Here is a 57671-nt window from a genome sequence, read left to right as displayed (position 1 = left end):
GATGCAGCTTGAAGTCGGGGAAGCCTTTGGTATCGAGCCGGCGGCAGAAGCGATTGACGGTGGGCTCGCTCACATCTGCCAGCTTGGCCAGGGTGGCAATGCTGGAATGGATGGCAGTTTGCGGGGAGGCGAGGATCACTTCCGCCACTTTCCTTTCAGACTTGCTGAAACTTTCGATATTTTTTGTAATTTTTTCTAGAGTATTCATCTGGATTACCGGGCTCGATGGTACGGGCCAGGACTGACCCTGGACGGCGTAAAGACTGGAACCACTATACAGGACAATCGGTTGAGTAGAGAGTCTCACGCGACCAAAGTATGACGGAGCGCGGAAAAAACCGTTGCAAGTTGAAAGTCGGAGCAAAAAAGTTGTTGCTCAGCAACAAACGAAATGAAAGGTTCACCAGGTTACGGATACAAAAAGCCCCGTTGCCGGGGCTCTTCATGAGGTGAATCGCGATCAGGCCAGTTCGCCCCAGAGATCGTACTCGTCGGAATGGGTGATGGTGACCTGTACCATCTGGCCGGGGATGAGATCGGTTTCGCCGTTCAGATAGACCACCCCGTCGATTTCCGGCGCATCGGCGCTGGAACGACCGATGGCACCTTCTTCGTCGACTTCGTCGATCAGCACCTGTACCACCTTGCCGACTTTCTGCGCCAGCTTGCGGGTGGACACTTCCTGCTGCAGCGCCATGAAGCGCTCGAACCGTTCCTGCTTGACGTCTTCCGGCACCGGATCCGCCAGTTCGTTGGCGCGAGCACCCTCTACCGGGCTGTAGGTGAAGCAACCGACCCGATCCAGCTCGGCCTGTTCGATGAAGTCGAGCAGCAGCTGGAAATCTTCTTCGGTTTCACCGGGAAAGCCGACGATAAAGGTGGAGCGAATGGTGATTTCCGGGCAGATTTCACGCCAGCTGCGGATGCGCTCCAGGGTGCGATCCACCGCGCCGGGGCGCTTCATCAGCTTGAGGATGCGTGGGCTGGCGTGCTGCAGCGGAATATCCAGATAAGGCAATATTTTGCCGTCGCGCATCAGCGGGATCAAATCATCCACGTGCGGGTAGGGGTACACATAGTGCAGCCGTACCCAGACGCCCATCTTGCCCAGCTCTTCGCACAGCGCCTGAATATGGGTCTTGACCGGCATGCCGTCGGCGAAACCGGTCTTGTGCTTCACATCCACCCCGTAGGCGGAGGTGTCCTGAGAGATCACCAGCAGCTCCTTCACGCCGGCGTTGGCCAGGCGGCGGGCTTCGGACAGCACATCGCCGATGGGGCGGCTGTCCAGATCGCCGCGCATCGAGGGGATGATGCAGAAGGTGCACTTGTGGTTACAGCCTTCGGAAATTTTCAGGTAGGCGAAATGCTTGGGCGTGAGCTTGACGCCCTGCTCGGGTACCAGGTTGACGAAGGGATTGTATTCCGGCCGCGGCACATAGCGATGCACGTGCTCCAGCACCTGCTCGTAGGAGTGAGGACCGGTGATTTCCAGCACCTTGGGGTGTACTTCACGGATTTGATCTTCCTTGGCGCCCAGACAGCCGGTGACGATCACCTTGCCGTTTTCACTCAGGGCCTCGCCCACCGCTTCCAGGGATTCCTGCACGGCGCTGTCGATAAAACCACAAGTATTGACGATCACCAGATCGGCATCATCGTAGGAAGGCACCACATCATAACCTTCAATACGCAGCTGGGTCAGAATTCGCTCGGAGTCGACCAGATTTTTAGGGCAACCGAGGCTGACAAACCCGATGCGGGGTACATTGCTGTCTATCATTGCTTGTTTTTTGACCAAATCAACAGGGGAGGGCGGCAATTGTAGCGCAAACAGGCAGGTCAGAACAGTAAACCATCAAGGGTCTCACTGAGGGCCTAATTACCTTCTTCATTGACGGAAATAAACGGGGCACTTGTTGTCAGGCACGCCTTCGCCTACCGTGCCACCGTGACGTTCTCCGCCTCAAAAAACGTCATTCAGCTTGCGGCCATGCAAACAGCCCTTGTCGACATGGATATACAGGTAAGCGCGGATCACTCGCTGGGATAATTTATACAAACTCCCGAGGAGCTAACCTTTTTGGAATCCCGTCCCTCCGATTCCAGCATGTAATGTCGCAATGAGCGGGCAGGTGATATCGCCCTGCTGTGCGTGGCATTGGTCGACCATTTCAGCCAGCACTTTCTCTATTTTCTCCAGCCTGTCGATCTTCTCACGCACGTCCCTCAACTTGTGCTCGGCGAGAGCACCGGCTTCCTGACAGTGGGTGCCATCTTCCAGCCGGAGCAGGTCGCCGATCTCGTCGAGGCTAAAGCCCAACTGCTGCGCCGTTTTCACAAACATCAACCTGTCGATATCGGCGTAACCATAGCGTCGAATACCGCCGGGAGGACGTTTGGGCTCCTGCAATAGTCCTCGTCGCTGGTAATAGCGGATCGTCTCGACATGCACATTAGCCGCCTTGGCCAGGCCCCCGATGGTCAGTGAGTTCGATTTATCCGACATATGCCTTGACTCCGTAGCTGACTACGGAAGTAACCTTATCTTAACGAACAAGGTGATGAAAGGGATAAGTGCCATGTCGAATTCTAAATCGGGCTACGGCCCTCTGGCTGTTGGGGGGATAGCGGCGCTGTTAGCCACGGGCAATGCCGGATATCCCTTCACCGTGAAGTCCTTGGAAACGGATAGGGAGTGACCATGAAGAACCCTAAGACCCTGCTGCGTGTGAGTGTGATTGGCACCGCCCTGGTGGTGTTGTGCTGCTTCACGCCGATCCTGGTGATTCTGCTGGGTGCCGTGGGCCTGGCAGCCCTGACGGGCTATCTCGACTACGTCCTGCTTCCAGCCCTGGCCGTATTCATCGGCCTGACCCTTTATGCGCTATGGCGCAAGAGGCAATACGATGCCTGCTGTGACAACACGGCTACAGATTCAAGGAATTCCCCTCATGAGTGACGACAACAACCCGCATATCGCAGTGATCGGAAGCGGCGGGGCGGCGATGGCGGCCGCCCTGAAGGCGGCCGAGCGCGGTGCCCGCATTACTCTGATAGAGCGCAGCACCATTGGTGGTACTTGCGTGAATATCGGCTGCGTGCCCTCGAAGATACTGATCCGTGCCGCGTATGTCGCACACCTGCGCAAGGAGAGTCCCTTCGACGACGGGTTGAGTGCCGAGGCTCCGGTGGTGGATCGGTCGAAGCTGCTCCAGCAACAGCAGGCGCGTGTCGATGAATTGCGCGACGCCAAGTACGAAAGCATATTGCGTGACCACCCGGCTATCACGGTCCTGAACGGTGAGGCCCGATTTGTTGACGCCGAGAGCCTGACCGTCAAGCTGAATGGAGGCGGCGAGCAGACCGTCCGTTTCGATCGTGCCTTTATCGGCACCGGCGCTCGCCCCGCCGAGCCGTCGTTGCCTGGGTTAGCCGAGACGCCCTACCTGAGCTCTACCAGTGCGCTGACACTGGACAGCATTCCCGAACGGCTGATCGTGATCGGTGCCGGGTTTGTCGCTTTGGAATTGGCCCAGGCGTTTGCCCGATTGGGTAGCCAGGTCACGGTGCTGGCTCGCAGCCGTTTACTCTCCCGGGAAGACCCAGCGGTGGGTGACGCCGTGGAAGCAGCGTTTCAGCGTGAGGGTATTAATGTGCTCAAGCAGATCCAGGTGAACCGTGTGGGCTACGCTAACAGTGAGTTTGTGCTAGACACCAGCACCGGGACATTGCTGGCGGATCAACTGCTTGTGGCCACCGGACGAACACCCAATACCGAAGCGTTGAACCTGGAAGGCATCGGCGTGGAAACCGCACGTGGCGCTATTTTGGTAGATGATCACATGCAAACTACCGTACCGGGCATATATGCCGCCGGTGACTGTACCGATCAGCCGCAGTTCGTCTATGTCGCGGCTGCGGGGGGCAGCCGGGCAGCCATCAACATGATGGGGGGAGAAGCGTCCCTTGATCTCGGCATCGTACCGGGCGTGATGTTTACCGAGCCCCAGGTCGCCACCGTTGGCTTGACCGAAGCCGAGGCCATCAAACGGGGCTTCAGCGTCGATACCCGAGTGCTTGGCTTGGAGAACGTGCCGCGTGCGCTGGTCAATTTCGAAACCGGGGGCTTCATCAGGATGGTGGCAGAGCGCGATACAGGTCGGTTACTGGGAGTCCAGGTGGTTGCGGGGGAAGCGGGTGAGCTCATCCAGACCGCCGTGATGGCACTCCGCGCCCGCATGACAGTGCAGGCCATCGGCGATGAATTTTTCCCCTACCTGACCATGGTCGAAGGACTCAAGCTTTGTGCGCAGACCTTCACCAGGGATGTGAAACAGTTGTCCTGCTGTGCAGGGTGATATCTTTCCTTGCCTTTCAATCAACCTGGCGGAGAAAGCGGCAATTGCAGCGCAAACAGGCAGGCCAGTAAACCATCAAAGCCCTGTGAGGGGCCTATCCACCATGGTTGATTCGGATCCAAGCTCGTCCCATATCAAAAATGGCTGAGCGACGGGTAAGCACTCCCTGGCCTTGTGTCGGTACCAGACATCAGCAGGGCCTGCGCCTTGTCAGTGCTTTTCTGGTACCCCGATGTTTCCTGGCTGTCGCGCAGCAGTTTTACCTGCTGCCAGCCTTATTCCCATGTAAAGCGGATTTGTTCTTTACCCACAGCAGGTACATCTACCCTGACCACCGCTTTGGCATTTGGCTCAGGGTTGATCCCTGCTCCTTCAAGGGCATTGTCTCCGGCAGGTGCAAGCGGGATTTGTGATTTCTTGCCACCGCTGAGCAAGATCAGCTCGCCACTGGCGGCGGAGGCATCGATGGGGGTGCCATGGTCGCTTAAATAAACCCTGGTCACATTGGGTTGGGCGACCAGCTCTATTGTGATGGCCTTGCCTTCGGTGATCAGGCCTCCGTGGGGCGGGGTGAGATCCCCATGGGCATGTACCCAGCAGGGTAACAGCAGGTTGATGGCCAGCAAAACATGTTTTTTCATCGGTAATCTTCCTTCGTTAACCTATCAGAACGCATCATCGGATTTATCTTCAAGCAGCATGTTCAGGGGCGCCTGTCCGTACAGCCAGAACATCAGCGGTGTTAACAGGGTATCCAGCAGGGTGGAGCTCACCAGCCCACCGAAAATGACCACGGCGACCGGATGCAGTATTTCCTTGCCGGGTGCATCGGCCGCCAGCAGCAGTGGAAACAGCGCAAAGGCGGCCACCAGCGCCGTCATCAGTACCGGTGTCAGCCGCTCCAGCGAGCCACGGACTATCATGTCTTTGCCGAAGGTTTCGCCTTCAAATTTACATAGATTGATGTAGTGGCTGATCTTGAGAATACCGTTTCGGGTGGCTATTCCGGTCAGGGTGATAAAGCCCACCAGAGAGGCGACCGACAGCGAAATATCCGCCAGCCACATGGCGGCTACACTGCCAATCAGGGCCATGGGAATATTGCCCATGATCATCAGCGCCAGCCGAGATGAACGGTAACGGCTGTAGAGCACCATGAAGATCAGTGAAAAAGACACCAAAGACAGCAGGGCAATCAGCCGGGTCGCCTGCTCCTGGGCCTGGAACTGGCCTTCGAGGTTGATGAAGTATCCTTCCGGCAAAGGCGTGGCGGCGATGGTCTGACGGATCTGCGTAACCACCGCCGACAGGTCCGAGCCATCGGTATTGGCGGCAATCACGATGCGACGGCGGCTGTTTTCCCGGCCAATCTGATTAGGGCCGTCATCTTCCTCTATGCTGGCGACCCGGGACAAGGGGATCCTGCCATGGGGGGAGTCAATCAGCATGTTGGCCAGGCCTTGAGGGTTACGCTCATTGTCGGGCAGGCGCACCACCAGGTTGAAGCGCTTGTTGCCGTCGATGATCTGGGTGACCGTATCCCCCTCGGTGAGGGTTTCCAGGCTTGACAGCAGCTGACCGGGAGAAATGCCGTATAACGCGGCCTTCGTATAATCGAGGCGGATTTTGATCTGCGGGATCAGCACTTGCTTCTCAATTTGCAGATCGGTCAGCCCGGGTATCAGCAGCAGTTGTTCACGCAGACTGGCGGCCTGTCCGCGCAGGGTATCGAGATCATCCCCGAAGATCTTGATGGCAATCTGGGCCCGCACCCCGGACAGCAGATGATCCAGCCGGTGTGAAATGGGCTGCCCCAGCAGGGCAACGGCGGGAAGCGGGGCCAGCTGGGCGCGGATATCCGCCATGATTGCTTCTTTCGTACGCTCGCTTGGCTTCAGATCCACATCCAGCTCGCTGGAGTGCACCCCTTCGGCATGCTCATCCAGTTCGGCTCGGCCGGTACGGCGACCGACGCTTTTTACCTCGGGGACAGTCAGAATCGCGGTTTCGGCCAGCCGGCCAATGCGGTTGGATTCTTCCAGCGAGGTGCCCGGGTTAAGCAGCAGACTGATGGTCAGGGTACCTTCATTGAACGCAGGCAGGAAGGCGCGCGGAAAGAAGGGAACGGTGGCGACGGCCAGCAACAGCAGGCCACAGGCACCCAGCAACAGGGGCCGGGCATGGTCAAAACTGGCAAGTAGCAGGCGTTTATCCCACTTCTTCAGCCATGTCACCAGGAAGGAGTCGCCATGAGATATGCGTTTCATCCTGGGCAGCAGGTAAAAACACATGACCGGGGTCACGGTCAAAGCCACCACCATACTGGCGAGAATGGAGGTAATATAGGCAATGCCCAGTGGTACAAACAGCCGCCCTTCTATGCCGGGCAAGGCAAACAGGGGGACAAACACCAGCACCACCACCAGGGTGGCAATCACCACCCCGGAGCGTACTTCGTTACAGGCGGCGGCGATGGTGTTGATGATCCGGCAATGCCGTGGGGTTTGCGTTGCTTGAGGCGGCGGAGCACGTTCTCCACATCCACCAACGCATCATCGACCAGTTCGCCGATGGCAATGGCGAGTCCGCCCAGGGTCATGACATTGATCGACAGCCCCATCAGCTTGAACACCAACGCCGTGACTGCCATCGAGAGCGGAATTGCCGTCAACGAGATCAGCGTGGTACGTACATTGAGCAGGAACAGAAACAGGATCACCGCCACCATGATGGCGCCATCGCGCAGAGCTTCCTGCACGTTGAAGATCGAAGCTTCGATAAAGTCAGCCTGGCGGAAGGATATCTGCGGTGGTGTCATGCCCGGGGGGAGGGAATGACGCAGTTCCGCCAGGGCCAGCTCGATGTCGTCGGTGAGGCTGACCGTATCGGCATTGGGCTGTTTCTGCACACTGACAATCACGGCCGGATGACCGTTAAAGCCGGCATCGCCCCGCTTGGTGGCGGCGGCGAACTTGACCTCGGCAATCTGCTTGAGCTGAATGGGGTTGTCGTTGCGCACCGCCACCGCGATATTCTTGAGATCTTCCAGCCGGGTAGTACGCCCCAGGTTGCGGATCAGGTATTCACGGGCATTCTTTTCCAGAAAGCCCCCGCTGGTATTACTGGAAAACGCCGCCAGCGCCTGGTCCAGCTGCGAGAAGCTGATATCCAGCTGATTCATCAGGGCCGTGTTGGGTTCTACCCGGAATTGCCGGACCTCGCCACCGATGGGAATGACCTGGGCAATACCCGGGATCGAAAGCAGGCGAGGGCGCAGGATAAAATCCACATACTCGCGTACCTGCATCGGACTTGCCCCGTTACCATCGGCAGGAAAGGCGATCAGCATGATCTCACCCATCACGGATGAAATCGGGCCCATGGTGGGGCTTACCCCGGCGGGTAACTGTTCCCGTATCTCATTGAGCCGTTCGGAAACCAGCTGCCGGTTGCGGTAGATGTCCGATCCCCAGTCAAACTCGGCATACACAATGGAGAGGCCCACACCGGACACGGAGCGAACCCGGGTAACGCCGGGCATGCCGTTGAGTCGGGTCTCCAAGGGAAAAGTGACCAGCTGCTCGACTTCTTCCGGTGCCATACCTCCGGCTTCGGTCATGATGGTCACGGTCGGCTTGTTCAGATCCGGGAACACATCCACCGGCATCTGCCAGGCGGTAATTCCGCCGTATATCATCAGTATCAGGGCCACGACCAGCACCATCAGGCGGTTACGTAGACTGGTGTTGACTATCCAACTAAACATACTTTCCCTCAACGGATCTGGTTAAGCAGGGTGGTGCCTTGCACCACCACACGCTGCTGTTCCCGCAGGCCGGTCACGACCACCTGCTCACCATCCAGGGGCTGAACCTGGACCGGTTCGGCCACAAAATACTCGGCGTCAACATGCAGCCAGACCACCGGCTCATTGGCCGCATTCTTGACGATGGCGGAGGCCGGGAGCGGCATGCCGCGCAGGGTCTGATCGGTTTGGGCGACGATGTTCAGCAATTGCCCTAGCACCAGATCACGGGCATTATCCGCCCGGAACAGCAGAGGAACCGCGCCTTCACGCAGGGCTTTGCCACTGCCGATATAGGTAAGGGGCGTGGTGTCGCTGGGGATGTTGGCCGAAATAATCCGGTTGGCGACCCTGGGGTCATAGACCTGGGCCTCGATCAGTAATCGGGCCGGGTCGATGATTTCAAACACGATCTCCTTGCTTTCCACCACCTGTCCGTTCACCACCGAGCTGGAGGCAATCACCCCATCGATGGGCGACAGCAGCAGTTCGGGTTTGACCACCCCCTGTTTCAATGCCTTTATCTGGGCGCTCAGTCCGGCCAATTCCGCTGCGGCGACATCTATTTCCTTGCGGGCTACCACTGTCGTCAATTTTCGCAAGCGCGCCAGTTCTTTCTCGGCCAGTTGACGGCGTGCTTCCCAGTCCGCGATTTGGGCGGCATGGGTCGCCAGATCGAAGGTCGAGACCGCAGGCGTGACCTGGGCCAGTATCTCTCCCCTGGCGACTTTCTGGCCTAACAGCGGCAACCCGGAAGGGCCTGCCATCAGGCGTCCGGCCTGCAAAGGCTGGACCCGGCCACTGGCATTGGGATCCATTACCACATGGCCATTGAGTTCCACGGTACGGGCAACCAGACGCTCCTCCGGTACCAGGGTTCGCAACGCCAACCGGCGCTGGGTTTCCTTTGGCAGAAACACGCGGCCATCAGGCAGACGACGGGGTTTGTCACCGGCGAACATGGCGCCGGGGTTTCCGGCAGGCTCGGCATGACCCGAGGCACCGTGATCTTCGTCACCATGGGCCTGTACCAGCAGGGGAGACAGCAGCACTAAACTTAATATCGGGATCTGTATCTTCATGGTGTGATTAGTTCCGGGCAGACGGGTACAGGCGACGTAACAGCAGGTACAGCAACAGCAGCGTGATGACGATGCCGACAGCCATTACAGCAAGCATGGGCATCGGATGTGCAGCCGCCGTGGTGACCGGTGTGGCGGTGATGTCCAGGGTGGTGGTCAGTAGATCGAGGTCATCGTCGGTGGTAATGGTAAACAGCAGTTCATACTGACCGGGAGCGGTGATAAAAGGCGCCTCAACCCTGTAGGTACCTGCGCTCAGCTCGGTGGCCTCGGCCTGCCAGTTGTCGCTTTCCAGCTCCAGTGTGGCCCCGCCGACCGGGGCATTATCCTGCCATCGATCCAGATAAATAATGAGCTGGGCTCCGTCTGGTACGGCAACCAGCTCAAACAGCTCGCTGTGGGCGGTCGCTCGGGGAGCCGTGATGGCCGTGCCGGCTTGCTCCGGGGGAGAGTGATCGTGTCCTTCATGGGCTTGCAGAGGCGCAGCTACGGATATCAGAGCACAGAGAAACAGAGCCAGGCCAGAGAGGCGGTTTAAACGAATTGCGGATAACAATGAAATATCTCCCTTCATTCATGCTGTCATGACGGCCCTGTGTACCGGGAACGTACTCGAATATGGTGGCCATCGCTGGCGCCGGAAGCATACCCGAGCGTGAGCCTAGATAATAATGACAAATTTGTAATGAAGCGTTGCAGCTCTTCTGCCTAGCTAGACTGAACATAGGAAGGCACGAAGAACAGATCTGGTTTCCATTCGGGTGGATTATGCCGAGAACTCCAGGTCGGATTACCCGGTTAGTTCCCGTGACAGCAGGAAACTGCTAAGGAAAATATCATGAAAAGATTGGTCAAGATGATGATGGTCACCGCCGTGATGGCTGGCCCTGTCCTTGCTGACAGCCATCACCCGCAGGAAAGGGGGCACAAGGGTGATGCCATGATGGGCATGATGAATCATGAACAGATGCAGACCATGCATCAGCAGATGGAAAAGATGCAGGCTCTAATGGCAGAGATCAGACAGGAAAGTGACCCCGAAAAACGCACGGCATTGATGCAGACTCATATGCAGGAGATGCAGGAAGGGATGCAGATGATGAGCGGTCAGGGAGGCATGGGCCCAGGAAGCAAAGGGATGTCACAGATGGTGGGGATGGAAGAGCGCATGGGCATGATGGAGCAGCGTATGAGCATGATGCACATGATGATGGAGCAGATGATGGAGCATGACGTTGAGGAAAAAAATACGAGTAAGTACCACCATCGCTATGGTGAGGACATTAAGTGGGTATTGGTCTGAATTACCTGGGACAACCGAGAGACACAAAGCCGATACGGGGAACAGTCATACTCACTGGGCTTAACTCGCTTTAAAGAGGGTAGAAATAAAAGAGGGCGCATTTACACCCAAACGGGGTGTTTAAAAAAGACTCAATAACAAAAACACCCCGGCGAGCCGGGGTGTTTTCAACTAACCGGAACTTACTTGGCGAAGTTTTCTGCCACGAATTCCCAGTTGACCAGAGCCCAGAAGGCTTTTACATAGTCGGGGCGCACGTTGCGATAGTCGATGTAGTAGGCGTGTTCCCATACATCACAGGTCAGCAGCGGAGTCGCGTTGTCGGTCAGCGGGCAACCGGCGTTGGAGGTGTTGGCGATGGCAACGGAGCCGTCGGCTTTCTTCACCAGCCAGGTCCAGCCGGAGCCGAAGTTGGTCACACAGGATTTGGTGAACTCTTCCTTGAAGGCGTCGAAAGAACCGAAAGCGGCCTTGATGGCATCGGCCAGGGCGCCGGTAGGCTCGCCGCCACCGTTGGGAGCCAGACAGTTCCAGTAGAAGGTGTGGTTCCAGATCTGGGCGGCGTTGTTGAAGATGCCACCGGAAGAAGTCTTGATGATGTCTTCCAGAGATTTGCCTTCGAACTCGGTGCCGGGAACCAGGTTGTTCAGGTTGACCACGTAGGAGTTGTGGTGCTTGCCGTGGTGGAATTCCAGGGTTTCCTGAGAGATATGGGGTTCCAGTGCATTTTTGGCGTAAGGCAGAGCGGGAAGTTCAAATGCCATTATTATATTCTCCATTTTGATGGTGTCAGCCTGAGGCTGATCTAGACATTGCTGACTTGCTTTCTTTCCATGGCGGGGCGGCCGACATTTCATAGCCGCAAACCGCTGAATTGCTGGAAGGATTGTAGCAGTTTGCCGGACGGCGAAACAACAACAGCTTTTGTAGGGGTACAATGGGGCTGAAAGGGGCCGGAAACGGCGATGTTTATCTGGTATGCCGTTGATGCCGGGGTGTGATTCAGGTTAATGCATTGCCAATACCAATTTATGGCGTCCTGCTCTTGTGACCGCAGAGGGATAAAGTAGAATGGGGCTTTTAACAAATCATGTTTTTTAACATACAGCCGTCTGCTGAGGTGCCCCATGGACACAATCGAAAAAATCAAAACCCAAATCAGTGAAAACCCGATTCTGCTTTATATGAAAGGGTCACCCAAGTTTCCCAGCTGCGGCTTTTCTGCCCAGGCTTCTCAGGCACTGATGAACTGCGGCGAACCCTTCGCCTATGTTGATATTCTGCAAAACCCGGAAATTCGTGCCGAGCTGCCCAAATACGCCAACTGGCCGACCTTCCCCCAGCTGTGGGTAGACGGTGAACTGGTTGGTGGCTGCGACATCATCATGGAAATGTTCCAGCAGGGTGAGCTGCAGCCGCTGATCAAGGAAACTGCCGCCAAGTATCCCAAGTCAGAGCAAGAATAAGCCCGAAAGGCAGCTTTAAGCCGTAAGCTTTCAGCGATAAGAAAAAGCCCGAATCGATTCGGGCTTTTTTGTGCCAGCTTGCGGCTGGACGCCGACGGCGTTGTCTAGATGCACTTCACCGGTTTGGGCAGGCCGGCAAGCTTGGTGGCCTGCTTGGCCGGGCCCTTGGGGAACAGCCGGTACAGGTAACGGCTGTTGCCTTTCTCTTCGCCCAGTTCCTTGGCCATGGCTTTCACCAGGCGCGGATGGCCGGCGAGGTGTTGTACCTGAGATAAAAGTCACGCACAAACCGGACAACTTCCCAGTGTTCCGGGGTCAGCGAGATGCCTTCCTGTTCGGCCAGAATGGTCACCATCTCCGGCTGCCAGTCCTGATGCTGCTTAAGATAGCCCTGAGCATCGGTCTCTATGGTGCGCCCTTCAAACTCAAACATAATGATTCATCTTTTTTGTCCTCTCACTGACCGGCGATTTTACCCAAGTCTCGGGCCCGGTGCATCTTCCGTGGGCGTTTGCTGCTGAAAGCCCCGGGCCAGCTGGTAGAGATCGTTCACCAGCAGGGTGATATGACCCAATAGCTGCTGACTGAGGATCAGCCACTCATCGTCGGTATCGGTATCGGCGTCGGCCGTGGTGGTGGGCAGCGGAGGGTAGGTCGGCAGGGTCTTTTCGCTGCGTAATGCCTGGGCCGAGGCCAGCAACCGGGCGACCAGCTGCCGAATCTGTTCATCCTGTAATGGCGCACTGTGCATGCGGTGAGCGCCGAGGGTCGACAGGTACGACAGCAGCGCATGGTTGCGGTAGGCGATATCGAAACACAGGTTCAGCCAGTACCTGGCGACCGGTTCCACCCGGATATTTTGCCAGGTCAGCGCCAGTTGATTATCTGCCAGATGAGCCCGCTTGCGTGGCAGCCGGTAGTCGAGTTCGTCATTCCGACCCTGTGCAAACTGACGGGCAATGGCGGTGAGATAATGCGCGTTGGCTTCCATGGCATCGGCCATCAGCTGTGGCAGATGGCGGCGCTGCCAGTCGGGCCAGATAAACCAGACCGCCACAAAGGCCAGGGCGCAACCGGTCAGGGTGTCGAGCAATCGGGGCAGAAACACCGGATCGTCCACGGCGCCTTGCAGGTTGAAGGCCAGCAGTACGAACAGGGTGACAAAGCCCACCGCCCAGCTGTAATGAACCTTGACCTGGGTAAAGAAGATAAAGTTACACAGCAGCAGTATCACCAGCTGGGCCCCGACCGAGGGAAACAGCATCAGCAGGGGGATACCCACCACAATGCCGCCGAGGGTACCCAAGGTACGCTGGACCAGTCGTTTGCGGGTGGCGCTGAAGCTGGGCTGACAGACAAAGAGAATGGTCAGCAGTATCCAGTAGCCGCGTTCAAGCTCGAGGGAGGCAATCAGGGCATAGCCCAGGGTAAAGCACAGGCTCAGGCGCATGCCATGGCGGAACAGCAGGGAGTTGGGGTGTAGCAGTGCCTTGAGCTTGGGCCAGAATGGAATCCGCGGCGGACTGGCCAGCTCGATGGACACCGCCTCGGGCAGTGGCTGGCGCCGGGTCAGGGTCTCGGCCCGAAGCAGCGACTGATGCAGGTGCGTCATGTTGCGGCCCAGAAATTTCATCGGGCTGAGCAGGGATCGAGGGTAGTGACGCTTGAGATGGCTGTAGTCCAGTTGATCCTGCAGGGCGCTCAGCTCCCAGGCGATGCGCTTGCTGTGCTGATAGGCATTATGGGTGAGAATGGCGTAACCCAGCCGGTAGCAGGCTTCGCCCAGTTCCACCAGCAGGGTCTGGTAGCCGGTCAGCACATCGACCTGCTTCAGATCCTGATTCAGCTGCTGATAGGAATAATGGCTGGAGGTGGCGCGTTCGTGCATATCCTGCACCAGCAGATAGAGTGCCAGCAGTCGGCCGAGCTCTTCTTCTTGTTTGCCGCGTCCCTGAATGCGACGGTTCAGCATCTGCTTGGTGTTTTCAAGGGCGCTGACCAGCTGAATATTGAGCTGGGCCAGCTGATGGCGCAGATGCTGATGCTCTTCTTCGGGGCTGTCGAAGAAGCGGGATTTCTCCAGCAGATAACGGGACAGGGCGAAGTAACTCTGGGCCAGTTGCTCGTGTACCTGCTTGTAGGGCCAGATCAGCAGTACCAGCCAGGACAACAGGCCGTACCAGGCCGCGCCCAGAGTAAGTAGTAGCGGTTGATACCAGAACGAGGGGCTGTCGGCATGGCCCTGCATGGCATAGATCGATACCAGCAGGGTGCCGAACCCCAGGGTGCCGGCGGCCGACCCCCAGGCACCGACCAGGATCAGGACAAAGGTGCTGAACACCAGCAAGGGACCGAACAGCAGGGGACTGTCGATGAGCAGGGTGACCAGTGTGATGGCGCCGAAAAAGCACAGCAGGCTCAGCAGCAGATGGCGCAGCCGCCCTTTTGGATCCTGGTCCACCTCGCTCAGCGCCCCGGCCATGGCGCCCAGGCTCAGGGTGACGGCGGCGGGAGTCTGATCCAGCCACCAGCCGGGCAGCAGCATACTGGACATGGCCAGCAGCACTTTGAGAGCGAAAAAGAAATAGCTGTCAGTAAAGACTCGCCTGAGCCAGGTTATTGCGGGTGACATAGGGTGCTTCATGGTGTCGGACTTGACTCCGATGATACTCGAGTCGATGCCGATATACAGGTCTGACGGACATAAAAAAGCCCCGCGAAGGGGCTTTTAAAGGGGATGAGGCTGGGCAACAACGATTAATCCCGGCTCAGGCCCAGCAGTTGCAGCAGGCTGAGGAAAATGTTGAAGATGGACACATACAGCGTCACGGTGGCGGAGATGTAGTTCTGCTCACCGCCGTGGATGATGGCACTGGTCTGCATCAGGATGGCACCGGACGAGAACAGGATAAAGAGTGCACTCAGGGCCAGGCTCAGCGCCGGCAGGGCCAGGAAGATGTTGGCGACGATACCGACCAGCAGGACCACGAAGCCGGCCATCATCATGCCACCGAGGAAGGACATGTCCTTGCGGGTGGTCAGCACATAGGCCGACAGCGACAGGAAGGTCAGCGCGGTGCCACCCAGCGCCAGCATCACGGTTTCGGTACCGGAGCTGGTGCTCAGGTAATAGTTGATGATGGGCCCTATGGTGTAACCGGTAAAGGCGGTGAACGCGAAGATGAACAGCAGGCCCAGGCCGCTGTTGCGGTTACGCTCGGTCAGGTACATCAGACCATAAAAGCCGACCAGGGTAATGATCAGACCCGGGCGGGGCAGGGCCAGCATGGCACTGACCCCGGCCGATAGCGAGGCCACGACCAACGTCAGGCCCAGCAGCATGTAGGTGTTGCGCAGTACCTTGTTGGTGGCCAGCGCGCCCGACTGGGTACGGGACAGAGTATCGTTATATCGCATCGTTCAGACTCCTTTAAGTGTCTAACACCTGTGTTCGATCTGTGTTCGAAATGAATAAGCAGAACAGGACAGCATAAAAATAATACGTCATTTTGGACATATCATGACCCGGTTGTCGAGCTTTCTGTTCCCGAATTCAAGGGCTTGCTCCGTTAAATGGCGCCATGGTGATCATTTAATGCCCACTCAGACCGGTATCGGCATTTATCAGTTTACAAGACCGGTCGTCCTTGGGTAGTATGCGTGCCGTCGGAGGGGTGGCAGAGTGGTTTAATGCACCGGTCTTGAAAACCGGCGTGGGTTTATAGCCCACCCAGGGTTCAAATCCCTGCTCCTCCGCCATACCACAGAGAAGCCCGCTGCGTTTATTCGCAGCGGGCTTTTTGCATTTCAAGGTTTACAGACCCTGGTTCAGAGGCCTTTATGGACATTCTGCTGGAACATCGCGATTACCTCGTCATCAACAAGCCGGCCGGCATCGGCATGCATCAGGAAGGAGATCAGCCGGGACTGGTACGCCAGCTCAGCGAAAACCGGGGCGAGCCCCTGTATCCGGTGCACCGGCTAGACAAAATCACCACCGGTGTCTTGCTGCTGGCCCGTAATCCGGATGCCAATCGCGAACTCAGTCGTCAGTTTGCCGAACGCAGCACCCGCAAGTGGTATCTGGCACTGTCGGATCACAAACCGACCAAAAAGCAGGGCCTGATCAAGGGCGACATGGAAAAGGCACGCGGCGGCAGCTGGAAACTGTGTCGTACTCAGCACAATCCGGCCATTACCCGTTTTCACAGTTGTCTGCTGGCCGAAGGGCTGCGCGCCTTTTTACTGCAGCCGCAGACCGGCAAGACCCACCAGTTGCGGGTGGCGCTGAAAAGCCAGGGCTGCCCCATTCTGGGTGACAGCCGTTACGGAGGCAGTCCGGCAGACCGGGGTTATCTGCATGCCTGGCAACTGAGTTTCTCCTTTGGGGGCGAGCAGGTCCGGGTACGGGCACCGCTGGTAGAAGGAGAACAGTTCATCCGCCACGCCGCCGGGCTGGAAGGCTGGGCCTCGGAAATAATGGCGGCAAGCAAAGTCGACTAAACTCGGTCATCCTTCCCGATCACGAATCGCGACAAGGAGAGACCGGATGCAGTATTGGATAATGGGTGGCGGCGGCATCGGCCGGGCTCTGGCCCGGGCATGCCTCGAGCGGGGCGATAAGGTCGTGCTGTTCAGCCGCACCGACCCCGGTGTGGACGGGGTTGACTGGCGGACGGTGGACAACACCGATCTCGCGGCGCTGACCGAGGTTACCCGAGAGTTGCCGCTGCCGGAGCGGGTCATCAATACCCTCGGCATGCTCCACCAGGGCGAACAGCAGCCGGAAAAGCGCATAGAACACGTCACCGAGACGGCGCTCGCCAACAGTATCCACATTAACACCTGGCCCACCCTGGCCATGGCCCGGCTGCTTTCTACTCGCTTATCCAGCCAGCAGCCGCTGCTGTTTGCCGCCTTGTCGGCGCGAGTGGGCAGCATAAGCGACAACCGAGCCGGCGGCTGGTACAGCTATCGCATCAGCAAGGCGGCGCTCAACATGGCGATCAAAACCCTGAGCATCGAGTGGCAGCGGCGCTTTCCCGCCGCCTGCGTGGTGGGGCTGCATCCGGGCACGGTGGCCACGGCACTGTCGGCACCCTTCCACTCCGGTCTGGCCGAGGGCCAGTTGCAAGCCCCCGAGGTGGCCGCGGAGCACCTGCTGTGGGTACTGGATCGGCTGACACCGGCACAGTCGGGTAACCTCTATGCTTGGGATGGCAGCCTGATCGAGCCATGATGGCTGTCAAACCCAGGTGTGTTCGGCGTTGTTACTGCTTTGACAGGCGCCGGTGCAGGATCCGCGGGACCGGGTAGTGGCCGCTGCGATAGTTGCCACGTATGGCATCCAGGGTGAGCGCCAGTACCTGCTGAGCCATCATGTGATGATCCTGAGCCATGGTGTTGACCGGACTGGACAGGAAATTGAGCAGGCGGTGATCGCCGAAGGCGCCCAGTCTCAGCCTGGGCGGGATCTGTGAATGGTATTGATGAAAGTAATCGAGCGCCCCCTCCAGCAATACAAACGCCGTGGTCATGATGGCCTGGGGCCGTTGCCAGTCGACGCCTTGCAGTTCATTGAGCTGGCGAAAGGCTGATTGCCGTTCAAAACGTTCGCAATAGAGTACCTGGTGGGGTACCCCGGTGGCGTTCATCACCTTCACAAATCCCTGTTCCCGTTCCAGGCTGATGCCCAGGTGCGGGGCGGCGGAAAGCAGCCAGACCTTTTCCAGCTCGGGGGTGAGCAGGGTCAGGGCCAGCCGGAATGAGGCGGCCCGGTCTTCGCTGCTGATCGAAATAAGCGGCGAAGGCAGTATGCGGTCGAGGCCAATCACCGGCAGGCTTCGGTTGAGGCGCAGGTAGAAAGCGTCATCCGCTGGCAGGCAGGAGGCCACGATCAGGGCATCGACCCGGCGGCTCCTGAGCATCATTGCCAGTTCCCGTTCTGTGTCCGGATCATCGTCGGAGCAGGTAATCAACATTTGAAAACCGGCCTGGCGGGCCTGCCATTCCAGCATCTTGGCCAGGCGGGCATAGCTGGGGTTGTCCAGGTCGGGCACGATCAGACCCAGGGTGTGGGACTGGGCGCCACGCAAGGCCGCTGCCTGCCGGTCCGGTTGATAGTTATGGGCCTTGACCACCGACATCACCTTGTCCTGGGTGGCCTTGCTGATCCGGTGCTGTTCGGCCTTGCCATTGATCACATAGCTGGCGGTGGTACGGGACACGCCGGCCAGGCGGGCCACTTCATCCAATTTCATGTCAATAATCCGTAAAAATGTGCACTGGATCATACCATGGTGATCTCTCGATGCGGATAACTTGCGAGATTTGCTGAAACGATTCAGGATGCATTCAACATACAAGATCAGATTAGTAACTTTATATTTCAACCAAGACACAGGGTGTATATATCCTTGTAACATGCGAGTGGTGTCATGCTTTCACTATCTACACAAGATGTACAAATAGGGGCTCAGCTGAGCGATAAACCATCGGTCATTGCCGAACTGGCAAACTGGCTGGAGCGTGATGGCCTGGCGGCTGCTGGCTATGGCAGCGCGATGCTGGCCCGAGAAGCGCAAACCGCCACTTACCTGGGACAAGGGATCGCCATCCCCCACGGCACTCTGGACACCCGGCATCTGGTGCTGAAAACCGGGATCAGGGCCATCCATTTGCCGGAAGGCGTGGACTGGGGTGACGGTGAAAAAGCCTATCTGGTGCTGGGTATCGCCGCCGGTTCTGATGAACACCTGGATCTGTTGAAACAGCTGGCCCGAGCCCTGTCGCGTGATGGTCTGGCCGAGCAGGTTCGAGCTGCCCGCCAGCCGCAGGATATCCTGCAGTTGCTGCAAGGGGAGGAAGCTCAGATTGAGCTGAGTGTCTCGCAGCTGGGTGCCCGGGTGGCCGCCAGCTCGTTGTCACAACTGGTCGAGCAGGCCTGTGCGCTGATGGGCGCGGATGCGGCAGAGCAACAGGCACTTGGCAATGCGAATCACCTGGGACAGGGCTGGTGGTTGAGCCAGGTAGCAGCCAGCAAAGAGGCCAAGGTGGCACTGGTCACCGCCGCGACCGCATTCGAGCATCAGCAGCAACCGGTGCAGGGTTTGCTGACCCTGGCGTCCAGCGGCAGCAGCCATAAAAACATCCTGAATCAGCTGGCCGACTGGCTGGTAGAGGGACAGGGCACGGAACTGGCCAGTCAGGCATCGGCCGAGGCGCTGTTAGCCGCCCTGAACAAGGGGCCGGGCAAGGCCGCCGGTGGCGAACTTCAGGTACAGGTGTGCAACCCTCATGGCTTGCATGCCCGCCCCGGTGCCGCGCTGGTGAAAGTGGCCAAACAATTCAAGGCCGATATCCAGGTGCGTAACCTGGATGGCTCAGGCAAGCCGGTGTCGGCGAAAAGCCTGATGAAAATCATGACCTTGGGCGTTAAAGTGGGCCATACTCTGGCCTTCAGTGCGACCGGTGAAGATGCCGATGAAGCGTTGAAAGGACTGGTTGCGGCCGTGGAGTCCGGTCTGGGAGAAGAGACGGTGGCAGTTGCCGCCGGGCCGGCTGCGTCCGAAGCAGTATCCTCCACCGAAGCCACCCCGGGCCTGGCCGCCAATGAGCGGCTGGTGACCATACGCAATGCCCATGGCCTGCATGCCCGCCCCGGTGCCATGCTGGTGCAGACCGCCAAGAAATTCGAAGCCAAGATCGAGATGCGCAATCTGGATGGCGATGGTCACAGCGTCTCGGCCAAGAGCCTGATGAAGGTGATAAGCCTGGGTGTCAAGGCCGGCCATCAGCTGGTGTTCAAGGCCGAAGGTGCCGATGCGGAGCAGGCCCTGAGCGGTCTGGTCGAGGCGGTCGAGAGCGGCCTGGGCGAAGATATCGGTACTCTGGTGGCGGCACCGGCGGTGCAGCCGGAGGCGGCGACCGACACTCCCAGCCAACCCGAAATGCATCAGGTGCATGACATCGGCCCCAACACCGAGCTGCAAGGCGTGCCCGCCTCGCCGGGTACCGCCATCGGGCCGGTATTTGTTGAAGCCGCGCCGGTCTTTGACTATCCGCAAAAGGCCGCTGACGCTGCCGCCGAGCAGGCCAAGCTGCATGCCGCCCTCAAGCAGGCGGATGAAGACCTGGCCGCCAGTGTGGAGGCGGCGACGCAGATCCAGGCGAAGGAAATCATGGCCATGCACCGGGAGCTGCTGGACGATCCGTCCCTGGCCGAAGGGGCGGTGGAGCGCATCAAGCAGGGGCTGTCTGTCCAAGCGGCCTGGTGGTCGGAAATCGACTCCGCCGCTACCCTGCAGGCTGCCAGTCCCGATACGCTGCTGGCCGAGCGGGCCGCCGACATCCGTGATATCGGTCGCCGGGTGATGGCGATTCTGTGTAATACCCCCCTGCTCGAAAAACCCGCTACACCCTATATCTGGGTGGCGGAAGACATAGGTCCTTCCGATGTGGTCAACATGGACCCGGCCAAGGTACTGGGCATGGTTACCGCCGGTGGTGGCGCATCCTCTCACAGCGCCATTCTGGCCCGCTCCCTGGGCATTCCCGCTCTGGTGGGCATGGGCGGTGGGGTAATGACCCTGGCGCAGGATACCCAGGTCATCCTCGACGGCGAGGCCGGCACCCTGTGGGTCGCACCGGAACAGGATGCGCTGGAACAGGCCAAGGTGCGCCAGCAACAGGAAAAAGAGCTGGCGGAGAAAGCCTGGGCCAGTCGCGATCAGCATGCGACCACCCTCGATCAGCACAGGATTGAAGTCTGTGCCAACCTGGGTGACACCGCCAAGGCGGTTGAGGCGGTGGAGGCCGGTGCCGAAGGCGTCGGGCTGCTGCGTACCGAGTTCGTGTTCATGGCCCAGAGCAGCGCCCCTGATCTGGCTGCCCAGACCGCCGAGTACAAGAAAGTTATCGATGCCCTGGATGGTCGCCCCCTGGTGGCCCGTACCCTGGACGTAGGTGGCGACAAGCCGCTGCCGTACTGGCCCGTACCGAAAGAAGAGAACCCCTTCCTCGGGGTACGCGGTATCCGCCTGTGCATGCAGAAGCCGGAACTGCTCGAAACCCAGTTGCGCGCCCTGCTGACCGCCGCCGGCAAGCAGCCGATTCGCATCATGTTCCCGATGGTGGCCGACTGGTCCGAATGGCGCTGGGCCAAGGAAATGTTCGACCGGGTTCAGGCCGAGGTGCAGGCCCCGGATGTACAGCTGGGCATCATGATTGAAGTGCCTTCTGCCGCCCTCAATGCCCATGTGTTTGCAGAAGAAGCCGATTTCTTCAGCATCGGCACCAATGACCTGACCCAGTACACCCTGGCGGTGGACCGTGGCAATGGTGAGCTGTCCTCCCTGTCCGATGCCATGAACCCGGCGGTGCTGCGGCTGATCAAGATGACGGTAGATGCCGCCCATGCCAAGGGTAAATGGGTGGGGGTCTGCGGTGAGATGGGCTCGGATCCCAAGGCATTGCCGATATTGCTGGGCCTGGGTGTGGACGAGCTGTCGGTCAGTCTGAAACGGGTCCCTCTGGTCAAGGCTCAGGTACGGGAATGGAGCCTGTCTCGCTGCCGTGAACTGGCCGAACAGGCCCTGGTGGCACAAGATGCCGGGAGCGTGCGTGCTCTGGTAGGAGAAGCAAAATGAGTATTCTGACACTGACCCTGAATCCGGCCCTGGATTTGACGGTGACACTGGATCAACTGACCGCCGGCAGCGTGAACCTGGCCAAGGCCGGTTATCTGGGGGCGGCAGGCAAGGGCATCAACGTGGCCCGGGTGCTCAGCGACCTGGGGCATACCCCCACGGTCAGCGGTTTCCTCGGCCTGGACAACGACGCGGCCTTCCGTGCCCTGTTCAACCAGTACGGCATCGATGACGCCTTCGTACGCCTGGCCGGGGATACCCGGGTCAACGTCAAGGTGAGCGAAGCCAGCGGGCGGGTGACCGATATCAATTTGCCCGGGCTGCAGGTATCCGATACCGAGTGGAACCGCTTGCTGGCCCGACTGGAGTCGCTGGCGGGCAGTTTCGAGACCTTGGTGGTGGCGGGCAGCCTGCCGCCCGGGGTTCGCCCCCAGCAGCTGGAAGGCATGATTGAAATGTGGCGGGGCCGGGGCAAGCAGGTCTTGCTGGATGCCAGCGGTGGCGCCCTCCGGGCTGGTATCAAGGGCCTGCCCTCTCTGATCAAACCCAACATCGATGAACTGGCGGACCTGGTGGGTCGACCGATCAGCGAGGGCATGGATCTGGTCACCTGTGCCCGGGAAATCCAGAAGCAGGGCATCGACCATGTGGTGGTGTCGGCCGGTGAAGACGGCGTGCACTGGTTCGGCCCCAATGGATACTGGCGTGCCCGGGTTCCCCAGGTAAAAGTGATCAGCACGGTCGGCGCCGGTGATTCTCTGGTTGCCGGCCTGTGCGCCGGTTTTGTTGAAGGATTGTCGGAAGAAAAAGCCCTGCGCCGTGCCTGTGCCCTGTCGGTGATGGCCGTGACTCAAGTCGGCGTGGGTATCCGTAATCAGAAAGAACTGAATGGTTATGAGCAGGCCATCGTGGTCGAACAGGTAGAAGCATGAAAGGAACTCCGATGAAAACATTGATTATTACCACCTGCCGTCGGGGGTGGCCAGCAGCTACATGGCGGCACGGGTGCTGCGCCAGGCCGCAACTGATCTGGGCTGGAATGTGGCGATGGAATGTCACAGCCAGCTTGAGCCGGTGACGCCCTTTACCGAAGCGCAGATTGCCGAGGCCGAGCTGGTGGTGGCCGCCGGTACCGCGCTGGATCTGTCCCGCTTCAGCGGTAAACGCGTGTACCAGAGCGACATTCAGCCCGCGTTGAATAACCCCAAGGGGTATCTGCAGCAGGCGGCGGAGGAAGCCGAGGTACTGCAGGCCAGTGCGACCGTGACCACGGGTAAAACCCGTCTGGTCGCGGTCACGGCCTGTCCGACCGGCGTTGCCCATACCTTTATGTCGGCCGAGGCATTGAACGAAACCGCCAAGGCCATGGGCTTCGATATCAAGGTAGAAACCCAGGGCTCGGTCGGGGCGCAAAATGCGCTGACTGCCGAGGATATTGCCGTCGCCGATTGCGTGATTGTCGCCGCCGATATCGAGGTGGACCTGGCGCGCTTCAACGGCAAGCGTGTCTATCGCACCAGTACCGGTCAGGCGTTGAAAAAGCCGAAGCTGACCATAGAAACGGCCCTGGCCGAGGCGGCGGTGCTGCAGCATCAGGCCCGGAGCAGCAGTGAAAAGACGGATGACAAGAAAAAGGCCGGTCCCTATCAGCACCTGCTGACCGGGGTGTCCTTCATGCTGCCGATGGTGGTGGCCGGTGGTCTGATCATCGCCCTGTCATTCGTGTTCGGGATCGAGGCCTTTAAAGAGGAAGGGACCCTGGCCGCGGCGCTGATGCAGATCGGCGGAGCCTCGGCATTTGCCCTGATGATCCCGGTACTGGCCGGCTACATCGCCTATTCCATCGCCGACCGTCCGGGTATTGCCCCCGGCATGATCGGCGGCATGCTGGCCAGCTCCCTGGGTGCAGGCTTCCTCGGTGGTATCGCCGCCGGTTTCCTGGCCGGTTACAGCGCCCGCTGGCTGGCAACCAAGGTGCCCATGCCCAAGAGCCTGGAAGCCCTCAAGCCAATCCTGCTGATCCCGCTGCTGGCCAGTCTGTTTACCGGTCTGGTGATGATCTATGTGGTGGGGGGCCCGGTCGCCGGCATCATGAACGCCATGACCGTCTTTCTCAACAACATGGGCTCGGCCAACGCGGTGCTGCTGGGCATCTTGCTCGGTGCCATGATGTGCTTCGACATGGGTGGTCCGGTCAACAAGGCGGCCTATGCCTTCGGTGTTGGCCTGCTGGCCTCGGAAACCTATGCGCCCATGGCGGCGGTAATGGCCGCAGGTATGGTACCGGCGCTGGGCATGGGTATCGCCACCTTCCTGGCCCGAAGCAAGTTCAATGACAACGAGCGGGAAGCGGGCAAGGCATCTTTTGTGCTGGGTCTGTGCTTTATCTCCGAAGGGGCCATTCCCTTCGCCGCCCGGGACCCACTGCGGGTGATCCCGAGCTGTATGCTGGGTGGTGCCCTGGCCGGCGCCCTGTCGATGTTGTTCGGCGCCAAGCTGCTGGCCCCTCACGGTGGTATCTTCGTGTTCTTTATCCCCAATGCGGTGACCGCCCTGCTATGGTATATCGTCGCCATTGCGGCAGGCGCCATCGTCACCGGTGTTCTGTATTCGGTACTCAAGCGCAGCGACGCTCAGATGCTGGCAGGACAAGAACAGGTTCAGGAAAAGCGTGCTTAAGGGTTAATTATCAGGGATTGACTCTGGCTGGCTGCCGGGTTTATTGGCTAATCCCTGCCTACCGTGGTTTCCCAGCAAAAAGCCCCGGGCCAGTGGCCCGGGGCTTTTTGTTGAAGGCGGGAAGCGTTAGATTCAGCTTTTCAGCATATGACCCAGCTTGCCGGCCTTGGTGTCAAGGTAACCCTCGTTGAAGGGATTGCGCCCCTCCTGCAGTGGCACCCGCTCCACCACCTCGATACCGAAGTTTTCCATGGCCTTGACCTTGCGCGGGTTGTTGGTCATCAGCTTCATCTGTTTGACACCCAGGCTGTGCAGCATATCGGCACAGATGGTGTAGTCACGCATGTCGGCGGCAAAGCCCAGTTCCACGTTGGCTTCTACCGTGTCCTTGCCCTGATCCTGCAGATGGTAGGCATGGATCTTGTTGAGCAGACCGATGCCCCGGCCTTCCTGGCGTACATAGAGCAGTATGCCGCGCCCCTCTTTGGCGATGTTTTCCAGAGCCGCCTGCAACTGAAAACCGCAGTCGCAACGCAGGCTGAACAGGGCATCACCGGTCAGGCATTCGGAATGAATACGGCCCAGTACCGGCTGGCCATCATCGATATTCCCCATTACCAGGGCGGCATGATCCTTGCCGGTGCCTTTTTCTTCAAACCCGATCAGGGTAAAGGTGCCCCAGGGTGTCGGCAATTTTGAGTTTGCCATCCGGGTAACACTGCTCATGGCGTTCCTCTTTTGATTATCAAGCAACAAAAAATGGTAATCATTGTAAAGCGGATGGACGTGCAGGTATAGGCACAATATGTGCCAGGGGATGGCTTATCAGGATTTTCTGATTCGTGTTAATGGATTGTAAGTTATGCCTTTATTGCTCAACTCGGTTATAATGCCGGCCGCGCGGCACCTTGGATGAGTGCCCAGACCAATGATTTACTGGAGAATGCCATGACTGAACAAGCTCCCGTCATTACTGTTGATGGCCCGGGCGGCGCCGGCAAGGGAACCCTTTGTCAGTTGCTGGCCGAAAAACTGGAATGGCATCTGCTTGACTCCGGCGCAATTTATCGTGTGCTGGCACTGGCGGCCCGGCATCATAATGTGGCGCTGGACGATGAAAGCGGCCTGATGCCGCTGGCGGCCCACCTGGATGTGCAGTTCCCGGTGGTGGATGGCCATATCAAGACCATACTGGAAGGGGAGGACGTGTCCCGTTCCATTCGAACCGAGCAGATCGGCGAAGCCGCCAGCAAGGTGGCCGCCTTTCCGCGGGTGCGGGAAGCATTGCTCCGGCGTCAGCGCGCCTTTCGCGGCCAGCCGGGCCTGATTGCCGATGGCCGTGATATGGGGACAGTGGTTTTCCCCGATGCTCAGGTCAAAATTTTCCTCGACGCCAGCGCCGAGGAAAGGGCGCGTCGCCGGCTTAATCAGTTGCAAGACAAGGGCTTTGATGTTAGCTTTGACCGCCTTTTAAGCGAAATTCAGGCGCGTGACGAGCGAGATCGCAATCGAGCCGTGGCGCCCCTTAAGGCGGCCGAGGATGCCCTGATTATTGACTCTACCACCATGTCCATTGCTCAGGTGCTGGACAAAGTGCTGAGTCATACTAAGGTTAAGCTCGGTCGCTGATGCAATTTGGCAATGCCCGCTTCAAGGAAGAGGAAGGTCTACGTTAATCACCCCACTGGTGCCGGATTGCCCTGTGGATGTTCAACTTTAAAAAAAGTGTATTCATTAAACATGATTGAATCTTTTGCTCAACTCTTTGAAGAGTCTCTGAAAGAACTGGAAACCCGTCCGGGTTCCATTGTTAAAGGTACTGTTGTAGCCATCGAGAACGGTATCGTTCTGGTAGACGCAGGCCTGAAGTCTGAATCCGCTATCCCTGCCGAGCAGTTCAAAAACAACCAGGGCGAGCTGGAAATCAGCGTTGGCGACGTAGTAGACGTAGCGCTGGACGCGGTAGAAGACGGTTTCGGCGAGACTCTGCTTTCCCGCGAAAAGGCCAAGCGTCACGAAGCCTGGCTGCAACTGGAAAAAGCCTACGAAGATCAGGAAACCGTTATCGGTGTGATCAACGGCAAGGTCAAGGGTGGTTTCACCGTAGAAGTGAACACCATTCGTGCCTTCCTGCCCGGCTCTCTGGTCGACGTGCGCCCGGTACGCGACACTCTGCACCTGGAAGGTAAAGAGCTTGAGTTCAAGGTTATCAAGCTGGACCAGAAGCGTAACAACGTTGTTGTTTCTCGCCGTGCCGTGATCGAAACCGAAAACAGCGTCGAGCGCGAGCAGCTGCTGGAAAACCTGCAGGAAGGCCAGGAAGTCAAGGGTATCGTCAAGAACCTGACCGACTACGGTGCTTTCGTAGACCTGGGCGGCGTAGACGGCCTGCTGCACATCACCGACATGGCCTGGAAGCGCGTTAAGCATCCAAGCGAAATCGTGAACGTGGGTGACGAAATCAACGTTAAAGTCCTGAAGTTCGACCGTGAGCGCACTCGTGTGTCTCTGGGTCTGAAGCAGCTGGGCGAAGATCCGTGGGTCGATATCGCCAACCGTTACCCGGAAGGCACTCGTCTGTCTGGCCGCGTGACCAACCTGACCGACTACGGCTGCTTCGTTGAAATCGAAGAAGGCGTTGAAGGCCTGGTGCACGTATCCGAAATGGATTGGACCAACAAGAACATCCACCCGTCCAAGGTTGTTTCCGTTGGCGACAGCGTAGACGTGATGGTGCTGGATATCGACGAAGAGCGTCGTCGTATCTCTCTGGGTCTGAAGCAGTGCAAATCCAACCCGTGGCAGCTGTTTGCAGAAACCCACAACAAGGGCGACCGTGTTTCCGGCAAGATCAAGTCTATCACTGACTTCGGTATCTTCATCGGTCTGGACGGCGGCATCGACGGTCTGGTTCACCTGTCCGACATTTCCTGGAACGCCAACGGTGACGACGCCGTTCGTGAATTCAAGAAAGGCGACGAAATCGACGCCGTGGTTCTGCAGGTCGATCCCGAGCGCGAGCGCATCAGCCTGGGCGTGAAGCAAATCGACGAAGATCCTTTCAATAAGTACCTGTCTGACAACAAGAAAGGTGCTATCGTTAAGGGTACTATCACTGCCGTTGACGCCAAAGGCGCCGTGGTTGAGATGGAAGAAGGCGTGGAAGGTTATGTCCGCGTTGCCGACATCTCTCGCGACCGTATCGAAGATGCTTCCACCGTCCTGAAGGTTGGTGAAGAAATCGAAGCACGCTTCATGGGCGTTGATCGCAAGAACCGCACCCTCAGCCTGTCTATCCGCGCGAAAGACGAAGCTGAAGAGAAAGTGGTAATGGAAAACCTGAACCAGCAGCAACCTGAAGATGTTGGTTTGAGTGCCATGGCCGAAGCTTTCAAGGCGGCTAAAGGCGAATAAGCCTGTCCGAATTCAAAAGGGGGCCTTCGCGCCCCCTTTTTGTTGTTTGGTGATCAGGAGAAAACCATCATGACCAAATCCGATCTGATAGAGCGGCTGTCAGAGCAATACGGCCATCTCTCCGCCAAGGAAGTAGAAAACGCCATCAAGGAAATTCTTGAACAGATGGCCTCTACCCTGCAAACCGGAGACCGCATTGAAATTCGCGGCTTTGGCAGTTTTTCATTACATTATCGGGCACCCCGCCAGGGGCGTAACCCGAAGACCGGTGAAAAAGTGGAACTGACCGGTAAATATGTTCCTCATTTCAAACCCGGTAAAGAATTGCGCGAGCGGGTTAACCCAGCCTGATCTTGCCATCAACTTGTTCTATATCACTTTTCATGGATACCCGACTGGCGGGCTTGGTGCTTTTTCGGGATAATGCCAATACTCAAAATCAGGAAGTTGAGAGGGTAAGGTGAAAATTATTTTTGGCCTGGTAATCCTGGCAATTCTATTTGCAGTGGGGCTGACCTTGGGCTCACAAAATGACCAGTTGGTTCATGTCAATTATCTGCTGGCTCAGGGCGACTATCGTCTTTCTTCATTGCTGGCGATAGTCTTTGTGGCGGGTTTTGCCATTGGCTGGCTGGTATTCGGTCTGGTGTTGCTGCGCCTCAAGATGAACAACAGCGGTTTGCGCAAGAAAGTTGAGCGTCAGCACAAAGAACTGGAAGAGCTCAGGGCGCTGCCCATTAAGGATTGACGAGCCCGATGCTGGAATTGCTGTTTCTGCTGCTTCCGGTCGCAGCTGCCTATGGCTGGTATATGGGGCGCAGGGGAGTCCGGCAGGATGCTCAGACTAAATCCAATCATTTTTCCCGGCAATACGTTGCCGGGTTAAATTTTCTGCTTTCCGACGAGCCCGACAAGGCGGTCGATCTTTTTATACAATTGCTGCAGGTCGACAGCGAAACCATAGAAACACATCTTGCACTGGGTAACCTGTTTCGGTCCCGGGGCGAAGTCGATCGTGCCATTCGTATTCACCAGAACCTGGTCGCCCGACCTAACCTGATATTCGAACAGCGGCATCTGGCGATGCTGGAGCTGGCTCGCGACTTTCTGGCGGCGGGCCTGCTGGACCGGGCCGAGCATATTCTGGTGGAGCTGAAAAACGATCCCGATTATGAAGAAGAAGCCTTGAGCCAGTTGATGATCATTTATCAGCAACTGAAAGACTGGGAGCAGGCCATTGCGGTGGCCGAGCGGCTCAAGAAGCGTCAAGGAATCAAGGCTCGGGTCCCCATGGGGCATTTTTACTGCGAGCTGGCCGAGCAGCATTGGCGTCGGCAAGACGCCAAGGCCGCCATTCTGCAGCTCAAGAAAGCCTTGAAGGCCGACGCCGGCTGTGTCCGGGCCAATATACGGCTGGCGGCGATTTACATGGCCCAGCAACAATGGTCGCTGGCGGCCGATTGTCTGCTGCAGGTGACCGAGCAGAATGCCGACTTTATCAGTGAGGTACTGGATGACCTGCTGCAATGCTATCAGGCGCTGGGTAAAGAGTCGGAGTTTGTACGGCTTCTGGAACAATGGGTCGCCGCCGACAGCGGCGCCAGTTCGGTATTGATGCTGGCCGATGAAATCAGCAATACCCAGGGTACCCTCGCCGCCGAACAACTGGTGCTGTCGCAATTGCAGCGGCATCCAACCATGAAAGGCTTTTACCGGCTGATGTCATATCATGCGGCCAATGCCGAAGAGGGGCGGGCGCGCGAGAGTCTGGATATGCTTCGTTCACTGGTGTCCGAACAAATCAAGCTCAAACCCAGCCACCGTTGTGGCCAGTGTGGATTTTCTTCTCATACGTTATTCTGGCAGTGCCCCTCCTGCAAGCATTGGGGCAGCATCAAGCCGGTACGTGGTCTCGATGGTGAATGAACAATCGTGAGGAGTCAGGAGTGAGGAGCAATAAAGCGCGGTGTTTCCCCTCACTCCTCACTCCTTACAAAAAGTCGAAAAGGTAACCCATGCAAGATTCAAAAAACTTCGATCCCAAAATCCTGATTGCCCTCGACTTTGCCGACGAACAACAGGCAAAGGCGTTGATCGCCAAACTGGATCCTGCCAGTTGCCGGCTGAAGGTTGGCAAGGAAATGTTCACCCTGTTCGGACCTGATTTTGTGCGTTCTCTGGTGCAGCAGGGATTTGATGTTTTTCTCGATCTGAAATTTCACGATATTCCCAATACCGTGGCCAAGGCGGTGTCTGCCGCCGCCGAGTTGGGGGTCTGGATGGTGAACGTGCATGCCAGCGGTGGCTCGCGGATGATGCAGGCGGCGCGTGAGGCCTTGCTGCCCTATGGCGACAAGGCGCCCTTGTTGATAGCGGTGACGGTGCTGACCAGCATGACCGGTGAGGAGCTGCACCAGACCGGGGTACAGCGCTCTCCGGCCGAACAGGTGCTGGCATTGGCGCGACTGACCCGTGAGGCGGGACTTGACGGTGTGGTGTGTTCGGCCCAGGAGGCCAGTCTGCTCAAGACCGAACTGGGTCCCGACTTCAAACTGGTAACGCCGGGCATTCGTCCGGCAGGCAGCGATGCCGGCGATCAGCGCCGGATCATGACACCGGAGCAGGCGCTGGCGGCCGGCAGTGATTATCTGGTTATTGGCCGGCCTATCACTCAGGCGGCCGATCCCGCGGCAGTACTGGCCCAGATCAATCTCAGCCTGGTGGCCAGCTGAGCGCTTTATCTTCGCCATCATGGCGGTTTGCCTGCGATCTGTCTGTTATGCGTCCAGAGCGCTATTCTGGGCGCTTTCCGGGGGATGAAGGGGCGATGAGGATTACCGGGGTGGCAGCGGTATGACGCTGCGTTCAGAAGAACTGCTGAGCATTATCAGCAAGCCCATGCCATTCGGAAAATACCGGGGGCGGCCTTTGCTCCGCCTGCCGATGGCTTACCTGTGCTGGCTGGAGCGCAAGGGCTGGCCGGCAGGTGCGCTGGGGGCCGAACTGGCATTGGTGTACGAACTCAAGCTGAATGGTGTCGACCAGGCGCTGTATGCGCTGCTGGAGCAACGTTAAGGCATTCTGCATCGGGGAAAGACAGATACAAAAACAGGGCCCGAGGCCCTGTTTTTTAATACCTGGCAAGCATAACGCTTACTTGATAAGAAAATCTTCCAGTGTCTTTTCGCCACTTTCAATGGCCTGCTGAATGACTGCTGGTTTACGGCCCTGGCCGGTCCAGGTTTTGTAATCGCCATTTTCATCATGATATTCATACTTGGCGGGGCGCTTGCTGCGCGGAGCGCTGGCTTTTTTGGTCGGTTCGGCCAACTCAATCAATTCGCTGATATCAATACCTTCTGCGGCCATTTGTTCCATCAGCTCTTTAACTTTACGCTCGCGTTCCTGGGCTGCAGCTTGCTCGGCGGCTTTGGCTTCACGTTGTTCTTCAATCACGGAGGACAGCTTGGCCAGTGCTTCTTCCATCTGATCCAGAGTCAGTTCACGAGTAGCAGCACGCAGGCTACGAATATTAAGTAGAGTCTTTAGAAATTCAGTCATGGTATCCACCTGTGGGCTATATATTCTTAATATGATATAAATTTACAGCTTCATTTGAAATGAAGCAAGTTAATTGATGAAATCATTACGGCAATATTAAATATAAAACCAGCTCCTGATTGTGGTTATGAATATGGCATTGCATTTTGCAAAACGCTGTCGCCAATTAAAATAACAGGTTGTTTTTTATCTTATCTCGGGTGTTGAAAGGGGAGGGATTTAGAGCCGTGTTTTGAATATGTTAATTCAACTGGTCAACATTTGAGTCTGGATAAATGATGTGCAATTATTTTTGGTCAAAAATATTGATTTTTTTGTTTTTGGCAGTAAGATCCACCGCCTTACCTGCGTAGAGGTGCGTAGCTTATCAGTAAATCAGGTCAGGGTGATGCCGTTTATTCTGGTTGAAAGGAAGTGACGCCGAAATCATGTCATTGATCAACTGGCATGATTGGGATCGGGGCCGAAAGGGCCGATACTGTCATGAATATTTACTCATGATGCGCTACTGCTGGGGAAGTATGAAGGCGACATTGATTGATATCGGTTTCCTGCCCCTGGTAGTTATGTTGATAACTCAGATTCAGGTGCCGTCGTGGAATCACATCCTTTTATTCAAACCTTCTGGTCTCTGCTGCCTCCCTTGCTGGCGATTGTGCTGGCCATTCTTACCCGCCGTGTTCTATTGTCCCTTGGCGTTGGTATCGTTCTCAGCATTTTGCTGCTTGAACAATTCAGTCCGCTGGCCGCAATAACACACCTGTACGGAAATGTGACGGCCTTGCTCTGGGCCGACAATACCGTTAATGAATGGAACGTCAATATACTGCTGTTTCTGCTGCTGTTAGGTTGCATTATCAGCATGCTGAGCCGTACCGGGGCGACATTGGCGTTTGCGGTCTGGGCTCAGTCCCGGATTAAAAACAGACGCCAGGCCAAAGTAATGACCGGACTACTGGTGTTTATCTTTTTTATTGATGATTACTTTCACAGTCTTTCGGTAGGCACCATTTGCCGCCCGGTCACGGATCGTTTTCACATCTCCAGAGCAAAGCTGGCCTATTTACTGGATTCGACCGCCGCACCGGTTTGCGTACTCATGCCTGTCTCTTCCTGGGGCGCCTATATCATTGCACTGGTAGGAGGGATCCTGACCAGCTACGGTGTTACCGGACACAGCGCACTGGGTGCCTTTCTGATGATGGGAGCCATGAATTTTTATGCCATTTTTACCTTGTTGATGGTGTTGCTGGTGATCCGGGGGGGCTGGGATCTGGGCGCCATGGCGCGGCATGAGCAGCGCGCATTGAACGGCGAGCTGTTTGACAGTGCCAAAGGTACTCCTCCGGGCGTGGCGGACCACAGCGTGACCGTGGGGCGTGTCCGTGATCTGTTTCTGGCAATAGGCACCCTGACGTTGGTAACGGTGCTCTCCCTGCTGCTGACCGGCGCACAGGCGCTGGCCCAGAGCCAGAGCGAGTTCAGCCTGCTGGCCGCGCTGGAAAACACCAATGTCGGGCGTTCTCTGGTATTTGGCGGCATAGCGGCATTGCTGGTTTGCTTTTTCGCCATGCTCAAGCACAAGGCGTCGGCCTCCGACTGGGGTCACACCTTGAAGGTCGGACTCAAGGGCATGCTGCCGGCGATTTATATCCTGTTGTTTGCCTGGACCATTGCCGGACTGATTGGCGAATTGCAGACCGGTAAATATCTGGCGTCTCTGGTGCAGCAGAATATGCCGGTGTTCCTGCTACCGGCGATTTTGTTTCTGCTGGCCGGGCTGATGGCTTTTGCCACCGGTACCAGCTGGGGGACTTTTGGCGTGATGCTGCCGATTGCTGCCGACATGACCATGGCGATTGATGTGCAGCTGCTGTTACCGGGCATGTCGGCGGTGATGGCGGGGGCGGTTTTCGGTGATCATTGTTCACCCATTTCGGATACCACCATTCTTTCTTCCACCGGCGCCTCGTGCCACCATATCGACCATGTGGTGACTCAGCTGCCCTATACCCTCTCTGTTGCTCTGGTCAGCGTGATCGGCTATCTGGCGCTGGGATACAGTGCTTCATTGGGCATGGCACTGGTGGCGGCACTGGCGGCCTTCATGCTGGTACTGGCAGGCTGGACCTGGACGCAACGCACCCAGGCCCTGGCACGGTAATCTCCGGCGCGCCGTAACAAACAGGCCCGGTATCATCACGATACCGGGCCTGTTTGTTTGTGGCTGTGCTGTTGGGCGGGGTTATTCGGTGTCGGCCAGGCGCTGGCTCCATTGTACCGCCTGTTCGTAACACTGGCTGCTGACATCACCGCTCAGTTTGATAAAGTCCAGGCGCTGCTGCAGCCTGGTCCAGTTGGCCTGTTCATGATCGAGCATCAGGCTCATCAGAAAGCCCAGCTGTCCCTTGCGTTCAAGCAAGGCCTGGCGTACCGGCTCGGTGAGCGGAATATGCTCCAGCACTTCGTCCATCGGCAGCTCGAGCAGTACATCCAGCAATGAGAACAAGCCGCACATGAAAGCGTCTTCCTGCAGGGAAGGGCACACCTTTTCGGCCAGAAGCTCACACCATTTGGCGCGGATCATGGACAATCGCTGCAGCTCGATCCCCTTGTTTTTGCTGACATAGGCGGTCATGACCAGGGCGGTAAAGCGCTTGAGTTGTTGATGACCCAGATAGACGAGGGCGCCGCGCAGGTTATCAATTTTCTGTTGCCGGGTGCCGGCATGCAGGCTGTTGACATAACGTAGCAGGTTATAAGACAGGGAGAGGTCACGGTTGAATAACCTGGCCAGTTGATCAAAATCGAGTTCGCGCTCGTTGACTGCAGACAATAGCTCGAAGGCCGTGATTTCATTGGTGGTCAGAATACGGCGGCTGATGACCTGAGGTTGCTGAAAATAATAACCCTGAAACAGATCAAAGCCGGCAGCCTGGGCGGCAGAAAACTCGTCCAGAGTTTCTACCTTTTCGGCAATAAAGCGCAGTTGTGGATAGCGACGGCAGCGTTCGATTAGGCGGGCACAGTCTTCCAGTGATGTCTGGCGCAAATCCAGCTTGATGATATCCACTACCGGCAGGAACGCGTCCCACGCAGGGTCGGGAATATGATCGTCGAGGGCGATTTTAAGCCCCTGCTTTTTCAGCTTTTTTACGCATTCCAGCAAGCCCTGGTCGGGAATGGCATCTTCCAACACTTCAATGACCAGTTGTGACTGATGAAGGCCGTCAGCCATGCCTTCACGCAGCAGGGTGTCGGGAAAATTGACAAAGCACAGAGATTCACCGACGAGCTCTTCGATTTTCTGAGTCAGGAACTGTTCGGCCATCAGACGCCGAGTAGCCAGCTCCGCTTCGATATCGGGAAAGCGATTATCGAGGCCGAGACGGAACAACAATTCATATCCCTGCGGGTTACCCTGATTATCCAGGATTGCCTGTCTGGCGACAAAACAGTGCATTGTTAAGACCCAGCTATGTTAATGATAAGCAACCAAATATACAGGATGTGTCTGGTATTAACAAAGTCGTCTCCATAAAATAAAGCGCCTTAAACGGGCGCTTGACGATTTGCTGTACCGGCCGGTTTTTCAGAAGAGATAGTTCAGCTGCAAACCGAACAAATAGGCGTCGCCGCCGGAGGTCATGTCATAGTCACTTGGACTGAATGCACTTTCTTCCTGCTCAACGGCGACCTTGCTGCCTTTCAGGAAGGCAAAGGCGGCATCGACACTCAGATTCCGGCTGTAGGCATAGGTGGCGCCCAGGGTATACCAGGTGCGGTCCACGTCCGGGATCGAGATGGAACGGAAGGCTTCCGGCACCGGCGACTTGTCGTAGGCCAGACCGCCGCGCAGCGTCCATTGCTCGTTCAGCTGGTGAGTGGCACCAACGCTGATCCGCCAGCTGTTGTCGAAGTTTTCGTTTTTCTGTAACTGTTCATTGCCTTGTGGGCCCAGTGCTTTCAGCTCTTTAAAGCTGCTCCACTCGGTCCACATGATGCCGTAGTGAATGGCCCAGTCGGGTTGCACCCGATGGAAGCCGGACACTTCGGCGATGGCCGGCAGGGTCAGGTCCAGTTTTCCTGGTTCGGCCATGCCTGGTGTTGTTGCTTTCAGGCCCGAGTATTGCCCTTCCAGTGTCAGGTCTATTTCTGAGCGATAGGTCAGCGCCCAGCGGTTGTGGTCATCGGCTGCCAGCAGCAGGCCGACATTCCAGCCATAACCCCAGTCGTCACCGGCAAGGTTGGCGATTTCGGTAGATCGCCCACCTGGTAACCCAGCCCCTTTTTGACCTGCATAGCGAATAAATTCCGCATCGGCATACACGGCATTGAAACCGGCACCCAGCGATACATGCTCACTGGCCTTGAAGGCGAGATTGGGGTTCAGGTTGATGGTTTCCAGCGACGTCTTGCCACCGATTTCACCGGCAGAGAACTCGGGAGAGTAAGAGGTGGCCAGGCCATAGTTGGTAAAGGCGCCGAAGCCGGCTACCCATTGCTCGTTAACGGGGTGCACATAATAGACGAAGGGCACCACCGCGGCGTCGGCAATGTCGTGGGCCTGTTCGCCGGTTTCGTTATCGGTTACATCGACATCCGGATTGATGTAAATGGAGCCGGTAGACAGGGCGGGGCGATCGAACAGTGTCATGGCGGCGGGGTTGCGGCCCAGCACCGAGGCGTTGTCGCCGATGGCGCCTTCACCGGCGTAGGCTCGGCCCAGGCCGGTGGTGTTCTGCTCCGCCAGCTGAAAGGCGGCGGCATGGACCTGACCAGCCACTACTGTAATAGAAGCGGCGAGCATGGACAGGTTAAATGTCTTTTTGCTCATTGAAGATGATCTCGTCATGGTGATGTGAATCGGGGCCGTTAAGTTGGTGCCACTGGCAAGAGGTGCGCACCGCTGTCAGTCGGGACCATAGTGAAATGTAACGGGGAAGTAAAACGAACGTTTAAAAAAAAGGAGCCTTGTGGCCCCTTTTGTGAGTGCAATCAAAGATTAAAGCTCGGACTCCATCCGTCTGAAACCCAACACCACGGTTTTGGCCGGAGGCGGGCCCATGCGGCTGACCAGAATGCAGGCCAGGCCACAGATCAGGAAGCCGGGCACAATTTCGTACAGATCAAACAGGCTGCCGCTTAGTTGCTTCCAGCCGATCACGGTCAGGGCACCCAGCACGATACCGGCCAGGGCACCATTGCGGGTTAACTTGGGCCAGTACACCGAGAGAATAATGACCGGGCCAAAGGCGGCACCAAAACCGGCCCAGGCATAGCTGACCAGGCCGAGCACCGTGGTTTGCGGATCCAGTGCAATCAGCATGGAGCAGACTGCCACGCCCAATACCGCAAAACGACCTACCCATACCAGCTCGTTGTCGCTGGCGGCCGGGCGTAACCAGCGCTTGTAAAAGTCTTCGGTAATGGCGGAAGAGCACACCAGCAACTGGGAATCGATGGTGCTCATGATGGCCGACATGATGGCGGCAATCAGCAAACCGGCCACCCAGGGGTTGAATACCGCGTTGGCCAGGGCCAGGAACACGGTTTCCGGGTTGTCCAGAGGCGCATCTGCAAAATAGACGGCACCGGCCAGCCCCACGCCCAGGGAGCCAATCAGCGACAGAACCATCCAGCTCATGGCGATACGGCGGGACAGGGGCACCGAGTCCGGCGAGTCGATGGCCATGAAGCGCGCCAGAATATGGGGCTGACCAAAATAGCCCAGTCCCCAGGCCAGCAGGCTGATGCCGCTCAGCAGGGAAAAGTCATGGAACAGATCCAGCTTGGTTGCATCCATGGCCTCCAGGGTAGCGAGGGTCTGATCCATGCCACCGAGCTCGTTTGTTACCGCCCAGGGCAGCGCAATCAGCGCCAGCAGCATCAGAATGCCCTGGAAGAAATCGGTCCAGGATACCGCCAGAAAGCCGCCCATGAAGGTATAGGCCACAATGACACTGCCGCCAATGACGAGCGCCGCCAGGTAAGGCAGACCAAACACCTGTTCGAACAGAATGGCGCCACCCACCAGCCCGGAGGCGGTATAGAAAATAAAGAACACCAGTATGGTGACGGCAGAAATGACCCGGATCAGGCCGCTGTGATCGGCTAACCGGTTTTCCAGAAAATCGGGCAGGGTGAGGGAGTCGTTGGCTTGTTCGGTATAGACCCGCAGTCGCTTGGCCACAAACAGCCAGTTCAGCCAGGCACCCAGCACCAGACCGATACCAATCCAGGCCTGATTGATACCGTAAAGAAAAACGGCGCCGGGCAGCCCGAGCAGCAGCCAGCCGCTCATGTCAGATGCACCGACACTCAAGGCCGCCACGCCAGGACCCAGGCGGCGGCCGCCCAGAATGTAATCGCTCAATGAGCTGGTGGCTTTGTAGGCCACCAGACCGATAAGCATGGTCAGCAGCAGGTAGCCGACAAAGGTAATCAGAATAGGGAGTTCTATGGTCATAAGCGGGATTCCTGTTGTTCCGAACAGCGTTTTCGCTTCCATGTGAGCGATACACGAATGTTACATTATAAAGCCAAATAACTCCCGATTCCTGTAACGTTATGACTCATCAGAATAAAAAACAGGCAACTAAAAAAAGGGAGCAGGGTCATGTCTACCATGAGCCTGCTCCCTTTTCAGGGCGTAGGTGACAAGCCGGGAACCGGCGGGGTAGGGGTTGTCACCCTTGTATATTGCCGTTGTCAGAGCCGGTTATATCGCTCTTTCCAGTGAGGTCCTGACCTTGCTGGCCATCTTGCCGACATCTTCTTCCAGCTCGCTGACCACCACCAGACGGTTGAGGCTCATGGGAATGACTTCACCGTGATAACGGGTATCGGAGAAGCTGTCCACCAGTTGCAGGGCACGATCGTCCGGCACGATGAACACGTGCACCCGGTCGTGTTCACCCTGGATCACCAGGTGTGCCGCCGGCCCCCCGGCAAACATGCAGTGGTTGGCAAAATACACCTTGCCCACCTCGGCCATGTTTTTAAGCCGGGCGCCATAGGGTTTTAACTTGGCATTGATGGTGGCGAGACTGACGTCTTCATCCACATGATGCGTAAAGGACATTTCGGCCCGCACATGGTGCATGGCGACCTGCGCGACCGATGGCATCGGCGTGGCGGGGGCGGACGATAGCGGCAGGAAACGGGTAGAGAAGCCCAATACAAAGGTAAGGGAAGCGGCCACCGCCAGGTGGCGCCAGCCGAAGTTGTCTCTGTTATCCGGCTGGCGCAGCAGGTGCGACAACATCAGCTTGTCGGGCAAGGCGGCGGGCACCGGTTCGTGCAGGGCACGTTCCAGCTTGTGGTTGAAGCCTTTTATTTCTTCCATAAATTGCCGGTTACCGGCGTTAGTGGTTGAGGCATTAATAAAGTCAGGACTCTTGTCGTTGGGATCGGCATAAGCCCGACGTCTGAACTCCAGGTCATCCATTGCTTCGGCCTCGCGAGGATTTGTCTTTGTCCATGACCTCTTTCAGCTTGTTGCGGGCACGAAAGAGGCGGGTCATTACGGTATTCTTGTTCAAACTCAGTATCTCGGCTATTTCTTCACCACTGAAACCACCCAGTACCTGCAGTAACAGTGGCTCTCGGTATTCTTCGGCCAGCTCGGCAATGTGCCGGCGCAGCCATTCGTTTTCCATGTCCTGCTCCGGACCCGGACTTTGCTTGTCGGGTACCGGTACCGAGTCCAGATCCACCAGATCGAACCGTTTGCGTTCGAAGCGGCGGGCGTTCTCGCGTCTTAAAATGGTGATAAGCCAGGCTTTGGCGGCTTTTTCATCCTTCAGGCTGTCCAGTGCCTTCCAGGCACGCAAAAATGTCTCTTGCACCAGATCTTCGGCGACCTGCCGGTCGTGACACAGCCAGAAGGCATAGCGAAACAAGTCACCATGCAAGGCATACACCAGCGCTTCGTAGCGTTTTTGTTTTATCACCATGCTGTTAGAGACCGCAGTCGGCTTGGTCTTCTTTCGCCCGAATAAGGAAATCATTGTTCACCGTTCGAATAGGGTGGCTCAATTCAGTCTACTCACTCTTAAAAGCCTGTGCGAGTACTGATTGGGGCCGGCAACCGCGGGAATGGCGGGCCATTATTAAGGCGACGGTTTCAAGCTGATTGTTTTAAACCGGTTAAGGCATTGCTAAGATGCATTTGAGGTCAGACCTCTTGCCCACTCACGTTCTGATGGCCTGCAACAAGGAGCAGAGATGTCGTCGACGAATCCGCTAACCACTCGCCACGGCGATCGCATCGCCATCGTTTCCGGGCTGAGAACCCCCTTTGCCCGTCAGTCCACCGCCTTTCGCGGTATGCCGGCGCTGGAGCTGGGCACCATGGTGGTGAACGAACTGCTGGCCCGCACGCCCATGGCGGCATCCGAGGTGCAGCGGCTGGTATTCGGCCAGGTGGTGCAGATGCCCAAAGCTCCCAATATTGCCAGAGAGATCGTGCTCGGCACCGAACTGCCGGTGAGCACCGACGCCTACAGTGTTACCCGGGCCTGCGCCACCAGTTTTCAGGCCGTATCCAGCCTGGCCGAGTCGATGCTGGCGGGGCAGGTACAGGTGGGGATCGCCGGCGGCGCCGACTCTTCCTCGGTATTGCCCATCGGTGTTTCTGACCGACTGGCCGAGGCGTTGCTGGATCTGAGCAAGGCCAGGTCGCTCGGCGCCAGACTGGCCATACTGCGGCGGCTCAGACTCAGGGATCTGGTGCCGGAGCCGCCGGCGGTGGCGGAATACTCCACCGGCTTGTCGATGGGGCAGACCGCCGAGCAGATGGCCAAGAGTCACGGCATCGACCGCCAGGCTCAGGATGAACTGGCTCACCGTTCTCATCAGCTGGCGACCCGGGCCTGGCAGCAGGGCTGGCTGACGGACGAGGTAATGGCCGCCTATGTGCCGCCGTTCAAGGCGGCCTTCGAGCAGGACAACAACATTCGCACCGCCTCGAAGCTCGAGGATTACGGCAAGCTCAGACCCGCCTTCGATCGTCGCCACGGCACCGTGACGGCCGCCAACAGCACGCCGCTGACCGACGGTGCCGCCGCCGTGCTGATGATGACCGAAAGCCGGGCGCAAGCGCTGGGCCTGACGCCACTCGGCTACCTGCGCAGCTACGCCTATTCGGCCATCGGGGTACGGCACGACATGCTGCTGGGTCCGGCCTATGCCACGCCGCTGGCACTGGATCGCGCCGGCTGCACCCTGGCGGACATGGATCTCGTCGATATGCACGAGGCCTTTGCCGCCCAGACCCTGGCCAACCTCAAGATGTTTGCAAGCACCACCTTTGCCGAACGCGAGCTGAACCGTGGCCGGGCCATCGGCGAGATAGACATGAGCAAGTTCAACGTACTGGGCGGCTCTCTGGCCTATGGTCACCCTTTTGCCGCCACCGGTGCGCGCATGATCACCCAAACCCTGAGAGAGCTTAACCGCCGCGGCGGCGGTCTGGCTCTGACCACCGCCTGCGCCGCCGGCGGCCTGGGCGTGGCCATGGTACTGGAGGCTGCATCATGAGCGACGTTATCACCGAGACAAGGACCGACCCCATGACGGCATCGACCTTTACCCTGCGTAATGAAGACGGCATCGGCATCATTACCATGGATGTGCCGGGCGAGCGTATGAACACCCTGCGTGCCAGCTTCGTTGACGAGATACAGGCGCTGCTGGCCGAGGTAACCGCCGACAGCAGCATCCGCGGACTGGTGTTGTGCTCGGGCAAGCCCGACTCCTTTATTGCCGGGGCCGACGTACGCATGCTGGACGAATGCACCAGTGCCGGGCAGGCCGAGGCGCTGGCCCGGGCCGGGCAGGAAATATTCCACCGGCTGGAAGCGCTCGAGATACCGTTGATCGCCGCCATTCACGGGCCCTGCCTGGGCGGCGGGCTGGAGTTGGCGCTGGCCTGTCATGGTCGGGTATGCAGCGACGACGACCAGACCCGCCTGGGGCTGCCTGAAGTACAGTTGGGGTTGTTGCCGGGCTCCGGCGGTACCCAGCGTCTGCCCCGGTTGGTTGGCCCGATCCGGGCGCTGGACATGATGCTGACCGGCAAGCCGCTGCGGCCCGCACAGGCGCTGAAAGCCGGGCTGGTGGATGACATGGTGCCCCGCAGCATCCTGCTGCAAACGGCTGTCGAGCTGGTGCGTCAGGGTAAACCGATACGCTCCCGCAAAAAGGATCTGAAAACCCTGGCGCTGGAGGCCAACCCCCTTGGCCGCAAGCTGGTGTTCTACAAGGCGCTCAGTACCCTGCGCCATAAAACCCGCGGCAAGTACCCGGCACCGGAGCGTTTGCTGGAGGTGGTGCGTACCGGTTATGAGCAGGGTATGGAGAAGGGCCTGGACGCCGAAGCGCAGGCTTTCGGCGAGCTGGTGATGAGCCCCGAGTCGGCGGCGTTGCGTCAGTTGTTTTTCGCCACCACCGAGATGAAGAAGGAAACCCGCTGGCAGGGCGAAGAGCCGAATGCGCTGGCCCGCATCGGCGTGCTGGGTGGCGGCCTGATGGGTGGCGGCATCGCCTTCGTTACCTCTACCAGAGCCGGGTTGCCGGTGCGTATCAAGGACATTTCCCACAAGGGTATCAATCAGGCCATGGCCAGTGCCCACGGTCTGCTGGCGCCGAAGCTACACAAGAAGCAGTTACGGGCCAGCGAGATGCAACAGCAACTGGCGCGGATCACCAGCACCCTGGATTACCGCGGCTTCGAGCGGGTCGATTTGGTGGTGGAGGCGGTGTTTGAAGATCTGGAGGTCAAGCGGCAGATGGTGGCCGAGGTGGAGGCAAACTGCCCGGCCCACACCCTCTTTGCCACCAATACCTCGTCGCTGCCGATTCACCAGATAGCCGACGGCGCGGCCCGGCCCGAACAGTTGGTGGGGCTGCATTACTTCAGCCCGGTCAACAAGATGCCGCTGGTGGAAATCATCCCTCATGCGGTCACCAGCCCGGCCACCGTGGCCACGGCGCTGAAACTGGCCCGGGCCCAGGGCAAGACCCCGATAGTGGTGCAGGATAAGGCCGGCTTTTACGTAAACCGCATACTGGCGCCCTATCTCAACGAGGCGGCGCGGCTGCTACTGGAGGGCGAGCCCATCGAAGCCATCGACCAGGCGCTGGTGGATTACGGTTTTCCGGTGGGGCCCCTGACCCTGCTGGACGAAGTGGGCATCGACGTGGCCGCCAAGATCTCGCCCGTTCTGGTGCGGGAGTTGGGTGAACGCTTCACCGCCCCCGAGGTGTTCGACAAGTTGTTGAATGATAACCGCCACGGCAAGAAGAACGGCCGGGGCTTTTATCGCCACGACAAGAAAGGCAAGAAGGGTAAACACAAGCCGGTGGACGACAGCCTGTATCCACTCTTGGGTATCAAGCCTCAACACCGGTTGCCGGCTCAGGAGCTGGCAGAACGCTGCGTGCTGATGATGCTGAACGAGGCGGCACGGACCCTGGACGAGGGCGTGATTGCCTCGGCCCGGGATGGCGACATCGGTGCCGTGTTCGGCATCGGCTTCCCGCCCTTCAGCGGCGGCCCCTTCTTTTTCATGCACCAGCAGGGCATCGGCTCCGTGGTGGATAAAATGAACGAATGCGCCCGCAAATACGGCGAACGCTTCGGGCCTTGCGAGCCGTTGCGCCGGATGGCGGAAAGCAGGGAAAGCTATTACTGAAAACCAGCTGTAGGAGCCGCTTCAGCCGGCGCGAATTTTCAGACGGTGCGATGCCAGCTGAATCGGCACCGTCTGCTCCGGCAGCTAAAGCGCCGGCTACAAAAACACGGCGCCTATGTTTGGCCATGCTGTAGGCGCCGCTTCAGCCGGCGCAAACCGTCAGACAACGCCAGCCCCACAGACATAACACCAATCCTGCCACCAAGGTGTTTGTCTTTCACCTAAAGCTGATTACTTACGGCTTTGTTTTCCATTTTGCCCTTGAAATCCCGCCGGCCAGCCCCATCTTTCTGTACAGAAGTCAAACCCAAGCAAGGAACATGAAGATGTCAGAAGCTGTGCATACCGAAACTCATGGTTTTCAAACCGAAGTCAAACAACTGCTCAACCTGATGGCCCACAGCCTCTATTCCAACAAAGAGGTGTTTCTGCGCGAGCTGGTGTCCAACGCCGCCGATGCCGCCGACAAGCTGCGCTTCAAGGCACTGTCGGACAGTGCCCTCTATGAAGCGGACGGCAACCTGCGGGTGCGACTGGTGCTGGACAAAGACAACAAGACCCTGACCATTTCCGACAACGGCATCGGCATGAGCCGGGACGAAGTCATCGAGCACCTGGGCACCATCGCCAAATCCGGCACCAAGGCCTTTTTCGGCCAGCTGTCCGGTGATCAGGCCAAAGACTCCCAGCTGATCGGCCAGTTCGGCGTGGGTTTCTACTCCGCCTTTATCGTGGCCGACAAGGTCACCGTGCTCAGCCGCGCCGCCGGTCAGGCCACCGACCGGGGTGTGCGCTGGGAGTCCGATGGTGACGGCAGCTTCACCGTGGCCGATATCGACAAGCCGGGCCGCGGCACCGATGTGATACTGCACCTGCGTGAAGCCGAGCTGGAGTTCCTCGACGACTGGCGCCTGCGCAGCATCATCGGCAAGTATTCCGATCACATCAGCATCGCCGTGGAAATGTGGAAAGACGGCGAGCCCGAGCAAACCGACGAAGACGGCACCGTTACCTCTCCCGCCACCGAAGGCGAGTGGGAGCAGGTAAACAAGGCCACCGCCCTGTGGACCCGCTCCAAGGGTGAAGTGAGCGACGAAGAATACCAGGAATTCTACAAGCACATCTCCCACGATTATCAGGACGCCCTGGCCTGGAGCCACAACAAGGTGGAAGGCAATCAGGAATACACCAGCCTGCTGTATGTGCCCGCCAAGGCGCCGTTCGACATGTACAACCGGGATCAGAGCCACGGCCTCAAGCTGTATGTGCAGCGGGTGTTCATCATGGATGACGCCGAGCAGTTTATGCCCACCTATCTGCGCTTCGTGAAAGGGGTGCTCGACTCCAACGATCTGCCGCTGAACGTGTCGCGTGAAATTCTGCAGGACAACAAGATCACCGCCCAGCTGCGCAAGGCCTGCAGCAAGCGGGTGCTGTCCATGCTGGAGCAGATGGCGAAGAACGACGCCGACAAGTATCAGGGTTTCTGGAAAGAATTCGGCAACGTGCTGAAAGAAGGCCCGGCCGAAGACTACGCCAACCGCGAGCAAATTGCCGGTCTGCTGCGTTTCGCCAGCACTCATAACGACTCCGACGCCCAGACAGTGTCGCTGGAAGACTACATCGGCCGCATGAAGGAAGGTCAGGACAAGATCTACTACATCACCGCCGACAGCTATGCCGCCGCCAGCCACAGCCCGCACCTGGAAATCTTCAAGAAGAAGGGCATCGAAGTGCTGCTGATGTGGGAGCGGGTAGACGAGTGGCTGATGAACCACCTGAGCGACTTCAAGGACAAGCAGTTCGTGTCCGTGACCAAGGGTGAGCTGGATCTGGGCGAGCTGGACGACGAAGAAACCAAGAAGGCTCAGGAAGAAGCGAAAGAAGCCCTGGCGCCGCTGCTGGAGCGAGTACAGACCGCCCTGGGCGACGAGGTTAAGGAAGTGCGCCTGACCCATCGTTTGACCAGCACCCCGTCTTGCGTGGTGGCCGGTGAGTACGACATGAGCACCCAGATGATCAAGCTGATGCGCGCCGCCGGCCAGCCGGTGCCGGAGCAGAAGTACATTCTGGAGCTGAACCCCGAGCACACCCTGGTGAAGAAACTGGAAACCCTTGAAGAAGGTGACCAGTTCAACGAATGGTCCCAGCTGCTGCTGGAGCAGGCCCAGCTGGCCGAGCAGGGTGGCCTGAAAGACCCCGCCGCCTTCGTGGCCCGGGTCAACCGCCTGCTACTGGGCTGATAGTCCTTTAGCAAATAAACACAAAACCCGGCCTCGCGCCGGGTTTTTGCTATCAGGAACTCTACATGCGCAGGAATGACGGGAGCGGCTCCCCGCAGGGGTTACCCGCTCAACGCTTCCCATAAAAACCGGGCCTTGCGCAACCGGCGGTGGGTCCAGCGCAACAAGGGGTTGTCCGGCTCTTTGAACTGCTCCCGTTCCCGGGCCAGCCGCCAGGCCATGCGCAGCGGGGTGCTGTACAGGCCGGTGGGATAATCCACGTAGGTGGGGTACCAGGCGTAGGTGGCATACACCAGGGCAGCCAGGGGCAGGCCTCGGCCTCGGCGTTCCACCGGGTGTATATCTTCGGTCAGCCCCCAGCCGGCATAAAAGGGCTGGCCCCAGACCGTCACCGGTTTGCCGCGGATCAGTGCCTCCAGCCCGGTGAGTGAGGTGAGGGTATGCACCGCATCGCACTCGTCCAGGCAAGCCACAATGCCGGCCTCGGTTTCCAGCGCATCCACGCACCGTTCAAGCACGGCATCCGGCATCTGGCCCTGGCGATTGCCACTCACCACATCCGGATGCGGTTTGAACACGATAAAGGCCTCGGGATGATCCGCCCGCACCGCCTGCAACAGGGCGGCGTTGCCTTTGGCATAGGGGCTGCCCAGCTGAATGGAAGCATCGTCATCCACCTGGCCGGGCACCAGTATCACCGGGCGCCCCGCCGCCTGCTGCCGCCACCGTAGTTTGGTGTGATGGCCCACATTGTATTTGCTAAGCGCCTGCTCGCTGAAATGGGCCACCAGCTGTTCACCCAGCTGTAGTTCGAGGGCAGAAAAGTCATGCCCGGCAAGATACTGCTCAATGGCACTGGGCGTGCGCGGGTCGTAATACATACCCAGATTATCCACCACCAGCGAGCCGGGCCGACGCAGATCCGACCCCAACCCCACCGAGCGTAAAAAGCCGTCTTCCATCCGCCACACCGGTAAAGCGGCGTTGGCCTGTACTGCTTCAAAACGGCGACCCCAAACCAAGACGGCATCATTTACACTGGGTGCCTGCCTTCGCAGGCATGACGACGGTGATGGGACATGTCCGTCTTTGTCTTCGTTATTCCCTCGGTTCCCCCCGTCATTCCCACGCTTCTCCTCGACATTCCCGCGAAGGCGGGAATCCATAGAGCCTTCATCCCCTGCCGTTGTTTCAGGTTCAGCACCGTTTGCACTGGATGCCTGCAAAGGCAGGCTTGAAGACGCGGGTGCTACGGGAATACGATTTACAAACTTCACCTCTCGGGCATAGCGGCTTAAAAACCGGGGGGTAAAACGCCGCCGCCAGAGCGAAAAACCCACCGCATACAGGGTATCCACCATCGGTACCGGACTGCGCTGAGCCAGGATCAAATCCAGCAAATCTTCCAGCTCGCAGCGCTCGCCGGTAACAGGGTCCACATAACGGCAATAACGCAGATAGGCGGCTGCCAGCAGCTGCTGCACGGTGCGCGGTTCGCCTCGACGCGGAATAGCTATCCTGTCGTCGGTGACGCCCCAACCTGCATAAAAGGGCGCACCAAAACACACCACCGGCTTGCCGGCCAGCAAGGCCTCAAAGCCCAGCTGAGAGGTGACCGTATACACCTTGCTTACCGCCGCCATCAACGCAAAGGGGTTAACCGACTCCGCCAACAGCAGCACATCATCGCCGGCAGCTCCCGTTAAATAACCCTGCTTCTTGCCCAGCAGCACATCCGGATGGGTGCGCACAATAATTTGTGCCGCTGGGTTATCTGCTTTAGCGGCAGCCAGCATATCGGCAAAGCTCTGTTCGCTGGCCAGCCCCAGTTGCACCGCCGGATCCCCCCGGGTCTGGTCAATTACCAGTACCCGGGGGCGAGACGCATCCAGGCGATCAGCCACCGCCGGTGGCAGGCAATTATCCGCATAGTGGTTGTATTTGGTAATGCCTTCACGGCCAAGCAAGGCTTGCAACTGCTCTGTCCGCTGCTGCCACTGCGGGTTCCACCAGCTCATGTCATCCAGCATCTGCTCAAGCTGGCTTGGGCGAGTGGCGTCGTAATACACGCCCACTTCATCCACTATCAGCGACAGGCGAGATGCCCCAGAGGCCGGGTGACCGATATAACCTACAAAACCGTCTTCCAGCTGCCAGAAGGGCAGGGTACGGCGTTCTGCAAGCTCCCGGGCTTTTTGTGTGTTGGGCTTCATACCCCAGCCGATTACAGCAGCTAATGCAGGAGTTGCCTGCTTGCCAAGATAATGAGGGGATAAAAACGCATTCAGCACCCGACGCTGTCGCCAGATTCCGCGAGAAGTGGTAAGCAGCATAAAAAGTGCGGTATCCGATCTCGTTATTTATCAGTTGATGAATGCTGGTGAGAGAAAAACGCAAGCTTGTTGAGTAACAGCACCGTGTCACAGATATTAAGGAAGATAAAGCCGAATCCGTCGGTGACAATAATTTTGCGCATTGTATTTTCGTGCATATCAATAACGAAGCCTATAACCAGTCGGCATGTTCAATCTGCCCTGTAGCGTTTTCCAACATATTTCTCCTGCTTTGCTCATCGTTGGTTAGCTGTAAAATTCCTTCTATCCATGCCTGTTGCTCCATGGGCAGCAGCAGGCCGTTGTGCTGGTGGCGCACTACCTGACGGTAAACCGGATGGTCCGTATAAATACCCACGGCGCCAGCCTGAGTAATGTCAAAAAATTTGGTTTGAGCACGGGCGGCGTTGAAGCGGTTTTCCAACAACGGGGCAAGGCCTATGGTGTAACCCGGCCGGCTTATCAGCGTCTGATAAGCCGGCCATTTCATGGGGTGCAGCACATGTACCCGGGGCAAGGCGGAGAACCGGCTGTGTACTTTACCATTGCCAATCAGCTCAAAACACAGGTTGGCCTGTCGTTTGAGGACCTGCTCAACCACCGGATAGAGCCATTCAAACTCATCTCGATGAGAGGCTGAACCATGGTAGAACAGGGTGTTCATGGGCTTGGTTCCGGTATAGGGTGATTGGGGTGAACAGACCAGGGGGGACCAACTGGCGTATTTTTTAGCTAACCAGGGGGTCGACACCCATAATTCAGCTCCCATTTTTTTCAGCCATGCCTGGTGTCGCCAGGCAAGTCGGTATAGCTTCCAGCGGTAACATAGTGGCAGGCCGGCATGAGTGCTTAAATCAAACAGATCGTCATCCATAAAAAACACGAGCTGGCTCAGTCGAGTTTGGTTCTGTTCCACCCAATGCTGCCATTGCGGGGTGATATACCGAACAAATATCACTTTTTTCAACGATTCGTCTAATGACGGTGAAGCATCGAGCCTCAGAGTAATTATTTCATCTCCGTTGCTATTGAGCCCGGGACGCACAAAAAAATCGGTGGATGGGTTGGCTTCCTGTTCAATAATCAGAATACGGCTGCGTTGCTGCATTTTTACCAAGGCCAGCCTACTCGAGGGATCTTGCCCAGTTTGAAGTCGGGCTGCGAATAATTCAGATTGGGGTTATAGAAGGGATCCCGGTCAATAATGTGTCCCCAGCGGCTACGCATGTAATCCGACTCGCGTTTGGCTCTGGCTTGCTTTTCCGGAGAATCATCTTTGCCGCGGGAAACCGACTCATGGTGATACAGCTCTGCGTAAGGGGTATAAATCACCCGCTGCCCGGCTTCCCTTACCCGCAGGCAGTAATCGATATCGTTAAACGCCACGGTCAGGTTGGTTTCATCCAGACCGCCCAGTTGCTGGTACAGCTTTTTATGGGTCACAAAACAGGCGGCGGTAACCGCAGACAAATCCTGAGCCAGCACGGCCCTGTGCATATAACCGGGGTCGTTTGCCTCCAGAATGCCATGCAAATGTGTTGCACAGCCGCCTGAGCCCAGCACATCGCCGGCATGCTGCACTCGACCATCACTGAAATACAGCCGGGTACCCACCACGCCCACATTGGGTTGCAGTAGGCGGGAGACCATTTCTTCCAGCCAGTCGGGGCTGATCACTTCGGTGTCGTTGTTCAGCAGGCAAATCACGTCACCGCTGGCTTGTGCCACTGCAAAGTTGTTGATAGCGGAAAAGTTAAAGGGCTGGTCATAACGCAACACCTTTACCTGTTTGTGCCGCGACACCCGCTCAAAATAGGTGAGGGTAGCGGACTCAACGCTCTGATTATCGACAATCAGTAATTCATAATCCAGCCAGGTCGTTTTTCGCAGCAGGCTTTTTACACAGGTTTGCAAATAGTCCAGGGCATCCCGGGTAGGCACGACAATAGACACTTTGGGCAGCTTTTCCGGCAGTTGATAACGTATCCTGAGATGCGCCCCTTGCGGCTCTACCCTTGCCTCTATCTTACGTTTGCGCAAGTGCTGCTCCAGCACCGCTTGACTGGTGGTTACGCTGCATTGAGACCCGTAGTGACATAGCACGGCGGGAATGTGGCTTACCGCCTCCGGGCCGGCCAGTGCCGCTGCATCCAGCACCAGCTGATAAGCACACTCAAAACCGGTCTCTTGAACAACCTGACGAAACAAGCTGGCACGCAGCGCAAACGCAGAGCCCACATAGCCGGAAGTACGGGCCAGTTCTTCGGACCAGTCCGGTTTGAACTGAGGATCCACCCGCTTTCCATCCGTCAGATAATCATGATCCGGGTAAATCAGTGCGGTAGTGGCATGGCGTGCTGCCATAGCTATCCAGGCCAGGGCCCAGGGTGCCAGCCTGGTGCCCGCCTGCATCATGAATACCCATTGAGATTGATAAGAACCGGGCAAACCTGAGTGTGTGGCAAGGCTATCGTCACTGATGAATTCAGCCTGGACTTGCAGCTCTTCTGCCCACCAGGGCAAGGCGTTTGTAGTGATCAGTACCCAGGGGCGAAAGGAAATTTCCAGTTGGGCGTTAAGTGAATTCAGTGAGTCCAGAACAGGGGCTGCGGACTCAAGGCTTCGGGCATCGATAACCACATCGACCATCATGCTCTGTAACCCTAACCGTGTGATGGTTCGCTTCAGGCGCAGGCTGTCCGTCGGTGTGTGCTGCTCGGACTGGGCAATCCATTCGGGGTAAGAGGGGGAAGCTGTATAATAGCGACTTTTTCCGATCAGGGCATATGACGGATAAGGCCTTAACAGCATGCCACTCAAGGTCAGACCTAGAATACGGCGTTGTGATGTCGAGGCTTGGGTATAAGTGTTGTACAGCCGCCGCCACATCAAATAATGGCGGGTGAAAGGGGTGACGGGGGTAAACCTCACGGCGCCTATATTTGGAGTCTGAGCGATAGATTTTACCTCGAGCCAGACGTTTTTAATCCCGGGTGGCACATGTATCAGCTCATAGATGTTTCCCTTCAGTGTCACCGGCAGGGGGGTAAGCAGTGTTTTTCCGTGCTTGTTTTCCGTTACCAGCCGGGCTTCCAGAGTTGGCCCCTGGTATTCCAGAAGGCAGCTTACCAGCATCCAGCCAGAGCTGGCGCCGGGGGCAAGGTTAAGTTTGATCTGTTTTATTTTTTTTCTAGTAGTCCAGGCAAATAAATGAGTCATATGTTACCTGACAGCTGTCAATCATGATTGGCCCGTGTGGCGGTTTTCTGCCTGACCGAAGCGAAGATAGTGTAGCAACGGGTTGAACCCTTCGGCTTGCACATCCGGATTAAGTGCCAAATAGGCTGCACTGTTGAAGTGTGGGCTTGGGTTGCGCCCTTCAAAACCGCCAAACTTTAAATAATGAAGTGCAGGGTTCTTGCGGAATTTAACATTGGTGGCGATATCCGGATATTGGGCCAGATACCATTTCGGATCAAACAGGGGCGAGTTGTGCAAATCGGCTAATTTTCGCCGGAGGGCCTTTTTTGTAGTCCATTTTTGCAGTTGTCGTTTGAGTAGGGGTACGTTGGCATTATGAGTATGCTGGTCATCGGACGATGAGCTTCCGGGCTGTTGTTGACTATCTTGCTGGCGGCTTGCAAGGTAATGGCTTTCCAGTTCTTCCTGAACGGCAAACAGCTGTTCCAGCAACAGCTGGTTTTCCTGCCGTAGCTCATCCTGCCTTTGTTTTTCCTGCTCATATTCTTGCTGCAGGCTGTTCCATTGCTCTTGAAGTCGTGCATTCTGATTCTGAAGCTCTTGTTTTTCCTTGACATGAGCCTGTTGTTTTTTCTCCAGCTGCTGCGTCAATGTTTGCTGTTGTTGCTGGTAAGTTCGCTGCTTTTCATGCTCCTGCAGCCGTGAATCCAGCTCTTCCTGAACGGAAAATAACTGCTCCAGTAATAGCTGGTTTTCCTGCTGCTGCTCATCCAGTTTTTGTTTTCCCTGTTCACATTCTTGCTGCAGGGTATACAGTTGCTCCATTAAAGCGGGCAGTTGTTTTTGGGCGGAGACAGCATGTTGATAATGACTCACCAATTCACCCACATCTACCGGTAATGACGTTGGAGCAGGATGATGATAAGTCAGGGGCTGAGTCAGGGCGGTCAGCTGCTGGCTTAATGTTTGCAGTGCAGGTACATGGATTTGCAGGGCATACGCCAACAACTGATAGAAAGGCGCCGGTTTCACTTCAGAACTCACAGGCTCATTATCGTCAAGGGTCAGTGACGGCCAGCGGTTAGCGCAGGCGTTGACAAAAGCCTGTGGCGCAGCAAAAACGTCCGCCAAACTTGCCAGCAACACGCCGGTGCGGTGCTGTTTGTAAAAACGAACAAGCTGGCTGGTGTTTTGCTGCCAGGATACCAATGCCTGTTCAACAGGAACGCTCTGAGCAATGGCGTGTTCCAATGCCATATCCAGAGGGGCGTAAAGTACGATGGCGGCGGCAACGCTATGATTGGCGAGCAACACGGTTGCCTGGCTTAGCGTTTGTTCGTCCACAAGATCCAGCGTTGTTGAGGGGGTAATGCCTGCCTGCTGCAACAGGGACACAGTCTTGTCCCGGCAACAGAAGGGTGAGGTACCTATCAATATATTCATGCATGCTCCTGAGAACATTCAATGCTGGTAAGCAAAGGTGAGGTTTCGCTGCAATGTGTATCAGCCAGCCGATACACATCCAGATACTGCTTACCCATCCGGCGTGTGGTGGCGATCCTGCCTTCGTCTTGTTGCCAACGGTGTACGGCATCCACTTTCTGCTGCCACTCAATAGGCTTGCTTGCCACGGTAAGCAAGCGGATGAGTTCGGTTACATCGGCATTATGCAATAGCCAGCCGGCTTTGCTGGCAGTAATACGCTCACCCACGGCACCGGTATTCATGCCGACTACAGGTACTCCGCAGGACCAGAGTTCAGTGAGCGTATGACACCAGGTTTCGGGCCAGATGGCGAGAACTGCACCCAGGTGAGGCCGAATTTCAGCTATTTTCTGGTCAAACTCATCACGGCGATATTTGCATGGCAAACCACATGAGCAGGCATCCGCAATGTTGGGGCTATTTCACCCAGAAGGTGGATCTGCAGTGATTCCGGTAACATTCGTTCTGCCAGGGCCTGGATTAATCTGCCGCCTTTTGCCTCCGACAGGTTTCCCGGCACCACCAGGCGTAATGGTTCATGGGCCGTGGGGAGAGCGGCAAGCTGCTGCAATGTGGTGAAATCGCGCCCATGTGCAACGACCCTGAAAGGTTTACTCGCCAGTACCGGATAACGCTGCACTATCAGCTGACGGGCAAATGCGGTGGTGGTAATAAAGGCATCGCAATATGACAGAGCCTGTGCAAAAGCAGTCTGCCACTCATGGATTTGGCCGTGCTTGAGATGGTCAAAGCCGCTCTCTGGCCACAGCTCATGTTGACAGCGGCCCTGACCAACTGTGCAGGCAGCGGCACAAAACTGTTGTTTGTCATCCAGCAGTTTCACGCTAGGGCACAGGGTATAGAAATCGTGAAAAGAGAAGATGCTGGGTATACCCAGATGAGAAGCTACTTCAAGTAACCCCAGGCTGTGCCAGGCGATGTGACGTACATGGATACGCTCGATGGCCCACCGCATCAGCCAGTCTGCTACTACGGCATCATATTCATCGCTCTTGTGCGGTAACGGCCTGATTGGCTCAGCCAGCATATGGCTGTCCATTTCGGTATAAACACCATCGGCAAAATGCTCCAGTGTCATCTGCCGGCTATTGCAATGTAGTACCAGAGCTTCTATTTCGGGTGCCAACGCTCGCATCAGATCCTGATTGGTCTGGGGAGTGCCACCGGTTCGTGTTGAAATCACATAAAGCACCCGTGGCCGAACGCTGGCACCAGAGTCGGCACAATGCTTTAGCGCGGTACCCACCCTGCGCCGGGCCTGCTGCAGGCATGGTTCGGCAAAGGCCTGACGCACCTGCTCCGTGTAGTGTGGATAGCGCTGATCAACCATGGCACGCCCCGTCTGCAGCAAGGATTCCTTTTCTGAGCCAAAACTGGCCGAACGCTGATGCGAAATATAGGTGCTGTCGTCAATCAGGTGTTGCCACCCAAGAGCACCGGCACGCATACAGAAATCGTTTTCTTCCCCGTAACCGCGGGGAAAAGCTTGCGCATCAAAGCTGCCGATGGCATCAAGGCAAGCGCGCCGGATATACATGCAAAAACCGTTTCCGGTAGGCACCCGGGGGAGATAACGGCCAGAGGTTTGTGCAACTGCTCGTGCACACGTTTCCATAGCAACATTTTCCGGCCGTGTATTAGTGCCAGATTGCGGGGCTGAAAAGGCCCCGGCGTTATCGGAAAAGGGCGTGACGGTGGCCACCCTGGGGTGAGCGCTGGCCGCCCAGCGCAGCCGTTGTACCCATCCTGGTGTGACCAGAGTATCCGAATTCAGCAGGATAACATCAGCCTGCCCGGTCTGCTTTATCCCCTCGTTGACCGTCTGGGTGTAGCCTTTGTTTTGACCATGGGTTAACACCTCGAAACCCGGAACTGCTTCATATCGTTTGAGCAACGGAGCAATAGCGGTATCTGTGCTGGCATCGTTGATCACCAGCACCCGGCAACCTGGATGAGTATAAGCACTTACCGAGGCAAGGCAGGCCTCAACTGCTTTAGCCGCGTTGAATACCGGTATGATGATAACCGGCCAACCGACAGCTGATATCCGCTCCAGTCTTGCCCTGCATGGCTTGTCCTGGCTATGGGGTGAAACCAGGGGCCACCACCAGGGAGCGGTACTCCACCGTAATCTGATGGTGGCCCCCTGTGCCTTGCCGACCTGCAGATAATGCAGCAGCGGCGCCATGTTTGCTGATGCCGCAGCGGGTTGCTGCTCAAGGTAGTGGCCGGTGTCAAACTTCGGCCCGGGTTCCCGGCCTTCGTGCCAGCCATGCAGCAGGTAATGGTGCACGGGCTCCATGCCTGCCGTCGCCACATCGGGATTTTGTTGCAAATACCACTTGGCATCGAACAGGCCGCTGACATTAAGCTGTTGCTCTGCGGCACTCAGCCAGGCTCGGGAGGCCCTGGTGCTGCCAGACAGCAGGCTGATCACCCGCTGGTAGATGCGTTTAATCATTGCCAAACAGATCCCGGGTATACACCTTGTCGGCCACATCCTGCAGTTGGTTGGTCATGCGGTTGGCCAGGATTACATCTGCCGTTTGCTTGAACTCGTCCAGACTGGTGATCATTCGAGAGTGGAAGAATTCGGGCTCATGAAACTCGGGCTCATACACCACCACCTCGATGCCTTTTCCTTTAAGGCGTTTCATGATGCCTTGAATGGCGGAAGCGCGGAAGTTGTCTGACCCTGACTTCATGACCAGGCGATATATGCCCACTACCTGCGGATTGCGTTTAATCACCGATTCGGCAATAAAATCCTTTCGGGTATGGTTGGCATCCACTATCGCCTGGATCAGGTTACTGGGCACGTTTTTATAGTTGGCGAGCAGCTGCTTGGTATCTTTTGGCAGGCAGTAGCCACCATAGCCGAAGCTGGGGTTGCGGTAGTGACTGCCGATGCGCGGATCCAGCCCGACCCCTTCGATAATCTGGCGGCTGTCTAACTCATGAGTTTCTGCATAGGTGTCCAGCTCGTTGAAGTAGGCGACCCGCATGGCCAGGTAGGTATTGGAAAACAGTTTGATCGCCTCGGCTTCGGTACTGTTAGTAAACAGCACCGGCACGTCCTGTTTTACCGCGCCCTGCTGTAGTAATCTCGCAAACTGCTCGGCACGCTCACTGCGTTCACCCACGATAATACGGCTGGGGTAAAGATTGTCGTATAGCGCAGTGCCTTCACGGAGAAATTCGGGCGAGAAAATAATATTTTCCGTGCCAAATTTCTCTTTCGCCATAGCGGTATAGCCCACAGGTACCGTTGATTTAATCACCATGATCGCATTAGGGTTAATCGCCATTACCTGCTCTATGACCGACTCTACACTTTCAGTGTTGAAGTAATTGGTGATGGGATCATAGTCGGTGGGGGTGGCGATAATCACGAAGTCTGCATCACGATAGGCCTGCTCAGCATCCAGAGTTGTAGTGAAATTCAGCTCTTTATTAGTCAGGAAGTCACTGATTTCTTTGTCTTCTATTGGTGAAATGTTGTCGTTCAGTAATGCCACCTTCTCTGGTGCTATATCGACTGATACCACTTCGTTGTATTGTGCCAGCAGCATGGCGTTGGATAAGCCCACATAACCTGATCCTGCTATGGTTACTTTTGATTTTATCATATTAATGGCTCATAATTAATTTAAGGTCTTAACTCTTCAAGTAGAATTTCAGAGCGTAAATTTTAATTGTAGAGATCTACGTTAGCTACATAGGGGTGGTTGATGAGCGATTAAAACTAATTTTTAGTTTTTTTCATGATTTTATCAGAGTGTAATGAGCTGGTTTGATTGCGAGATATCAAGTGGAGTTTATTGTTGCTCGAAGTGATGTTGTTTTATTAAGCTTTTTTGATTTTTGTTGACGAAATCGCTGTTAAATTAACATCTTAATTATCTTGCGCTATGCTTAGGACTGATTCAATTATTTTTCTACGTTTTATCAAAAAAGCATCAGAGTCACGCCTACTATTTCCAGACTGTAACGCGCAAACATAAAATGGTTCAACGTTAGCAACCTTGTCTATCAAAAAATAGCTATTTCCTATGTTCTCTGTGCATATATTTATAACCTTTAGTTTAGGTTTTTTCTAAATAAAACAGAATGTAAGGCAGAGCCATTACATCCAGATATTATGTCGACGGAGTTTATTAGCTTGATTTGCTCTGCCGCAGAGAGTGATTCTGGATAAACAACAAGAAACCCTCGGCTCTTGAAAATATCCTCTAACGTTGATTCATTAATCACTGCTCTCCGTCTTTTTAGTTTGGATCTTGAAAAATAAACGCCGGTAACTTTATTAAACTTCATGGTTGGTTCGTTATAATGTGTATCAGCAATGTTACGTTCAAAAACCTCTTTATGGTTTTTGTTTATATAATTATCTAAAACAAATGAAGGTTTAGGTATGATGACTTCCTCTATAAGTGTTGGTTTATCTAAAAAAACAAATCGTCTAAGGTTTAAATTTAATAAGCTCAATATATCAATAATGTATTTAGGGAAGTCATCTGTTGAATTAAACTTTGAGCCAAAGTGGCCTGGCAAGTTAGGATGAAATATAAGTTGGTACTCATTGAAATCGTTCATCAACGCCAAATATATCATCCCTATTTGCTCGGTTATAAAATGCCCGTAATGGTTGTAGCCAAAAGATCCGAGGTAGATGTATTTGCCTGGTAAGTGGCTTTTTAATTTTTCAGGTTTAACTTTATCGGCAACAGGGAATGCTATCTTCTGATTAAATGAACTCTGGCGGCGTACTACATTTCTTTTTAGCAATGATTCGTCAACTACAACGCCGTCTTTATATAAAGCAGGAGTGTTGGGGTCAAAATAAACATTTTTAATTGATGTGATTTCATTGTTTTCGTTATGAACGGTAGATCCAATAAATCTATCCATTACTGACAATTGACAACTAAAGCCGTAAAACATATAAACACCCGTTAACATTGTTAATATAGGATCGTGTCATGTTTAGCTGGGAAACCTAAGTGTGCACCAATATTTGAATTTGCAGAGTACAGAATTGAACCTGGGTTGATGTTTTTTTTATAAGTTGTGTGGCAGTAACGATAGTTTGATAGTTTATTTTCCTTCGCTCTCAGACCTAAATAGCTGTTCCGAATAGTAGATCACTGAAGGAAGGGAACTCAGTCCAGTTTGTGCGATCTGATCAGTCGCCAAACAAAACAAAACGACACCCAAAGGACTGAGTTCATGCCGATCTTACCACCCCTACCTCGCCCAGAGCGACGCCGAATGCACAAGATTATTCAGACTACGCGCGACAAGCAGCATGCCCGTCGAGTCATGGCCATCCTACTGCGTTATGAAGGATGCACGCTCAAGAAGATTCATA

At 56.6% G+C, this 57671-nt stretch carries 47 protein-coding genes, 1 tRNA gene, 2 pseudogenes and 1 riboswitch (1 of these 51 running past the window's edge); of the genes and pseudogenes, 22 read left to right on the top strand and 28 right to left on the bottom strand.

The window, feature by feature from the left end:
- The 3 genes from BFR47_RS03495 to merR form a co-directional block, all read right to left on the bottom strand.
- Nucleotides 1-208 carry the 5' end (the start) of a MurR/RpiR family transcriptional regulator gene (locus tag BFR47_RS03495; RefSeq protein WP_071471788.1) on the bottom strand. The gene continues 644 nt to the left of window position 1, outside the view, so the window shows 208 of its 852 coding nt (coding positions 1-208); its start codon is at nucleotides 206-208; its stop codon lies off the left edge, out of view.
- Nucleotides 209-460: 252 nt separating this feature from the next.
- A complete protein-coding gene (rimO, locus tag BFR47_RS03490; protein WP_071471787.1) occupies nucleotides 461-1783 on the bottom strand; it encodes a 30S ribosomal protein S12 methylthiotransferase RimO in 1323 nt (440 codons plus the stop codon).
- Nucleotides 1784-2074: 291 nt separating this feature from the next.
- A complete protein-coding gene (merR, locus tag BFR47_RS03485) occupies nucleotides 2075-2509 on the bottom strand; it encodes a mercury resistance transcriptional regulator MerR (RefSeq protein ID WP_071471786.1) in 435 nt (144 codons plus the stop codon).
- A 195-nt stretch (nucleotides 2510-2704) separates the two neighbouring features.
- Here merR and merF point away from each other — a divergent pair, with 195 nt between their 5' ends.
- A complete protein-coding gene (gene merF / locus BFR47_RS03480; protein ID WP_071471785.1) occupies nucleotides 2705-2962 on the top strand; it encodes a mercury resistance system transport protein MerF in 258 nt (85 codons plus the stop codon).
- A complete protein-coding gene (gene merA / locus BFR47_RS03475) occupies nucleotides 2955-4361 on the top strand; it encodes a mercury(II) reductase (protein ID WP_071471784.1) in 1407 nt (468 codons plus the stop codon). Before merF ends, merA begins: the two co-directional genes overlap by 8 nt.
- Before the next feature lie 275 nt (nucleotides 4362-4636).
- Here the strand turns inward: merA and BFR47_RS03470 are convergent, their stop codons facing one another.
- From BFR47_RS03470 to BFR47_RS03455, 5 genes are read right to left on the bottom strand one after another with little or no spacing between them, the layout of a single operon-like run.
- The gene (locus tag BFR47_RS03470; protein WP_071471783.1) at nucleotides 4637-5002 is read right to left on the bottom strand and encodes a hypothetical protein; all 366 of its coding nucleotides are present in this window, start codon (nucleotides 5000-5002) and stop codon (nucleotides 4637-4639) included.
- A gap of 24 nt (nucleotides 5003-5026) precedes the next feature.
- Complete coding sequence (locus BFR47_RS18970; protein WP_281245930.1) at nucleotides 5027-6802, bottom strand: efflux RND transporter permease subunit; 1776 nt, start codon at nucleotides 6800-6802, stop codon at nucleotides 5027-5029.
- Complete coding sequence (locus BFR47_RS18965) at nucleotides 6796-8127, bottom strand: efflux RND transporter permease subunit (RefSeq protein ID WP_281245929.1); 1332 nt, start codon at nucleotides 8125-8127, stop codon at nucleotides 6796-6798. Before BFR47_RS18965 ends, BFR47_RS18970 begins: the two co-directional genes overlap by 7 nt.
- A gap of 8 nt (nucleotides 8128-8135) precedes the next feature.
- Nucleotides 8136-9248 carry an efflux RND transporter periplasmic adaptor subunit gene (locus BFR47_RS03460; protein WP_071471782.1) on the bottom strand — a complete coding sequence of 371 codons (1113 nt, stop codon included), beginning with the start codon at nucleotides 9246-9248 and terminating at the stop codon, nucleotides 8136-8138.
- A gap of 7 nt (nucleotides 9249-9255) precedes the next feature.
- Entirely contained in the window at nucleotides 9256-9804 is a 549-nt protein-coding gene (locus BFR47_RS03455) for a hypothetical protein (RefSeq protein WP_139215092.1), read from the bottom strand.
- A 282-nt stretch (nucleotides 9805-10086) separates the two neighbouring features.
- Between BFR47_RS03455 and BFR47_RS03450 the strand changes: the two genes are divergently transcribed.
- Nucleotides 10087-10551: a hypothetical protein gene (locus tag BFR47_RS03450; RefSeq protein WP_071471780.1), complete on the top strand. Its 465-nt coding sequence runs from the start codon at nucleotides 10087-10089 to the stop codon at nucleotides 10549-10551.
- Nucleotides 10552-10733: 182 nt separating this feature from the next.
- Here the strand turns inward: BFR47_RS03450 and sodB are convergent, their stop codons facing one another.
- Complete coding sequence (sodB, locus tag BFR47_RS03445; protein ID WP_071471779.1) at nucleotides 10734-11315, bottom strand: superoxide dismutase [Fe]; 582 nt, start codon at nucleotides 11313-11315, stop codon at nucleotides 10734-10736.
- 363 nt (nucleotides 11316-11678) lie between these two features.
- On the opposite strand from sodB, the gene BFR47_RS03440 reads away from it, so the two are divergent.
- On the top strand, nucleotides 11679-12017 hold the full coding sequence (locus BFR47_RS03440; protein ID WP_071471778.1) for a Grx4 family monothiol glutaredoxin: 339 nt from the start codon (nucleotides 11679-11681) through the stop codon (nucleotides 12015-12017).
- Nucleotides 12018-12121: 104 nt separating this feature from the next.
- Here BFR47_RS03440 and tusE read toward each other — a convergent pair.
- The 3 genes and pseudogenes from tusE to BFR47_RS03425 form a co-directional block, all read right to left on the bottom strand.
- A pseudogene (tusE, locus tag BFR47_RS03435) lies at nucleotides 12122-12450 on the bottom strand (sulfurtransferase TusE).
- Between the two features lie 39 nt (nucleotides 12451-12489).
- Nucleotides 12490-14649, bottom strand: coding sequence for a YccS family putative transporter (gene yccS / locus BFR47_RS03430; RefSeq protein ID WP_071471777.1), 2160 nt, complete (start codon nucleotides 14647-14649; stop codon nucleotides 12490-12492).
- 125 nt (nucleotides 14650-14774) lie between these two features.
- Nucleotides 14775-15434 (bottom strand): Bax inhibitor-1/YccA family protein, encoded by a 660-nt coding sequence (locus BFR47_RS03425; protein ID WP_071471776.1) that lies wholly within the window; start codon nucleotides 15432-15434, stop codon nucleotides 14775-14777.
- 251 nt (nucleotides 15435-15685) lie between these two features.
- On the opposite strand from BFR47_RS03425, the gene BFR47_RS03420 reads away from it, so the two are divergent.
- The 3 genes from BFR47_RS03420 (at nucleotide 15686) to BFR47_RS03410 (ending at nucleotide 17256) form a co-directional block, all read left to right on the top strand.
- Nucleotides 15686-15776: transfer RNA gene (locus BFR47_RS03420), tRNA-Ser, on the top strand.
- A gap of 81 nt (nucleotides 15777-15857) precedes the next feature.
- Entirely contained in the window at nucleotides 15858-16520 is a 663-nt protein-coding gene (locus BFR47_RS03415; protein WP_071471775.1) for a TIGR01621 family pseudouridine synthase, read from the top strand.
- Nucleotides 16521-16566: 46 nt separating this feature from the next.
- On the top strand, nucleotides 16567-17256 hold the full coding sequence (locus tag BFR47_RS03410; protein WP_071471774.1) for an SDR family NAD(P)-dependent oxidoreductase: 690 nt from the start codon (nucleotides 16567-16569) through the stop codon (nucleotides 17254-17256).
- A gap of 31 nt (nucleotides 17257-17287) precedes the next feature.
- Here the strand turns inward: BFR47_RS03410 and cra are convergent, their stop codons facing one another.
- Nucleotides 17288-18277 (bottom strand): catabolite repressor/activator, encoded by a 990-nt coding sequence (cra, locus tag BFR47_RS03405; protein WP_071471773.1) that lies wholly within the window; start codon nucleotides 18275-18277, stop codon nucleotides 17288-17290.
- A 177-nt stretch (nucleotides 18278-18454) separates the two neighbouring features.
- Between cra and ptsP the strand changes: the two genes are divergently transcribed.
- The 3 genes from ptsP (at nucleotide 18455) to fruA (ending at nucleotide 24343) form a co-directional block, all read left to right on the top strand.
- The gene (ptsP, locus tag BFR47_RS19380) at nucleotides 18455-21664 is read left to right on the top strand and encodes a phosphoenolpyruvate--protein phosphotransferase (protein ID WP_071471772.1); all 3210 of its coding nucleotides are present in this window, start codon (nucleotides 18455-18457) and stop codon (nucleotides 21662-21664) included.
- Nucleotides 21661-22596: a 1-phosphofructokinase gene (pfkB, locus tag BFR47_RS03395; RefSeq protein WP_071471771.1), complete on the top strand. Its 936-nt coding sequence runs from the start codon at nucleotides 21661-21663 to the stop codon at nucleotides 22594-22596. Before ptsP ends, pfkB begins: the two co-directional genes overlap by 4 nt.
- 61 nt (nucleotides 22597-22657) lie before the next feature.
- Nucleotides 22658-24343, top strand: coding sequence for a PTS fructose transporter subunit IIBC (fruA, locus tag BFR47_RS03390; protein WP_139215091.1), 1686 nt, complete (start codon nucleotides 22658-22660; stop codon nucleotides 24341-24343).
- Nucleotides 24344-24475: 132 nt separating this feature from the next.
- On the opposite strand, the gene ribA is transcribed toward fruA, so the two are convergent.
- Nucleotides 24476-25069 carry a GTP cyclohydrolase II gene (gene ribA / locus BFR47_RS03385; protein WP_071471770.1) on the bottom strand — a complete coding sequence of 198 codons (594 nt, stop codon included), beginning with the start codon at nucleotides 25067-25069 and terminating at the stop codon, nucleotides 24476-24478.
- 222 nt (nucleotides 25070-25291) lie between these two features.
- Here ribA and cmk point away from each other — a divergent pair, with 222 nt between their 5' ends.
- The 7 genes from cmk to BFR47_RS03350 all read left to right on the top strand — a co-directional run bounded on the left by cmk (nucleotide 25292) and on the right by BFR47_RS03350 (nucleotide 30832).
- Nucleotides 25292-25972, top strand: coding sequence for a (d)CMP kinase (cmk, locus tag BFR47_RS03380; protein WP_071471799.1), 681 nt, complete (start codon nucleotides 25292-25294; stop codon nucleotides 25970-25972).
- A 111-nt stretch (nucleotides 25973-26083) separates the two neighbouring features.
- Nucleotides 26084-27757: a 30S ribosomal protein S1 gene (rpsA, locus tag BFR47_RS03375; RefSeq protein WP_071471769.1), complete on the top strand. Its 1674-nt coding sequence runs from the start codon at nucleotides 26084-26086 to the stop codon at nucleotides 27755-27757.
- Nucleotides 27758-27826: 69 nt separating this feature from the next.
- Nucleotides 27827-28108 (top strand): integration host factor subunit beta, encoded by a 282-nt coding sequence (gene ihfB, locus BFR47_RS03370; RefSeq protein WP_071471768.1) that lies wholly within the window; start codon nucleotides 27827-27829, stop codon nucleotides 28106-28108.
- A gap of 109 nt (nucleotides 28109-28217) precedes the next feature.
- A complete protein-coding gene (locus tag BFR47_RS03365) occupies nucleotides 28218-28505 on the top strand; it encodes a LapA family protein (RefSeq protein WP_071471767.1) in 288 nt (95 codons plus the stop codon).
- 8 nt (nucleotides 28506-28513) lie between these two features.
- Complete coding sequence (lapB, locus tag BFR47_RS03360; RefSeq protein WP_071471766.1) at nucleotides 28514-29683, top strand: lipopolysaccharide assembly protein LapB; 1170 nt, start codon at nucleotides 28514-28516, stop codon at nucleotides 29681-29683.
- Nucleotides 29684-29772: 89 nt separating this feature from the next.
- Nucleotides 29773-30489, top strand: coding sequence for an orotidine-5'-phosphate decarboxylase (pyrF, locus tag BFR47_RS03355; protein WP_071471765.1), 717 nt, complete (start codon nucleotides 29773-29775; stop codon nucleotides 30487-30489).
- Nucleotides 30490-30610: 121 nt separating this feature from the next.
- Nucleotides 30611-30832, top strand: coding sequence for a DUF3820 family protein (locus tag BFR47_RS03350; RefSeq protein ID WP_071471764.1), 222 nt, complete (start codon nucleotides 30611-30613; stop codon nucleotides 30830-30832).
- A 78-nt stretch (nucleotides 30833-30910) separates the two neighbouring features.
- Here the strand turns inward: BFR47_RS03350 and BFR47_RS03345 are convergent, their stop codons facing one another.
- Nucleotides 30911-31318, bottom strand: a complete 408-nt coding sequence (locus tag BFR47_RS03345; protein WP_071471763.1) for an H-NS family histone-like protein — start codon at nucleotides 31316-31318, stop codon at nucleotides 30911-30913.
- A gap of 342 nt (nucleotides 31319-31660) precedes the next feature.
- A riboswitch (Lysine riboswitch) is annotated at nucleotides 31661-31834 on the top strand.
- Nucleotides 31835-31913: 79 nt separating this feature from the next.
- Here BFR47_RS03345 and BFR47_RS03340 point away from each other — a divergent pair.
- Complete coding sequence (locus BFR47_RS03340) at nucleotides 31914-33482, top strand: Na+/H+ antiporter NhaC family protein (RefSeq protein ID WP_071471762.1); 1569 nt, start codon at nucleotides 31914-31916, stop codon at nucleotides 33480-33482.
- An 81-nt stretch (nucleotides 33483-33563) separates the two neighbouring features.
- Here the strand turns inward: BFR47_RS03340 and BFR47_RS03335 are convergent, their stop codons facing one another.
- The 5 genes from BFR47_RS03335 to BFR47_RS03315 form a co-directional block, all read right to left on the bottom strand.
- On the bottom strand, nucleotides 33564-34781 hold the full coding sequence (locus BFR47_RS03335; protein ID WP_071471761.1) for an EAL and HDOD domain-containing protein: 1218 nt from the start codon (nucleotides 34779-34781) through the stop codon (nucleotides 33564-33566).
- A gap of 129 nt (nucleotides 34782-34910) precedes the next feature.
- On the bottom strand, nucleotides 34911-36155 hold the full coding sequence (locus BFR47_RS03330; RefSeq protein WP_071471760.1) for an outer membrane protein transport protein: 1245 nt from the start codon (nucleotides 36153-36155) through the stop codon (nucleotides 34911-34913).
- A 168-nt stretch (nucleotides 36156-36323) separates the two neighbouring features.
- A complete protein-coding gene (gene putP / locus BFR47_RS03325) occupies nucleotides 36324-37787 on the bottom strand; it encodes a sodium/proline symporter PutP (RefSeq protein WP_071471759.1) in 1464 nt (487 codons plus the stop codon).
- A 252-nt stretch (nucleotides 37788-38039) separates the two neighbouring features.
- Nucleotides 38040-38768 (bottom strand): DUF3379 domain-containing protein, encoded by a 729-nt coding sequence (locus BFR47_RS03320; RefSeq protein WP_071471758.1) that lies wholly within the window; start codon nucleotides 38766-38768, stop codon nucleotides 38040-38042.
- Nucleotides 38761-39276, bottom strand: a complete 516-nt coding sequence (locus tag BFR47_RS03315; protein ID WP_071471757.1) for a sigma-70 family RNA polymerase sigma factor — start codon at nucleotides 39274-39276, stop codon at nucleotides 38761-38763. The genes BFR47_RS03320 and BFR47_RS03315 overlap by 8 nt, the downstream gene beginning before the upstream one ends.
- A 271-nt stretch (nucleotides 39277-39547) precedes the next feature.
- Here BFR47_RS03315 and fadI point away from each other — a divergent pair, with 271 nt between their 5' ends.
- The 3 genes from fadI to htpG all read left to right on the top strand — a co-directional run bounded on the left by fadI (nucleotide 39548) and on the right by htpG (nucleotide 45260).
- Entirely contained in the window at nucleotides 39548-40861 is a 1314-nt protein-coding gene (gene fadI, locus BFR47_RS03310) for an acetyl-CoA C-acyltransferase FadI (RefSeq protein WP_071471756.1), read from the top strand.
- Between the two features lie 32 nt (nucleotides 40862-40893).
- Nucleotides 40894-43017: a fatty acid oxidation complex subunit alpha FadJ gene (gene fadJ, locus BFR47_RS03305; RefSeq protein WP_071471755.1), complete on the top strand. Its 2124-nt coding sequence runs from the start codon at nucleotides 40894-40896 to the stop codon at nucleotides 43015-43017.
- Between the two features lie 326 nt (nucleotides 43018-43343).
- Nucleotides 43344-45260, top strand: coding sequence for a molecular chaperone HtpG (gene htpG, locus BFR47_RS03300; protein ID WP_071471754.1), 1917 nt, complete (start codon nucleotides 43344-43346; stop codon nucleotides 45258-45260).
- A gap of 101 nt (nucleotides 45261-45361) precedes the next feature.
- On the opposite strand, the gene BFR47_RS18470 is transcribed toward htpG, so the two are convergent.
- The 8 genes from BFR47_RS18470 to BFR47_RS17370 all read right to left on the bottom strand — a co-directional run bounded on the left by BFR47_RS18470 (nucleotide 45362) and on the right by BFR47_RS17370 (nucleotide 57244).
- Nucleotides 45362-47593 carry a capsular polysaccharide biosynthesis protein gene (locus BFR47_RS18470; protein WP_281245928.1) on the bottom strand — a complete coding sequence of 744 codons (2232 nt, stop codon included), beginning with the start codon at nucleotides 47591-47593 and terminating at the stop codon, nucleotides 45362-45364.
- 172 nt (nucleotides 47594-47765) lie between these two features.
- Entirely contained in the window at nucleotides 47766-48701 is a 936-nt protein-coding gene (locus BFR47_RS03285; RefSeq protein WP_071471753.1) for a glycosyltransferase family protein, read from the bottom strand.
- A 2-nt stretch (nucleotides 48702-48703) separates the two neighbouring features.
- Complete coding sequence (locus BFR47_RS03280) at nucleotides 48704-50245, bottom strand: glycosyltransferase family 2 protein (RefSeq protein ID WP_175514052.1); 1542 nt, start codon at nucleotides 50243-50245, stop codon at nucleotides 48704-48706.
- Between the two features lie 588 nt (nucleotides 50246-50833).
- Complete coding sequence (locus BFR47_RS03275) at nucleotides 50834-52237, bottom strand: hypothetical protein (RefSeq protein ID WP_071471752.1); 1404 nt, start codon at nucleotides 52235-52237, stop codon at nucleotides 50834-50836.
- A complete protein-coding gene (locus tag BFR47_RS03270) occupies nucleotides 52234-52521 on the bottom strand; it encodes a hypothetical protein (RefSeq protein WP_071471751.1) in 288 nt (95 codons plus the stop codon). The genes BFR47_RS03275 and BFR47_RS03270 overlap by 4 nt, the downstream gene beginning before the upstream one ends.
- A gap of 101 nt (nucleotides 52522-52622) precedes the next feature.
- Nucleotides 52623-54761: a glycosyltransferase gene (locus BFR47_RS03265; protein WP_071471750.1), complete on the bottom strand. Its 2139-nt coding sequence runs from the start codon at nucleotides 54759-54761 to the stop codon at nucleotides 52623-52625.
- Complete coding sequence (locus tag BFR47_RS03260; protein WP_071471749.1) at nucleotides 54754-55929, bottom strand: nucleotide sugar dehydrogenase; 1176 nt, start codon at nucleotides 55927-55929, stop codon at nucleotides 54754-54756. Before BFR47_RS03260 ends, BFR47_RS03265 begins: the two co-directional genes overlap by 8 nt.
- Nucleotides 55930-56380: 451 nt before the next feature.
- Complete coding sequence (locus tag BFR47_RS17370; protein ID WP_175514051.1) at nucleotides 56381-57244, bottom strand: glycosyltransferase family 61 protein; 864 nt, start codon at nucleotides 57242-57244, stop codon at nucleotides 56381-56383.
- A 285-nt stretch (nucleotides 57245-57529) separates the two neighbouring features.
- On the opposite strand from BFR47_RS17370, the pseudogene BFR47_RS17695 reads away from it, so the two are divergent.
- Nucleotides 57530-57671: pseudogene (locus BFR47_RS17695) on the top strand (IS630 family transposase); the annotation flags it as partial.

Origin of the sequence: Oceanisphaera psychrotolerans (assembly GCF_001870485.1) — a bacterium.
Taxonomy (GTDB): domain Bacteria; phylum Pseudomonadota; class Gammaproteobacteria; order Enterobacterales; family Aeromonadaceae; genus Oceanimonas; species Oceanimonas psychrotolerans.
This window is presented reverse-complemented; position numbering and strand designations above follow the sequence as displayed.

Coding starts and splice junctions, on each gene's coding strand:
- rimO (WP_071471787.1), bottom strand. CDS start 1,783: ATGATAGACAGCAATGTACCCCGCATCGGGTTTGTCAGCCTCGGTTGC.
- merR (WP_071471786.1), bottom strand. CDS start 2,509: ATGTCGGATAAATCGAACTCACTGACCATCGGGGGCCTGGCCAAGGCG.
- merF (WP_071471785.1), top strand. CDS start 2,705: ATGAAGAACCCTAAGACCCTGCTGCGTGTGAGTGTGATTGGCACCGCC.
- merA (WP_071471784.1), top strand. CDS start 2,955: ATGAGTGACGACAACAACCCGCATATCGCAGTGATCGGAAGCGGCGGG.
- BFR47_RS03470 (WP_071471783.1), bottom strand. CDS start 5,002: ATGAAAAAACATGTTTTGCTGGCCATCAACCTGCTGTTACCCTGCTGG.
- BFR47_RS18965 (WP_281245929.1), bottom strand. CDS start 8,127: ATGTTTAGTTGGATAGTCAACACCAGTCTACGTAACCGCCTGATGGTG.
- BFR47_RS03460 (WP_071471782.1), bottom strand. CDS start 9,248: ATGAAGATACAGATCCCGATATTAAGTTTAGTGCTGCTGTCTCCCCTG.
- BFR47_RS03450 (WP_071471780.1), top strand. CDS start 10,087: ATGAAAAGATTGGTCAAGATGATGATGGTCACCGCCGTGATGGCTGGC.
- sodB (WP_071471779.1), bottom strand. CDS start 11,315: ATGGCATTTGAACTTCCCGCTCTGCCTTACGCCAAAAATGCACTGGAA.
- BFR47_RS03440 (WP_071471778.1), top strand. CDS start 11,679: ATGGACACAATCGAAAAAATCAAAACCCAAATCAGTGAAAACCCGATT.
- yccS (WP_071471777.1), bottom strand. CDS start 14,649: ATGTCACCCGCAATAACCTGGCTCAGGCGAGTCTTTACTGACAGCTAT.
- BFR47_RS03425 (WP_071471776.1), bottom strand. CDS start 15,434: ATGCGATATAACGATACTCTGTCCCGTACCCAGTCGGGCGCGCTGGCC.
- BFR47_RS03415 (WP_071471775.1), top strand. CDS start 15,858: ATGGACATTCTGCTGGAACATCGCGATTACCTCGTCATCAACAAGCCG.
- BFR47_RS03410 (WP_071471774.1), top strand. CDS start 16,567: ATGCAGTATTGGATAATGGGTGGCGGCGGCATCGGCCGGGCTCTGGCC.
- cra (WP_071471773.1), bottom strand. CDS start 18,277: ATGAAATTGGATGAAGTGGCCCGCCTGGCCGGCGTGTCCCGTACCACC.
- ptsP (WP_071471772.1), top strand. CDS start 18,455: ATGCTTTCACTATCTACACAAGATGTACAAATAGGGGCTCAGCTGAGC.
- pfkB (WP_071471771.1), top strand. CDS start 21,661: ATGAGTATTCTGACACTGACCCTGAATCCGGCCCTGGATTTGACGGTG.
- fruA (WP_139215091.1), top strand. CDS start 22,658: ATGGCGGCACGGGTGCTGCGCCAGGCCGCAACTGATCTGGGCTGGAAT.
- ribA (WP_071471770.1), bottom strand. CDS start 25,069: ATGAGCAGTGTTACCCGGATGGCAAACTCAAAATTGCCGACACCCTGG.
- cmk (WP_071471799.1), top strand. CDS start 25,292: ATGACTGAACAAGCTCCCGTCATTACTGTTGATGGCCCGGGCGGCGCC.
- rpsA (WP_071471769.1), top strand. CDS start 26,084: ATGATTGAATCTTTTGCTCAACTCTTTGAAGAGTCTCTGAAAGAACTG.
- ihfB (WP_071471768.1), top strand. CDS start 27,827: ATGACCAAATCCGATCTGATAGAGCGGCTGTCAGAGCAATACGGCCAT.
- lapB (WP_071471766.1), top strand. CDS start 28,514: ATGCTGGAATTGCTGTTTCTGCTGCTTCCGGTCGCAGCTGCCTATGGC.
- pyrF (WP_071471765.1), top strand. CDS start 29,773: ATGCAAGATTCAAAAAACTTCGATCCCAAAATCCTGATTGCCCTCGAC.
- BFR47_RS03350 (WP_071471764.1), top strand. CDS start 30,611: ATGACGCTGCGTTCAGAAGAACTGCTGAGCATTATCAGCAAGCCCATG.
- BFR47_RS03345 (WP_071471763.1), bottom strand. CDS start 31,318: ATGACTGAATTTCTAAAGACTCTACTTAATATTCGTAGCCTGCGTGCT.
- BFR47_RS03335 (WP_071471761.1), bottom strand. CDS start 34,781: ATGCACTGTTTTGTCGCCAGACAGGCAATCCTGGATAATCAGGGTAAC.
- BFR47_RS03330 (WP_071471760.1), bottom strand. CDS start 36,155: ATGAGCAAAAAGACATTTAACCTGTCCATGCTCGCCGCTTCTATTACA.
- putP (WP_071471759.1), bottom strand. CDS start 37,787: ATGACCATAGAACTCCCTATTCTGATTACCTTTGTCGGCTACCTGCTG.
- BFR47_RS03320 (WP_071471758.1), bottom strand. CDS start 38,768: ATGGATGACCTGGAGTTCAGACGTCGGGCTTATGCCGATCCCAACGAC.
- BFR47_RS03315 (WP_071471757.1), bottom strand. CDS start 39,276: ATGGTGATAAAACAAAAACGCTACGAAGCGCTGGTGTATGCCTTGCAT.
- fadI (WP_071471756.1), top strand. CDS start 39,548: ATGTCGTCGACGAATCCGCTAACCACTCGCCACGGCGATCGCATCGCC.
- fadJ (WP_071471755.1), top strand. CDS start 40,894: ATGACGGCATCGACCTTTACCCTGCGTAATGAAGACGGCATCGGCATC.
- htpG (WP_071471754.1), top strand. CDS start 43,344: ATGTCAGAAGCTGTGCATACCGAAACTCATGGTTTTCAAACCGAAGTC.
- BFR47_RS18470 (WP_281245928.1), bottom strand. CDS start 47,593: ATGCTGCTTACCACTTCTCGCGGAATCTGGCGACAGCGTCGGGTGCTG.
- BFR47_RS03285 (WP_071471753.1), bottom strand. CDS start 48,701: ATGCAGCAACGCAGCCGTATTCTGATTATTGAACAGGAAGCCAACCCA.
- BFR47_RS03280 (WP_175514052.1), bottom strand. CDS start 50,245: ATGATGGTCGATGTGGTTATCGATGCCCGAAGCCTTGAGTCCGCAGCC.
- BFR47_RS03275 (WP_071471752.1), bottom strand. CDS start 52,237: ATGAATATATTGATAGGTACCTCACCCTTCTGTTGCCGGGACAAGACT.
- BFR47_RS03270 (WP_071471751.1), bottom strand. CDS start 52,521: ATGAATACCGGTGCCGTGGGTGAGCGTATTACTGCCAGCAAAGCCGGC.
- BFR47_RS03265 (WP_071471750.1), bottom strand. CDS start 54,761: ATGATTAAACGCATCTACCAGCGGGTGATCAGCCTGCTGTCTGGCAGC.
- BFR47_RS03260 (WP_071471749.1), bottom strand. CDS start 55,929: ATGATAAAATCAAAAGTAACCATAGCAGGATCAGGTTATGTGGGCTTA.
- BFR47_RS17370 (WP_175514051.1), bottom strand. CDS start 57,244: ATGTTTTACGGCTTTAGTTGTCAATTGTCAGTAATGGATAGATTTATT.